Here is a 57,468-nt window from a genome sequence, read left to right on the forward strand (position 1 = left end):
GCAATCTCGTCATCGATATTGATGCCGCTGGTGCCGGAGGCCTTGCCCTGGCTGCCCATCTGGCGGAGTTCGTCGATTTTGGTCTCGAGTTCGGCGACCGACTTCTCGAAATCTAGGAATTGGCGCATGGCCGCCCGATAGCACGCTTGCGCGCTGGGAAACAGTCCCTGCGACAGGCGGAATGTTTCTGTCAGTCTTCCAAGCGTTCAGACATGCCTTTACGGGCCAGCGGATGATGCGCGCTCACAGCCTGTCGCAGGCGCTCGGACATGACCTGCGTATAAATCTGGGTCGTGGCGATATCCGCATGCCCCAGCAACATCTGAAGCGCCCTTAGATCGGCCCCATGCGCAAGAAGATGACTCGCAAACGAGTGCCGCAGAACATGCGGACTAACGCGGTCGGGATCTATTCCGGCCTTCAGGGCACAGGCGAGCAGGATCTTGTCAAATCCCTGTCGCGTCAGCGGTTTTTGCGGATTGCGCCCCGGAAAAAGCCATGGACTGCCGAGATCGCGATCGAAATGCACAAGCTGGTCGGCAGCCTCGCGCGCAGTTTGGGACAGAGGCACCAGACGCTCCCGTCCTCCCTTTCCCCGCACCAGCACCATAGGGCCGCGCACATGCACACAGGTCGCGGGCAAAGCGAGGAGTTCGGAAATGCGCAGTCCGGTCGTGTAAAGCAGTTCCAACGCGGCACGGGAGACGATATCCCGGCGTTCGTTTTCGTGCCCTCGCGTACCGACCTCAAGCAGAAGGCGGATTTCCGCCTCGTCGAGCGGTCTGGGCAAGGAGGACGCGATCTTCGGAGCCTGCTGGCGTTCGGTCGGGTCGTCTTCCCGCACCGACTCGAGCATCAGGAAACGATAGAACTGACGCAGACACGACAGCCGACGCGCTGCGGTTCGTGCCGCCAGACCAGCACGGGACAGTTCGGCCAGATAGGACTGAACCTCCCTCCTCTGAGCGTTGCAGAGGGAGACGGGTGCGCAGTGTGCTGCGAAATCGGCAAGATCGGAAGCATAGGCCTGCCGGGTTTTCAGTGCCGCACCACGCTCGGCGGCCAACATCTCAAGGAAAGCCTCGACATGTCTGCTGTCACCGGAGCGCGGCATGATGGCTTGATCAGTGCGCGGGAGCAGGGGCCGGTGCGACCGGAGCAGCAGGCATGGGTTGCGCCGGGGCAGCCTTGGGAGCGGGCATCGTCGGCAGCGGAGTCGAAGGCGTCAGGGGCGCAGCGGCGGGAGCAGCAACCGGGGCTGCCGGAGTCGTGCCAGAAGCGGCAACAGATGCGACAGGCGCCTGGGTCGTCGTCTGAACGGCGGTTGGGGCCGTCGGCACAGGCGGCATCGCTGGCAACTCGGCCTGTGGCGCGGCGGAGCTTGCAAAAGCCGCACCCGACAGATCCTTGTGCACCATGGTCTGTTCCGGCGGAGTAGCGGTCATGCCCAAACGCAGGAACGCTCCGCCAGCGCCCAGAACGAGAAGGACGGCAACAGCTCCGCCAATGAACGGCAGGCGGAAAATGGAACGATCGATATTGGCCATGAACTAAGGTCTCGAAGTGAGGGCAGGACGTGTCCCTTCTCCTATGATAGGTAGCAGGGCATGTCACGCCTGCCATTCTCCCTTTCAGTCAAGTCGGAACCCTTTTTCTCATCCGATGGCACTCCGTCACGCACGGTTGTCCTCGTCGGGATGATGGGTGCTGGCAAAACCACCATCGGACGGCGCCTTGCCCAGATCTGTGGTCTGCCGTTCGTCGATGCGGACGTCGAAATCGAGCGCGCTGCCGGATGCTCGATTCCCGAAATTTTTGCGCGCCATGGCGAAGCGGCGTTTCGAGACGGCGAACGGCGCGTCATCCAGCGCCTGCTTGATGGACCACCCTGCATCCTTGCGACGGGTGGCGGGGCATGGATGGATGCCCAGACGCGTCGGCTGGTCCGTCGCCATGCCGTTTCGATCTGGTTGCGCGCGCCCGTGCATGTGTTGGTTAAACGGGTTGCGGGCCGTCCGGGACGACCACTTCTGGCTCAGGGGCGCCCTGACGAAGTTCTGGAGCGCCTCGTCGGGCTGCGCTATCCGGTTTATGCCGAAGCAGACATCATTATCGATTGTGGGGATGAGACCGTGGAACAGGGCGTGCAACGCGTACGGGAAGTTCTGGCCGAATATCGCAGACCGGAAACGGTCCATGTTTCGCTCAGCCATCACAGCTATGACGTGCTGATCGGGCCAGATCTTATCTCCCGTGCCGGTGCCCTGCTCGCCCCACATCTGCCGCAAAAGCGCGTGGTCGTCATTACTGACGACACCGTAGCGGAACTGCATCTGCCGCGCCTGCTGGCGTCTTTCGAAGAAACGGGCATCCGTGCAGACGTAATTTCGGTTTCTGGCGGCGAGGAGAGCAAATCCCTCGCCTGTTACGGCGACGTGATGAACCGGCTTCTATCCACGGGGATAGAACGCAAGACGACCATCGTGGCGCTGGGAGGCGGCGTGGTCGGAGATCTTGCCGGTTTTGTTGCAGCAACGGCCTTGCGCGGATTGCCGTTCGTGCAGATCCCCACGACGCTGCTCTCACAGGTGGACAGCAGCGTCGGCGGCAAGACCGGGATCAACGCGGCGGCGGGCAAAAACCTGATCGGAGCGTTCCATCAACCTGTGGCCGTTCTGGCCGACACGTCCGCTCTGGCCACCCTGCCCCGTCGTCAGCGCATTGCTGGCTATGCCGAGATCGTCAAATCCGGCCTGATCGCAGATCCGGACCTGTTCGCCTGGTGCGAAAACTACGGACAGAATGTTCTGGAAGGCGATCCCGCGGCTCTTGCGGAAGCCGTACGCCGCGCCTGTGCCTTCAAAGCAGCCGTCGTGGCTGCCGACGAAAAGGAACAGGCTTCTGTCGGAGGACGCGCCCTACTCAATCTTGGGCATACTTTCGGTCACGCTCTGGAAGCGGAACTGGAATATGACGGGCGGCTTCTGCATGGCGAAGCGGTTTCGATCGGCATTCATCTGGCGATGGCGCTTTCCGTGGAGCTGGGTTATGCCCCCGTCGAAGACCTGCATCGACTGGACCGGCATCTGCGCAGTTTGGGTATGCCGGTGAGCTTTGACTGGTTCAGGGACTCGTTCTCGGCAGAAATACTTCTGCGCCACATGACTCGGGATAAGAAAATGCAGGACGGAAAGGTTGCGTTCGTCCTGTTGCGCGGAATTGGGAAAGCCTTCTCCACACGCGAAATTCCCGCAGAAACAGTGCGTAATCTGCTTGTAAGCGAGGGTTGCCGCCCGTGATGAATGTTAAAATTTCGTCATACCTCGGCTAAATAGCTGTTTTACAACTCCTTTTGCATAGCTGCTTTCTGCGGGAGGCTCTGGCGTCGGCTGGAACCTTGAGCTAAGGCAGCGTAGACGCGAGGCGTAGATCGTAAAGCGGGCGAAATGGATTGTGGCTTTTATGTCACTCCCCTTCCCCGAGTAGAGCCGGAACACCCTGAGTGGCTTTGTCGCCGGGAACTCTGAGTTCTATATGCGCTTATGCATCGCGCTGGGTCCGTTGGTGAAAGCATTTTCCAACGGCTCGAACGTTAGTCACTAAGAGGACGAAAACATGCGTCTCCGCACGGCACTCCTTGCCATGACGTCGATGGTCGCCGCACCGTCGCTTGCCATGGCCAGCACGATCACCGGCCCCTATGTCAACATCGGCGGTGGTTACAACCTGGTCCAGAACCAGCACGCCCACTTCTCCCCGTCCGCTCAGGGCGCCAACGATGGCGTAAGCGCTCAGTACCGTCACCATGACGGCTTCACGGGCTTCGGTTCGTTCGGCTGGGGCTTCGGCAACGGCCTGCGTCTTGAAGTCGAAGGCGTGTACAACTACTCCCAGATCAATCACCTCGGCCACACGGCAACCCCGGGTTCCACTCGCGGTTCCGATCAGGCTTATGGCGGCCTTGTCAACGTTCTGTATGACATCGATCTGGCAAACTTTGGCCTGAACGTTCCTGTCACGCCGTTCGTTGGTGTTGGTGCAGGCTACCTCTGGCAGCATTACAACCCGACCGATACGCACTTCAACAACGGCACGGTCGGCCGTCTGGGCGGCACGCAGGGCAGCTTCGCTTACCAGGGCATCGTGGGCGCCGCCTACGACATCCCGAACGTTCCAGGCCTGGCCGTCACGACCGAGTACCGCTTCGTTGGCCAGACCTTTGCTGACGGCCCTTACAGCGGCACGTATTACGGCAAGTCTGGCCGTCGGACGGGCAACGTGAACTTCGACCAGCGCTTCTCGCACCAGTTCATCCTGGGCCTGCGCTATGCCTTCGACACGGCTCCCCCGCCGCCGCCGCCGGCTCCTGTCATCGTTCCGCCCGCTCCGACCCCGGCTCGCACGTATCTCGTGTTCTTCGACTGGGACAAGTCTGACCTGACGGGCCGCGCCCGTGAGATCGTTGCCCAGGCCGCTCAGGCTTCCACGCACGTCCAGACGACGCGCATCGAAGTCAACGGCTACACGGATAACTCCGCTGCTCACCCGGGTCCGCGCGGCGTGAAGTACAACCTCGGCCTGTCCAACCGTCGCGCTTCCAGCGTGAAGGCTGAACTGATCCGTGACGGTGTCCCGGCTGCTGCCATCGACATCCACGGCTACGGTGAATCCAACCCGCTGGTGCCGACCGGCCCGAACACCCGCGAGCCGCAGAACCGTCGCGTCGAGATCATCCTGAAGTAATCCAGACATGATCTGACGCCGGGGTCTTCGACTTCGGTTTCTGAGAAAGGCGTCCTTCGGGGCGCCTTTTTTTTTATGCGCTCATCCAGACTGAAGACAGAACGCCCTTGCATGTCTCTTTCCCGGCACGCTAGAGCCACTCCACCCCGACACACCGGAGACATGCTCCCTTGCGACGCAGCCGTATCTTTTATCCGCGCAGCCGCCCGGAAATCATTGACCAGTTCCTGCGTTTTGGGATTGTCGGGGCTCTCGGATTTCTTGTGGACTGGGGAACTGTGTCCCTGCTGCGCCAGCCAGCAGGGTTAGTCGCAGCAACGCTGATTGCCTATTTCGTGGCAGCGACCGGAAACTGGTGCCTCAACCGCTTCTGGACTTTTCGGCTCTCAGCCAACGACAACCAGCATATGGTCCTGCAATGGCTTCGATTCCTGCTGGCCAATTCGTTCGGATTTCTCCTCAACCGTGGAATGGTTTTCCTGCTTTACGCTACGGTTCCACTGACCGTGCATTTTCCTGCACTGGCCCTGGCCGCAGGCGCACTGTGCGGCATGATCGCCAATTTCAATCTTTCGAGACGCCTCGTCTTTCGCGCCCAGACACCGGAAACTCCGCTGGAACTCGTCCAGATGGCAGTAGAGATCCCTGCTGCCGGACTGACGGCACCGGAGCCCGAACCGGATCTGTCGGGTCTGGAGAATAACACCTTCAGACTGCATGACCGCAATGACTGAAGGCTGCATTTCCAAGGCCGCTACAATAGTCTAGGACAGGCAGACGATTTCCCTGCTTTTCCGGAACTGACGCTCCCTTATCATGACCAGCACCAACGATATCAGATCGGCCTTTCTCGAATATTTCGGTGCACAAGGCCACCGCATTGTTCCGTCGGCATCGCTGGTGCCGCAGAATGACCCGACACTGCTGTTCACCAACGCTGGCATGGTGCCGTTTAAGAACGTCTTCACCGGTCAGGAAACCCGTCCCTATTCCCGCGCCACCACGGCGCAGAAAGTCGTGCGGGCAGGCGGCAAGCACAACGATCTCGATAATGTCGGCTACACGGCGCGCCATCATACGTTCTTTGAGATGATGGGGAATTTCAGCTTCGGAGATTATTTCAAACCCGAAGCTATCGAATTCGCTTGGACGCTGCTGACACGCGATTTTGGACTACCAAAAGAAAAGCTGCTCGCCACCGTCTATGCGGAAGACGAAGACGCCGCGGAACTTTGGAAGAAAATCGCCGGGCTGTCCGATGATCGGATCATCCGCATTGGGACATCCGACAACTTCTGGCGCATGGGCGATACGGGACCGTGCGGTCCGTGTTCCGAGATTTTCTACGACCATGGGGACAGTGTCTTCGGTGGCCCTCCAGGCAGCCCGGACGAAGACGGCGACCGTTTCGTCGAGATCTGGAACCTCGTGTTCATGCAGTTCCTCGATCAGCCGGACGGTTCGCGTGACTCGCTGCCCCGCCCTTCGATCGATACGGGTATGGGGCTGGAGCGTTTCGCCGCGATCATGCAGAGCAAACGCGACAATTATGATACCGATACCATGCGTGCGCTCATCGAAGCCTCGGCTGATGTGATGCATCAGGACGCGGATGGGGCATTCAAGTCCAGCCACCGCGTTGTCGCCGACCATCTGCGCTCTACTGCCTTCCTGATCGCCGATGGCGTGCTGCCGTCCAAGGAAGGGCGTGGCTATGTGCTGCGTCGCATCATGCGCCGTGCCATGCGCCATCTACATATGATGGGCGCGAAGGAGCCTGTCTTCTATCGCCTGCTCCCGGCGCTGATCCAGCAGATGGGCGCGGCTTATCCCGAACTGGTCCAGCATCAGGTGCTCATCGCACAGACGATGAAGGGCGAGGAAGAACGCTTCACAGCACTTCTGGAGCGTGGCCTGACGCTGCTCTCCGATGAACTGGACCGTCTGGGCGAAACGGAAGCCCTCCCCGGCGATGTGGCGTTCAAGCTGTATGACACGTTCGGCTTCCCACTCGATCTGACGCAGGACGCCCTGCGCGAAAAGGGACGCACGGTTGACGAAACCGGCTTCGAGACCGCCATGGCCGAGCAGCGCAAGCGCGCGCGCGCGGCCTGGGTTGGATCGGGTGACACCGCTGCCGAGACGGTCTGGTTCGATGCACGCGACAGGCACGGTCCCAGCGAGTTCCTCGGCTATGTTTCGGAAAAATCCGATGCGGAAGTGCAGGGTATCTTCCGTGGCAATGACGAACTGGCTTCGGCCCCTGCTGGCGACGATACGGTTGCGATCCTGCTGAACCAAACGCCGTTCTACGGCGAAAGCGGCGGTCAGGTCGGCGATCATGGAACGCTGACAGCCGCAGGTCTGCGCGTCGAGATCACGGATACGCAGAAGCGCAACGGCGATCTGATCGTCCATTACGGCAAGGTTGTCGAAGGCACGCTAAAGCCGGGCATGGCGGTTCATGCCGAGATCGATCACGCCCGTCGCACGGCTGTTCGTGGCCATCATTCCGCGACCCATCTGCTGCATGAAGCCCTGCGCCGTCAGGTCGGAACCCATGTCACGCAGAAGGGCAGCCTGAATGCACCGGAGCGTCTGCGCTTTGATATCAGCCAGCCACGCCCACTAACGGATGAGGAACTTGCCGCGGTTGAGGCCGAGGTCAATGCCCGCATCCGCGAGAATGCTCCGGTTCAGACGCGCCTGATGACGCAGGACGAAGCCGTTGCGGAAGGCGCGATGGCGCTCTTTGGCGAAAAATACGGCGACGAGGTTCGCGTGGTTTCGATGGGCAAGGGCGATGATGATCGCACGGCCTATTCCATCGAACTGTGCGGTGGCACGCATGTGGGCCGCGTGGGCGAGATCGGGCCGTTCCGCATCGTTTCGGAAAGCGGTGTCTCGGCTGGCGTGCGCCGGATCGAGGCGGTCTGCGGTCTGGCCGCGGAAGCGCTGGCACTGGAAACCGAAAACCGCCTGAAACAGATCGCGGATCTGCTCAAGGTTCCCGTCACCGATGCGGCGGCCCGGGTGGCGGCGCTGCTTGAAGAGCGTAAATCCCTGACGTCGCAGGTGTCCGATCTTCAGCGCAAACTGGCCACCGGTGAAGGTGCAAGCGCAACCGAGAGCATCAACGGCATCACACTTTCGGCCCGCGATCTGGGAGATGTCAGTCCCAAGGAACTCAAGGGGCTGGCGGAAAGCATTTCCCAGCAGGTCGGGTCCGGCGTGGTGGCGCTGATGTCCAATGCCGATGGTCGTGGCAGTATTGTGATTGCCGTGACCAAGGACCTGACGGACCGTCTGGATGCGGTGAAGCTCGTCCGTGAAGCCTCTGCTCTGATGGGCGGAAAAGGTGGCGGCGGACGGCCGGATATGGCTCAGGCCGGCGGACCGGATGCCAATGCGGATGCGGTCTTTGCAATGCTGCGCACGACATTGGGAGCAGCATAAGCAATCGCATCATGGTATGTCAGGGCAGTGACAAAGCATGGGTTGACCGGAATCATGCTTTACCTGTCCTGATAAAGCCTTCTAACTGCCCGGTAGTTCAAGATGAAGGAGAACACCATGGCCTGTGGTCGTGATACTCTGGCGAAACTGCTGGGCGGCGTCCGGAAATTCGAAACGGACGTTTATCCCGAGAGTGCGGAACTGTTCGAGAGCCTGGCTTCCAGCCAGTCTCCGTCAACCCTGTTCATCACCTGCGCCGATAGCCGGATCAGCCCAAGTCTGATTACTCAGACGGAGCCGGGTGAGCTGTTCATCGTACGCAATGTCGGCAATATCGTGCCGGCTTATGGCGAGATGCTGGGCGGTGTGTCGTCTGCGATCGAATATGCGGTCGGCGCGCTCAAGGTGAAGAACGTCATCATCTGCGGGCATTCCAACTGTGGCGCAATGGGCGCCCTGATGGATCTGAATTCGCCGAAGCTGGACAATCTGCCGACGGTCAAGAGCTGGATGCGTCATGGCGAAGCCGCCCGCGCCGCACTTGGGAACCTCAAGGCAGAAGATGCTGGCCCGGAAGATATCCGTTCGCTGGCCGAATACAACGTCATGCTCCAGCTTGTGCATCTGCGCACGCACCCTGCCGTCGTGCGGGCGCTGGCGCAGGGTGAATTGAAGCTACAGGGCTGGTTCTACGACATTCCCAAGGGCGAGATCCTCATCATTGATGAGAGCACACGCAAGACACGCACCGTCGAGAGCGTGCTTGAAGAAATGTGCGCTACCGAAGGGCAGGCCGCCTGAAACAGGCCACGGCTTCAGTGCTGGCCGGTCTTATCGGGATCGCCAGCATGGGAACGGCTTCGGCGCATATTCTGAAACTCTCGACCTGGAACATGGACTGGCTGACCCTTCGCCCCTCGGGCGATGAAGCACTGCCAGATGATGTTCCGGGGGGAGAACATCGCGATTTTTCAAAACTCGCGGCCTATGCCCGACATCTGGACTCAGATGTGGTGGCTTTTGAGGAAGTGGACGGCCCGATCGCCGCTTCCCGGGTTTTCAACCCCAAAACATATCAGATTCTCCTGACGCCTGATGCGGTAGTACAGAGGGTGGGTGTCGCCGTCCGTCGCGATCTGCATGTGACGGTCAATGAGGAACTCTCCGCCCTCAATGTCGCGTCACCAGATGCGCCCCATCAACTTCGCGGTGGTCTGGATGTCACCATCAGTGATGCGCACGCCAGCCTGCGTCTGCTTGTCGTGCATCTCAAGACGGGATGCTGGGACCAGCCGCTGAACCAGCGTCAACACTCTTGCCCTACCCTATATCAGCAGGTTCGCGTCATGCAGGACTGGATGCTCGAACGGCAGGACGAGGGCGAGGCCTATGCTGTTCTGGGAGATTTCAACCGGCGCCTGACGCTGCATGATCCGCTGATGCAACAGATCGAGACTGAAACGCCTGTCATGCTAACGACCGCGGGCAAGGCCAGTCCCTGCTGGGGCGGCGAATATTTCATCGACCATATTCTGCTGGGCAATGCGGCACGGAACTGGCTCGTGCCGGACAGCCTGCGAGTCATGACCTATAAAAACGATACGGCTCCTGCGGGTCTTTCGGATCACTGCCCGGTTTCGATCCGACTGGACATGCCCTGATAGAGCGTTGCAGGGCCGAAGGTTCCAGTCCATGAAGGGTACCCTTCCCGCTGTCCCGCCCGGAGCGATCGATGTCTGATTTCCGATCTGCATGGCCCGTTACCCCTTTGGCCCCTCAGGTCGTGGTTCGAGTTGAGCGGGCTATGCCGAAACTGCCGCCAGAAATCGAAAGTCGTGTGGCATCGCACTGGGATGCCGCGCTCGCGACGCACCCCATGCTCTATAACGGGCGTGTTTTCTGTGCGGATGTGATCGAAGAAGAAATCATCCGTGGGCACTGGTCAGAATACAGGCGGGTTCTGGCCCAGATGCGGGAACCAGATTTGTATGGGGCGGATTTTCTCCGCCCACTGGCAGTTGTGGGCCTTTTCCGGACGACAGACGGGATCGTGATCGGGCAGCGTTCGGAACAGTCCCTTTATCTGTCCGGATACTGGCAGGGCGCTCCGGCGGGCAATGTGGAAAGCCGTAATGGCGAAGCGCAGATCGAGCTCGCAGCCCAGTTGATGGTGGAATGTCTTGAAGAACTGGGGGTGTCGGAGGCGGAATGTCAGATCGGGCGCTGTCTTCTGGCCTGTGAACATCCGCAAACACATATTGTGGATGTCGGTATGGAGATCACCACTGAGCTGAATTTCGAAGCGCTAAAAGAACATTGCAGCCGTCTGGGCAATGCCGAGTATCAAACATTGATGCTGATCCAGCCCGATACGACACTGCCCGCGCCCCTCGTCCCAACCCTCTCCGCCATGCTGGAGCAAAACCGATGACCTACCATATTCTGGACGCTGCGGGATTGCGGGACTGGCTCGCACAGCAACCGGAGCTTTCGGAGCGTCTGGGCGGCAAGGCTGCCGACTGGACCATTCGGGAGGTCAGCGACGGCAACCTCAACACGGTGTTTCTGGTCACGGGTCCGACGAACGCACTGTGCTGCAAACAGGCGCTGCCTCATGTGCGTGTCGCGCCGGACTGGCCGATGCCTCTGGAGCGGGCGCTGTATGAATCGCGCTATATGCAGACTGTGGCGCCTGCCGTTCCGGGGTTGATGCCGGAGTTCTTGGCCTATGATGCAGATCTGTTTCTGATCGTCATGGAATGTCTGACGGCTCATGAAGTTCTGCGATCGGCGCTGATCGCGGATCGTGCGCTTCCGGGATTTTCCGCCGTGATCGGAACCTATGTGGCCAGAACCGTGCAGGCGACGGGATGGGTAAACCAGCCGTTTGAGGCCGGAGCGCTCCTGCTGGAGCAGTTTTCCGGCAATACCGCCCTCACCCGCATTACGGTCGATCTGATCCTCACGGACCCGTACCGCGTTTGTGATCGCAACCCGGAACCGGAGGCCGGTCTGCGTGAGGATGTAAAAGCACTTCAGAACGACCAGAATTTGCATCTTGCTGTTGGCCGGCTTCAGGAGCGTTTCCTGACAGCAAGGCAGGCGCTGCTTCATGGCGACCTGCATACCGGCTCCATCATGCTGGACGGTTCGGATGTCCGCGTCATTGACGGTGAGTTCGCCACGATGGGGCCGGTCGGGTTCGATTGCGGGCTTTATCTGGGCAATCTGGCGCTGCATCTCTGCGCCGCCCCCCACAAGGCCGCATTCCTCAGAGACGAAATGCTGGCCTTCTGGCAGAGATTCTCGACAGAACTACGCTCCAGCCTCTCGAAGGAGGGTGGCGATCAGTGGGCTCTGTCCGGACCTGCTTCCCGTCAGGATCTGATCGAGACATTCCTGAACGGCATTCTGCGCGATACGGCTGGGTTCTGTGGGCTTGAAATGATCCGGCGTACAGTCGGGTTTGCGCAGGTCGCCGATTATGGAGTGTGCAGCACCGAAAAGGATCGGCTTCTGGCACGACAGAAAGCGCTCCAGATCGGACGAACGCTGGTTATACAGGGTGCGTCGCTACGCAGTTTTGCCGATATTCTGTCCCTGATGGGGCTGTAAAGAAAAACCCCGCTCCTTGCAGAGCGGGGTTTTGATGTTTACGCGGCTGACATGCCGATCTGTTTGATGTCGTGAAACGCCAGATCGGGGTTCATCTCGATGGTCCGACGCATCATGAAAGAGGAGGTCGCGAGGAAAACCGGGTCTCCGTCCAGATCGTCGGCCATGGCGGAGCGGTTCATGTCCTGGAACATCTCGATCTTGGCACGGTCACCCGTGATCCAGCGGGCCAGCGAGTAAGGCGTGCTTTCGAAACCGATGGTCACACCATACTCGCCCAGCAGACGCGACTGAAGCACGTCGAGCTGAAGTGTTCCGACCACACCCACGATCGGCGAGAGGCCATCCTGCGGCCGGAAAAGCTGCACCACGCCCTCTTCCGCCAGTTCCACAAGAGCCTGACGCAGCTTCTTGGCTTTCATCGCATCATCAAGGCGGACACGACGCAGGATTTCAGGTGCGAAGTGCGGCACACCGGTGAAACGCAGGTCTTCGCTTTCGCTCAGCGTATCGCCGATCCGCAGCGTGCCGTGATTTGGAATGCCTACGACGTCACCGCCGAACGCCTCTTCGGCAAGCTGGCGGTCACGGGCAAAGAAGAACTGCGGCGTGTGCAGGGCGAACTGCTTGCCGGTCCGGACATGCTTCAGGCGCATCCCGCGGGTCAGACGACCGGAACAGACGCGGGCGAAGGCCATACGGTCACGATGGTTCGGGTCCATATTGGCCTGAATTTTGAAAATCAGCGCCGTAACCTGATCTTCGGAAGCCTTGACCTCGCGGGTTTCGGTCTGCTGCGCACGGGGTGCGGGACCATAAGCCACAAGCGCGTCGAGCAGATCCGTGACGCCGATTTCCTTCATGGCCGAGCCGAAGAAGACCGGGGACAGATGGCCCGCATCGAAGGACTCCCGATCGAACAGGGGCAATGCGGCTTCGGCAAGTTCGACTTCCTCGCGCATCTGGATGATGCGGGGGTCGTCTTCGCCAACGGGCTCTTTCGTATGCACTGTCTGCGTCCGCAGATCGTATGTGCCGATGAACTTGGCAGCACGTCCGATCGGCCATGTGGCCGGAGACGTGTCCAGCGCAAGCGTGTTGGCAATTTCGTCGAGCAGCGCAAAGCAGTCCTGTGCCTCACGGTCCATCTTGTTGATGAAGGTGACGATGGGAATGTCGCGCAGGCGGCAGATTTCGAAGAGTTTGCGGGTCCGGTCTTCGATGCCTTTGGCGGCGTCGATGACCATGACCGCGCAATCCACGGCCGTCAGGGTCCGGTAGGTGTCTTCGGAGAAGTCTTCATGGCCCGGAGTGTCGAGCAGGTTGAAAACGCAGTCGCCGTACTCGAACGTCATGACCGAAGTCACGACGGAAATGCCACGGTCGCGCTCGATGCCCATCCAGTCGGACTTCGTGCGGCGGCGTTCGCCCTTGGCGCGGACATTGCCCGCCATCTGGATCGCGCCACCCGCCCGCAGGATACGTTCGGTCAGGGTCGTCTTACCGGCGTCAGGATGGGAAATGATTGCGAACGTACGCCGGCGAGCGATCTCGCGGCTGATTTCAGCGCTCTGCGCCTCTGACATGATGCCTCCGGCAAAAAGAAAGACCCGGGACTGGAACCTTCATGGTGCCCAGACAGAGTACCCAGACAGGCAGATCACCGGGCAGCAGAAGCAGAGGACACCCCTGATCGAAGCCTATTCCATCGGGAAGGCGGCAATGTGCAGAAGGACCCATGCCCCGTCAAGGGATGGGAGGACTGCTCTTTAGGGAAATGTCGATTTGATGACGAAGCCGCTTAGTCCACGGTGTTCCCATGGGGTGCGATTCCGGTTCCCATCGGGCCTGATGTGGCATAGGCCTCGCCGAATTTCCCGATGGCACTCCCTGAGACAGGGTCATGCAGAGTGCCTGAATTGGATATATCTCCTTTCCCGCCAGGCAGAACGCTGCGCAGGAACTGCCAGGCTTTGCCGACACGCGTGAGACGGAGCGGGGGCGGGGCCATGACCCGTTCCTGCGGGGCGTCCACGTAATGCCCGGATCCTTCAAAGGTCTGCGCAGACGTCACGGCGTAATTCCGTGGAAGATCGACCGGGACGTGCACGGGCGGGACAAAAGTATTGATCCCTTTGGAAAGGGCAGGCGCACTGAGCAGTGCCGGAAGCATCAGGCATAACCTCACAGCGATAGGAGTGCGCATCCCCGGATCCTTTGCAAACGTCATGCAACAGTAATGACCAGTAGACTATCCGTGCAACAGGATACGGAAGCCTACGGCCCTGGCACAAAAAAATGCCGGATGGGAAATCCCATCCGGCATTTTCCGGTCGCGTTCCGATCCGGGCCATGAGGCCCGGCTCAGGATCAGCGGGAGTAGAACTCGACGACCAGGTTCGGTTCCATCTGCACCGGGTACGGCACGTCCGAGAGAACCGGAACACGCAGGAACGTGCCCTTCATCTGACGGTGATCGACTTCAACGTATTCCGGCGTGTCGCGCTCACCCGTCTGGACAGCGTCAAGCACGATGGCGAGCTGCTTGGAGGAGGAACGGACTTCGATGACGTCGCCTTCCTTCACGAGGTAGGACGGGATGTTCACCTTCTTGCCGTTGACCGTGACGTGGCCGTGGCTGATGAACTGACGCGATGCGAACGGCGTGATCGCGAACTTCAGGCGGTACACGACGGCATCCAGACGACGCTCGAGCAGACCGATCAGGTTCTCGGACGTATCGCCCTTGCGACGGACGGCTTCGTCATAATACTTGCGGAACTGCTTCTCGCTGATGTTGCCGTAGTAGCCCTTGAGCTTCTGCTTGGCCATCAGCTGGATGGAGAAGTCGGACGGCTTCTGCTTGCGGCGCTGACCGTGCTGGCCGGGGCCGTATTCGCGACGGTTGACCGGGGACTTGGCACGGCCCCACAGGTTGACGCCGAGGCGGCGGTTGATCTTGTACTTGCTCTCAAGGCGCTTTGACATGGGTTGACCCCTGTACTCATCAGAACCGCCCCATGCTGCATGGCGGTCCGTTTTGTTGTGCCGGTAGGCCCTTTCCCGGATTGGAAAGAGCGGGCGCGCACCCAGATGCCGGACCGGCGGGATTGCAGACTCCCGCGCTGTTGGACCGGCCGGTACGTCCACGTTTCCGGCTGTGCCGTCGCGCCTACAGGAGTCCCCGGGCGGGGTCAATCAAAACCTGCTTGCAAGCCATGTCATTTTCTTGCAGTGGGGGCGCGGAAAGTACGCAACCACATCAACTCCGGCTGCGCTAACTGTCCGGAACTCCCCTTCGCTTTTTCCCGAGCACTCCTGAAGGGGAGCAACACGTTTTTTCGAGTTTCCGTATGAAAACCTACCGCTTCAATCCCAAAGCCGGCCGTATCGGCGAAGGTTCCCTCGAAGGACTGGTGCAGTCCCTTGATGCGCCTCTGCCCCCCAAGCCCGGGGAGAGCGTCATCAAGCGTGCCTTCAAAAGATTCGGCCTCGCCCAGATGCACATGTCCCATCTGGTGATCGACGATCGCACGATCTATCTGCGCGGCAAGGCGGACAACGCCAAGGACCGCGACCAGATGATCCTTGCGGCAGGCAATGTTGCAGGCGTCTCGGCTGTTGAAGCCGAAATTGCCGTGCCGGCCGGAACGCCGGAGCCGGAGTTTCTGGAAATCAAGACGAGCAAGACGCTGGACGAAGTGGCGGACAAGCTGCCGCAGGACATCACCGGCGATGAACTGCTTGATGCAAATCAACCGCTTGTCACGGCCAAGGATGACATTTATCCGGGTCAGACCATCCGACTGCCGACCGAGAACTGATCTGTTCGTCGTGGCTCCTCCGAGATGGGGAGCCACGACTGCGTTTCACGATCCGGCACTGGCAGGACGGTCCTGACCTCCATTCCCGGAATTCTCCTTATGGACTCCATCGAACCTCTCGACGTCGAACGGGTGCGCCCACCCCACGGTGTCGAACCGGCCATGCTGTCCCTCATGCTGGCGACATTCACCATCGGCACCGGCGAATTCGCCATGATGGGTCTGCTGCCGGAATTCTCACACTCCCTGAACATCACCATTTCTCAGGCAAGCTGGGCTATTTCCGCCTATGCCATGGGCGTCGTCATCGGAGCGCCGCTGATTGCGATCCTGGGCGCGCGCCTGCCACGCCGCACGCTCCTGCTCTGCCTGTTATGCCTGTTCATCGCGGGCAATATTGGCAGCATCCTGATGCCCAGCTTTGCGGGCATCGAACTCATGCGCTTCATCACGGGCCTGCCTCACGGGGCTTTCTTTGGCGTTTCAGCGCTGATCGGCGCGTCAATGGTCGAGCGCGCCCGGCGCGGACGGGCGGTCGGACGGGTGCTGTCAGGCATCATGATTTCGACCGTTATCGGGTCGCCACTCTCGACCTATGCCGCCAATCACGTGGGATGGCGTGTGGCCTATGGCACGATCGCGGCTCTGGGCGCTCTGTGTTTTGTGGGGATCTGGTTCTTCGCACCGCGTGACAGGCCTCATCCGGGCGCAACCGCACTCACCGAACTCGGCGCGTTCAAACGCCCGCAGGTTCTGCTGACGCTGCTGACCAGCGCGGTCGGGTTTGGGGGGTTGTTCGGGATCTACACCTTTCTGACGACCGGACTGACGGAAGTGACGCAGCTTCCGGGTTGGCTCGTGGCTGTCTATCAGGTCGTATGGGGACTGGGCATGGTGGCGGGCAATGCGTTTGGCGGAGCCATGGTTGACCGCAGCATCGACCGGACGGTGATCGTCTCCTTCACGGGAAGCATTGTCTTCATGCTGGGCTTCTGGCTGCTGCTACCCTCGCCCTACGCCATGCTGCCAATCACCTTTCTGGTTCCAGCCGGAATCATCATGCTCTCCCCTGCCCTCCAGACCCGCCTGATGGAAGTCGCCGGAGATGCCCAGACGCTCGCCGCCTCACTCAACCATTCGGCGTTCAATCTCGCCAACGCCTTCGGAGCATGGTTGGGGGCGGTGCTGGTCAGTTCAGGGCTGGGGCTGGGGTCCGTTGGCTGGGGCGGAGCGCTGTTCTCGGCATTGGGACTGGTGATCTACGGGTTTACGATATGGCAGGCGCGGGCCTCCGCATCACGCGAAGCAGCCTGATCCCGAAGGCCACGCAGGTCGTGGCCAGTGCCAACGCCATACCGATCCAGAGGCCTTCCACACCAACATGCTGGTGGAAGGCCAGCCATCCTCCGAACACCAGCCCGACCAGACCATAACTCGCCATGGCAATCAGCATGGGCGTCACGGCATCTCCGCAGCCCCGAAGCGCACCGTTGAAGACGCATTGCAGACCATCTGCGATCTGGTAGAGCCCGGCGATCTTGAGAAGCGTTACGACAAGCGCCGTGGTTTCGGGGTCCGGCGCACGATTCGAGAAATAAAGCGGCAGGATCTTTTCAGGCCAGATCAGCAGCAGCGAGGATGTGGCCAAACTCCACATCAGAACGATGCCCATTCCGGTCAGAGCCGCGCGACGGCCCTGTTCCATACGCCCCGCTCCGCGCCAGTACGCCACGCGCACATTCGTCGCCTGACCGATCGCCAGACACACCATGAACAGCAGCGAACTGACATTGACCGCAACCTGATGCGCCGCAAGACTGGGCGTTCCGAGCTCACCGGCACGCAGACTGGTGATCTGGAACATCAGGATCTCGGCCGCAGCCCCCATCATCATCGGGCCGCCGAGCTTCAGCAGATCCTTCATGACAGCCCACTGCACAGGCGCTGGCTTCAGAACCGCCCTGACGCGCTCATGGGTCAGGCAGAGACCGAACAGAGCAAAACTGACGACCCAGCCCGTCAGGGTCGTGGCCGTTGCGGAACCATAAAGCCCCATGGCCGGAAGCCCAGCCCAGCCGTGGATCAGCGCCGCATTGGTCAGCCCATTGCAGACCGCCATTGCGGGCATGATCCAGAGCAGCAGTGTCTCAGCGCCGAGCGCTGGCAGCGCGACACGCAGAACGCCAATGACAGCCAGATCAGGCAGAAGTGACAACAGCAGAATATCAATGAAGCGGCTGCCATGTGTGATGACTTCCGCCGGTTCACCGATGGAAGTGAAGATGGTTTTCGAAAAAGCCAGCAGCAGGGCACACGGAACAAAAACCGCAATGGCGAGTACGAGCGTCGCGCTCATGACGCTGCGGCCGTCATGGGACGTGCGGCCATGATCTTCCGCGCCGCGCCCATGCGACAGAAGCACCCCTGCCCCACCGAGAATGGCCTGAAATGTCACCATTGTCGTGAAGAAGAACGTGCTGGACAGACCACCAATGGCCAGTTCCGTCACACCGAGCCCACCAAGCAGGACCGTATCCGTGACACCCATCGCCATTTCGGAGAGCTGCGACAGGGCCAGCGGCAGCGCAATTCGCACCAGCGTCAGGGCATGATTGCGTGGCGTTGTCGGGTCAGACGGCGGATGACTGGAAAAGGTGCTGCTCATGCCTCCCTAATACAGGCGTCAAACCTGCCGACAAGAGTAACAAGCCTGTTGCACCCAAACCAAGGCTGGCGCATTGATCGGCATATGGCCGATCCTGCTGCACACGTGCTCCGCCTGCACGATACCCATCTTCGCGAAAAGCGACCGTTCACGCCCCTCGATCCTGAGAATGTGCGCGTCTATTTCTGCGGACCGACCGTCTATGACCGCGCGCATCTGGGCAATCTGCGGGCCATGATGTGCGCGGATATCCTCATTCGCCTGCTACGGACGCTGTATCCGCGCGTCACTTACGTCCGCAACGTCACCGACGTGGACGACAAGATCAACGCACGCGCGAAAGAGAACGGCGAGGACATTTCCGCCTTGACCGAACGCACGACGCAGGCCTTTCATGAAGATCTCGCGTCACTCTTCATTCTGCCGCCCGATATCGAGCCCCGCGCGACCCATCATATCGACGATATGCTGGAGATGATCGCGCAGTTGATCGAAACCGGACATGCCTATGAAGCCGAAGGGCATGTACTGTTCGCAGTCCGCAGCTTCCCGTCCTATGGTGCGCTGTCCGGACGCTCGCTCGATGACATGATCGCGGGTGCCCGTGTTGAAGTCGCACCCTACAAGCGTGATCCGGGCGATTTCGTGCTGTGGAAGCCCTCCGAGCCGGAGCTGCCGGGCTGGGACAGCCCCTATGGGCGTGGACGACCGGGCTGGCATATCGAATGCTCGGCCATGTCACACCGTTATCTGGGTGAGAGCTTCGACATTCATGGCGGCGGCGACGACCTGCTGTTTCCGCATCATGAAAACGAACGTGCGCAGTCCATGTGCTGCCATCCGCATGGCAAATTCGCCACGCACTGGGTCCATAACGGGATGCTGCTGTCGAACGGCGAGAAAATGTCGAAATCGCTCGGCAATTTCTTCACGATCCGCGAAGTGCTGGACCGCTCGCCCGCAGAACCACTGCGCCTACTGTATCTGGGGGCGCAGTATCGCTCCACGCTGGATTTCAGCTGGGACAAGCTGGAGGAAGCCCGTCGGGTTCTGGACCGGCTGTACCGGGCGCTTGAGCGCGGCAATGCGCAGCCGGGTGCGGCTGTTCCGGCAGCGGTCATGGACGCATTGTGCGACGATCTGAACACGCCTTTGGCCATCGCCGCCCTTCACCCGCTGGCGGATGCCGCCATGCAGGGCGATCAGGACGCGGCCTCCAGCCTGCTGGCTGCCGGAAAAATGCTGGGTCTGTTCAATGTGACGCCCGCCGAGTGGTTCCAGTCCGGCGTGGATGCAGGTGCTATCGAAGCCCTAATTGAAGAACGTCTTGCGGCCCGCAAATCGCGTGATTTCGCCCGAGCCGATGCCATCCGCGCGCAGCTTGCTGCCGATGGTATCACCCTTGAAGACGGCCCCGGTGGCACAACATGGCGGAAGGCGTAACCATGACCGGACGTGACGGCGGGGCGGATATCGGCCCCCTTGGAGATTTTGATCCGGTTGTGATCCTTGTGCGCCCGCAGCTTGCCGAGAATATCGGCACGACGGCGCGCGCCATGGCGAATGGCGGCCTGTTCCATCTGCGGATCGTGGCCCCGCGCGACGGCTGGCCGCAGGAACGCGCTTGGTATGCGTCGTCGGGCGCGGACCGGATCTTGGACGCGGCTCAGGTGTTCGAGACGGTGGACGATGCCGTGGCCGACCTGCACCGCATTTTCGCGACGTGCCCGCGCCCGCGCCATGTGGTCAAGCCGGTCATGACCGCGCGAGGTGCCGCGGCCGAACTGCGCGTCGCCTCTACCCGCGGTCTGCGCACCGGCATCCTGTTCGGACCCGAACGCGCCGGTCTGGACAACGAGGATATGGCCCGCGCCGATACGTTGGTCCGCTATCCGCTCAACCCGAAATTCATGTCCCTCAACCTCGCACAGGCCGTGCTGATCATGGCCTATGAGTGGTTCCTGACCGAGGACATGACGCCACCACGCGAACTCATGACCAATGAGACGCATGTGGCGACGAAGGGGGAGATGGAGAATTTCATGTCCCATCTCATCCGCGATCTGGACGAGACCAATTTCCTTCGAAACGAGCAGAAACGCCCCGGCATGGTGCGGAACCTGCGTCATTTCTTCACCAGAGGCGAAGTCACGGAACAGGAGCTTCGCACCCTTCACGGCGTTGTCAGCGAACTGAGCAGCGCCCGCAGGAACAGGAGCTGACCCCATGATTCACTGGCGCCACCGGAAACGGATGCAAGCCCGACCTGATCCGGGGGCGCCAGAATCACAGCACGGACATCCCACCGTCGTCGAGACAGTCAACAGGATCCGGGCGCATGTTCTCGAAGAGAACGGCCGCAGCGACATCATCCGCACAGGTCTGGATTCCGGCGCTCTTGGAGACCTCTACCATACCCTGATGACCATGAGTTGGTTCATGTTCTTCTGGGCCTCGATCGGGCTGTATCTGGTGATCAATATCGGCTTTGCGCTGATGTATTACATCATCCCGCACAGCGTCAGCGGCATTCCGGACGGCGATTTCCTCGACGATATTTTCTTTAGCGTTCAAACGATTTCGACCGTCGGTTATGGCACCATGTCGCCCGTCGGACGCCTGACGAACACCATCGTGTCGTTCGAAGTGCTGGCGGGCATGATGCTGAACGCACTCGCCACCGGGCTGGTCTTCGCCCGCTTTTCACGCCCCCGCGCCCGCGTTCTGTTCAGTCATGTGGCGGTCGTCTCCTATGACGACGTAATCCCCACGCTCACGATCCGTATCGCCAACCAGCGCCGCACTCTGATCCTGTCCGCCAATATCGAGATGACGCTCACCCGCCTGATGCCGGACGAGCGCGGGCGTCTGGTCCGGCGTTTTGACCGCCTGACACTGGTGCAGTCCCACATGCCGATCTTCCGCATCAGCCTGAATGCCACGCATCTGATCGACGGCCAGAGCCCGCTTTATGGCCTGTCCGCAGAGACGCTGATTGATCAGAACGCGGAAATTATCATCACGATGGACGGAACGGACGAAATCTCATCCCAGACCGTTTTTGCCCGTCATGCCTATGAAATCGGACATGTGAAACACGGCTACCGTTTTTCGGATATGATCGCCAATCGTCCGGACGGGCGCGTGGAGGTCGATTTCCGTCGCTTCCATACGACCGAACCGGGCGATACGCCGCAAACGCCTGATCCTACCCCCTGACAGGAGACATCCCATGACGGATATCGTGACGGACGACAGACATGATTTCGGGACCGCGCTGCTGAAGGCCTCGGTCAGAAGCCATGGCGCCGAGCTGATCGCCTTGCATAACGGGACGGACGATCTGCTCTGGAACGCAGGACCGGCATGGCCGAGACAGTCGCCGGTCCTGTTTCCGATTATTGGCCGACTCCCAGAATACGAGATCACGCTTGATGGCACGCCCGTCCGGCTGAAACAGCACGGCTTAGCGCGGGACCGGGTCTTCCGCTGGATTGCACGGACACCCGAAGGCTGCACGCTGGAGTTGGTGGACGACGTCGAAAGCCATGCGATCTTCCCGTCCGCCTTCCGGCTGCGACTGGTCTATCTGATCGAGAACAACACCCTGCGCGTCTCGTATCATCTGCATAATCCGGACAGCACCAGCACGCTTCATGCCTCACTTGGCGCGCATCCGGCGTTCCGCTGGCCGCTGAAAGAGGGCGCAGCAAAAGACAGCTACAGGCTGGTTTTTGAATATGACGAGCCCCTGCCCGTCCGACGCATTGACGCTGACGGGCTGCTTTTGCCGGAAAAACAGCATACGCCGGTCCGGGACAACGTCCTTGCGCTGACGGATGCGCTTTTTGAAAAAGACGCGCTCATCATGGAGAAGCCCGAAAGCCGCTCCGTGGACATGGTCGGTCCGGACGGAGCGGGTATCCGGTTCGTCTGGGGCGGCTTCAAAGAACTTGGCCTGTGGACGAAACCCGGAGCCGATTTCCTGTGCATCGAGCCATGGTACGGCTATGCAACGCCGGTTGGCTTCAAGGGCGATTTTTCACAGAAACCCGGCCTGTTACATCTGAAGCCGGACGAAAGCTGGACGGCGTTCTGGTCCGTCAAGGCGATCTGAAAGATCAACCCCGTCGCGCTTCTCAACAAGCGCGACGGGGCAACAGGGTCAGGCCTGGATAGCGTCCCGCAGACGGGAAACCGTGCGCTCGCGCCCCATCAGGCCAAGCAGGACGTGCAGTTCCGGGCCTGCGTCTTCACCCGTCAGAGCCAGACGCAGCGGCATGAAGAGGGCGCGCCCCTTGCGGCCTGAAGCTTCCTTGAGCGTGTTGGTCCAGTCCTTCCAGGTGTCCTCGCCCCACGGCTCGGCGGGAAGGGTGTCGAGGGCCTGTTGAAGGAACTCGCGGTCTTCGGGCTGTGAGGGCGGGACGATCGTGCCGTGCACGACATCCCACCAGTGCGGGATTTCGGCGGAGAGGTCGACGTTTCCGCGCACGGCATTCCAGAACGTCTCGTCGGCTTCCGGCGGCAGATGCGCCTTTGCAGCCTCGAACGGCAGGCTGTGCAGCGCACGGCGGTTCAGAGCAAGAAGCTGCGTCATGTCGAACCGCGCGGCCGACTTGGAGACATGCGAGATGTCATAGGCCGCAATGGCCTCGTCCATCGTCATGACCTGCGGATCGTCAGACGATCCCACGCGAGCGAGATAGGAGACGATCGACATCGGCTCCAGCCCATCCTGACGCAGGGATTTCAGCGCAAGCGAGTCGAACCGCTTCGACAGCTTCCCGCCATCGGAATCCAGCAATAGAGGCAGATGCGCGAAGGTGAAGCGGTTGGGCTTCGCGCCCAGCGCCTCGGCGATATCGATCTGCACGCCGGTGTTGGTCACATGGTCTTCACCACGGACGATATGCGTGATGCCCAGATCCAGATCGTCGATCACGGAAGCCAGCGTGTAGAGGATTGTACCGTCCCCACGCACCAGAACCGGATCGGAAATGGCCGTCAGCTTGACCGAGCACTCGTCCATGACGAGGTCGTTCCATTTGCGGCTGCCATCGCTGAGGCGGAAGCGCCAGTGCGGGGTCTTGCCGTTGGCTTCGGCACGGGCACGCTGATCGGCCGTAAGCTTGAGCATGGCACGATCGTAGATCGGTGCCTTGCCGCAGCGGATACGGGCTTCGCGCTTGGCATTCAGCTCATATTCCGTCTCGAAGCACGGATAAAGACGGCCTGTTGCCTTCAGCTTTTCAATAACTTCGGCATAGCGGTCCAGCCGTTCGGACTGGCGGACGTACTCGTCCCATTTCAGCCCCAGCCAGGACAGGTCCTTGCCGATTGCCTCTTCATATTCGGGCTTACCCCGGCTGGTATCGGTATCGTCGATCCGCAGCAGGAATTTTGCGCCGTTATGGCGTGCGAAGAGGAAGTTGGCGACGGCAAGGCGCGCATTGCCAACATGCAGGTAACCGGTCGGGGACGGAGCGAAGCGCAGTTTCATGACGCCTTAATGCCGCATGATGCGCCGCGTTGCCAGAGCGGGTTTTTATGAAGGGCCATGCAAAAGAAGGGGAGAGCCCCCCTCCCTGCATCCGGTGTTCAGTGACGGATCACTTCGTGGCGGTTTTCGTCGTCGTCATCATCCGGCGGCCCAGCGATTTCCTCGTCATCGACAAGGCGACGCGGGTCAATGGCGCGCCAGTCACGCTCCATCGGGGTCGCACGGCTGGCCGCGAAGTCTTCGAGTTCCGTGGAGGACTTCCAGCCATCCTCGCCTGCGTCCACGACTTCGGCGTTTTCGCCGAAAGCGAACCAGTTCTCGATCACTTCCTTGCTGCTCGCACCCGGAGTGCGGCACCGCTCGATGCTGTCGCGGACGTAAGCGCGGGCATAGGCGTTGGCGTGCATCAGGTCGATGAAGTCCTTGACCACCTCGACCGTGTCATCCTCGCCTTCCGAAGCGCCGGACAGGTCGATGATGCGTACGCTCCACGTTCCCGTCTGCGGGTCGTTTTCCGGGGCGCCTTCGACAGGGTCAATCGTATCGTCGGTCATGAAATGTCCTTGGATGTCTCGTGGCTGTCACGGACCTTCTGGAGCAGGAACTCGCGTCCGAGTTTGACGCGGGGCTGCCCGTCATAGGCCACGATATCAGCCGTTGCATAGGTTTCGGACCAGCGGTCGGGAATGAAGGACCCGCTGCCGATCACGTCGATCGGGGCATGAGCGTCCCGCATCGTCGAACATTTGGCGACGTTGAAGCCAGAAGAGGCAACGATCCTGACATGATGGAAACCCGCATGGTCCAGAGCCTCCCTCATGCGCCAGATCGCCGCCGCCGACACGCCCGTTCCCACCAGATCGCGCAGTTCCTGATCGGAACGGTAGCGACGGATGGTGCCCGGCGTGTGACGCTCAAGCACACCATATGAGGTCTGGGGGTCCAGTCCTTCAAGGAAGCGCCCGCCATGCGTGTCCAGACGGACACTCAGATGGCCCTTCGCGGCGCGCTCGGGGAAACGGCGACAGACGGCGAGCGCATCCGTGATTTCCTGTCCGAAGTAATCCACCAGCACCGTTAGCGGATCGTTCGGATAGACCTCGTCATACATCTCCGCCGCACGCAGCGTGGAGCCTGCATATCCGATCAGGGCATGAGGCATCGTGCCCAGACCGGCATCAAGACCGAAGAAACCAGCCGTGGCGTCATTGGCATTGCCGATGAAGCCACGTGCCCCTTCCTTGCGGGCCGCGCGGGAGCCGACGCCCGCCGCATAGGCCATCTGTTCCTGCATCTCAAAACCCGCGCAGTGCCGGGCGTCCATGGCGAGGAACGGAATGGAGGGGAGCGCCATGGCCATCTGATAGGCGTTATGGGCTGCCACGCAGGTCGAGCCGATCCGCTGGAGCACCAGCGTTTCCAGCGGCGCCAGACGACTGAAACTGCCGGTCAGGTACAGCAGCGGCTCGCCCGCACCGACCCATTCGCCTTCGGCATACATTTCCCGGCATTCAAGGTCGAAGCCCTGTGCCTCCGCCACGTTCTTCAACCACTGCGTGACCAGACCGCACGCCGCAATCACCGGGCGGCGGATGAACACCGCATAGGTGACGCGGGAATCCCCGAAATGCTCCACGATATGGCGCGTTCGCCCGAAATAGGCGTCCGTCCGCGCTTCGATGGTTGTCTCGTCCAGCGGGCCGAGAGTGCCAAGCGCGCGCCGGAGCGCGGCTTGTGGAGTATTCTGGGGATCGGAAGCGGTCATTATTTCTTTCCTGCTCGTCCCGTCAATTCCTGAGCAAGAAGGAAGGCCATTTCAAGGGACTGTTCCGCATTAAGGCGCGGATCACAGAATGTTTCATAGCGACCCGCCAGATCGTCTTCGGTGAGGCACTGGGCTCCACCGATGCATTCCGTGACGTCCTGACCCGTCATTTCAAGATGGATCCCGCCCGGACGACGGCCTGCGGCCTCGAAAACGTCGAAGAAGCCAAGCACTTCGCCAAGGATGTTGTCGAAAGAGCGCGTCTTGATCTTGCTGGACGTGGTCGTGGTGTTGCCATGCATCGGATCGCACAGCCAAGTCACGGTGCGGCCCGTGCGGTTTACGGCATCGAGCAGCGGCGGCAGATGCTCACGCACCTTGTCCTTGCCCATACGCGAGATCAGCGTGATGCGACCGGCCTCGTCATTCGGGTTCAGGATTTCGAGCAGCTTTTCGAGATCCGCAACCGTCGTGGTCGGGCCGACCTTGATGCCGATCGGGTTCTGCACGCCGCGCAGGAATTCGACATGCGCGCCGTCCGGCTGACGGGTGCGATCGCCGATCCACAGGAAATGCGCCGAGCAGTCGTAATAGGCACCGCTCGTGCTGTCCACGCGGGTCAGAGCCTGTTCGTACGGCAGCAGCAACGCCTCGTGAGACGTGTAGAACTCCGTCTCGTCGATCTGCGAGGCCGAACCGTCAAACCCGCAGGCGCGCAGGAAGGACAACGTCTCGTCGATGCGGTGGGCCAGATCCTGATAACGCGCGGCGAGCGGAGAACGCTCCACAAAGCCCAGATTCCAGCTATGAACCTGATGCAGATTCGCATAACCGCCATGCGCGAAAGCACGAAGCAGGTTCATCACGCCGGCGGACTGGAAATATCCGGTCTCCATACGGCGCGGATCAGGAATACGGGCTTCGGGCGTGAATTCGGGGCCATTGATGATGTCACCGCGATAGCACGGCAGCGTCACGCCATCGATCGTCTCTGTATTGGACGAGCGCGGCTTGGCATACTGCCCGGCCATACGGCCGATTTTCACGACCGGCACCTTGGCAGCGAATGTCAGGACCACAGCCATCTGGAGCAGGACGCGGAACGTGTCGCGCACGATGTCAGCCGTGAACTCGTCGAAGCTCTCGGCACAAGCGCCGCCCTGAAGGACAAAAGCCTCACCACGCGATGCTGCGGCCAGACGGGTCTTGAGGCGACGGGCTTCCCCCGCAAAAACCAGCGGTGGATATCGATGCAGACGAGCTTCGACAGCAGCAAGCGCCGCTTCATCCGCATAGGATGGAGCCTGGACGATGGGGCGGGAACGCCAGCTTGCAGGAGACCAGGACATCGTGTTGGTGGACGTCGGGGTCTGGCTCGAGGGGTGCATCAAATGCCCTCCGGAAGGATGTGAATGCAGGAGTTGCGGGGGGCTGGTTATGGCTGAAAAAGCGCGACGTTGATAGCGCGAAACGTCAGATTGTATCGCATGGCACCTGTCTGTGGATGGAATGTTTCGCGAATGCGGGAGACCCCGTGCCACGCAAAGCGCGATGCCCCACCCCAGACCACGACATCGCCATCCAGAAGTTCGATGATGCGCCTGGGCTCATTCCGTGTGAGGCCACCGAACGAAAAGCGTGCCGGGATACCAAGGGAAACCGACACGACCGGCGCTTCCGGCTGCCCCTCGTCACGGTCCTGATGCAGCCCCATGCCCGCTCCCGGCGCATAGCGATTGATGAGGCAGGAGGCGGGATCGAAGCCGTCATATCTCGCTTCCGCTGCCGCCCGGACAGCAAAATGACGAAGTACGTCCGGCATGGCTGGCCAGAACAGGCCGGTCTGTGGATCAGTTCGGGTGTAGCGATATCCCGATGGATCGGCAGTCCAGCCACAGGCTCCGCAGGAGGTCATGGCGGCGGACATCGCTCCCATGCGCGTGCGAAAATGCCGGAAGGGCGCGATGGCGCTCACATCCACAATGGCCTGATGGAGCGCAGAAGCATCCGGCAGTGCAAAGCCGGGCAACCACACCGCGCCCTCCGCCAGAACGGTTCTGGGACGCAGAGACGCGAAAAGATCCTCCATCAACCTCTCTCCGAACGGCGATAAAATTTCCCGAATTTCGGCATGACCCTGCATATGGGAACGTTGCACAGGAAAAGAACTCTTGAACCCGGCTCAAAGCAGGCCGATTATAAAACGATATGCCGCCTTGCCGATGAATGTCAGACCATGACGTTATCAGAACTCTGCAAGGCAGTTTTGTTGTCATGATCGGCCAAGGACTGGATCACATGTTGTCCTCTTCCCGTTTCTTCTGCCACGCCCTGCTGGCGACTGCCCTGGTGGCAGGGGCGGCACAGGCCCAGACCGCGACGTTCGGTCAGCCTTATGCCTCCGGCACGACCCTTCCCGTGCAGCCGAATCAGGGGCAGACGGACGCCAAGCAGCAGGCCACGACAGGCGGCGAGCATTTCCGGGCACGCGGCCATCGCAAGCCGCCTCCGGGCTATTCCGATACGCCTTCCAACGATTTCGAGCATGGTCCGGACCCGGACCATGAGGCGGGTGTGGAACGTGATTCCGTAACGGGCGCAAACCTCTCCAAGTTCGGATCGTCCTATCAAGGTAGTAACAATACGCAGTCCGGCCAGCTCGGCGACGCCACCGGCAACGGCTATGTCGCGCCGCGCGGAAACGGCTGGTAAGACACGCAACCAAAACCCCGGCAGCAAGTTCTGATCCCCGTATGACTTCCTTCGAGGATCAGAACCATGCCGTATATCACCGCCACTGATGGAACGAGCCTGCACGTCAAGGACATGGGGGCAGGCAAGCCTGTCGTCCTGATTCATGGCTGGCCCCTCACCGGGGACATGTGGGAAAAACAGACGCTTGCACTGGTGGAGGCGGGTTATCGCGTCATCACCTATGACCGGCGCGGCTTCGGCCAGTCCGGCCACCCGATCGACTGCTACGACTACGATACATTTGCCGACGATCTGGCGGTCATTCTCGAACAGCTCGATCTGTGGGATGCGACGCTGGTCGGCTTCTCCATGGGCGGCGGCGAAGTCGCCCGCTATCTGAGCCGACATGGTCGTTCACGCATTTCCAAAACCGTCCTGCTCTCGTCCGTCGTGCCGTTCCTGCTCAAGACGTCCGACAATCCTAAAGGCGTGGACATTGCCGTGCTCGACGGCATCAAGCAGAAAATCCGTCAGGACCGTTTTGGCTTCCTGAAAGATTTCATTCCAGACTTCTACGGCGTCAGCATGATCCATCACCCCGTCAGTCAGGGCGTGCTGGACTGGTCTTTCCTGCTGGCCAGCATGGCTAGCCCGATGGCCACACTGGACTGCGTGGATGCTTGGGGCACGACCGATTTCCGTCCGGATCTTCAGGCCTTTACCGTCCCGACGCTGGTGATCCATGGGACAGCTGATTCAACCGTTCCGGCGGAAATCTCCGGCGAGAAAGCCGCAGCGGCCATTCCGGGTTCGACCTGGATTTCTTATGAAGGCGCCCCGCACGGACTTTTCCTGACCCATGCCGAGCGGGTGAACGAGGATCTGCTCCGCTTCCTCGCCGCACCCTGAGACGCTTCAGAACGCGCCTTTGAGAAACGCCCTGCTGACCGGCATTTCAGTCCGCACGATCAGCAGGGAACCAATGGCCAGAACCAGATCGTGGCGGATCGACGGGTCCTGTGACTGTCGCTCCAGCGCATAAAGCTCGTCGAGTGTTGGGTCGATGGTTGCTGTCGTATGCGTCAGAGGCAGCTTGCGGCGGGATAGGTTGCGGACCAGCCCGTCCACTGCAGCCACCGCCGTGTCAGGCAGGCTTCCGTGCTGCGCGAGTTTACGCAGCATCAGTACGTTTCGTCCGACCGTCAGCACCGAAAGCGTTCCGCGCAACATGGCCTCTGCCCGATCGCTGGACAGAGAGCCTGCAAAGCGCACGGCGCGCTCCATGCTCTGCGTGCCTTCGTTGATCCAGACATATTCGTCCATCACGACACCCGGCAGCGCCAGACGTCGCAGGCTGCGCTTGAGCTGATAGCGCAGGACTTCGCCCGCACGAGCGGGCGTAAACGGCAGGATGGCACGGAAGATCACCACACCCGCTCCAAGGCCCAGCAGCAGGGCAATGGTGGTATTGAACCAGCCGAGTTCGTTGATACGTCCCTGATTGTCCATTCCCAGCAGGAATGGAAAAAACGTCCCATAGGATGCCGCCATGACCGCCGTGGACGGATTGCGGGCGGCCAGACCGCCTATCATCATAAAGAAGCCAACCACGAGGCAGAAGAACGGATAATTCGCCGTAACCGGCATAACGATAAAGACCGGGATGATGCTTCCCAGAGCCGCGAAAACCGCACCGTAGAAAAATGCGGAACTCAACAGCACGGTGTTCTCGAAGGTTGCAAAACGCGCGCAGACCACGGCGATAAAGGTCAGAAACACGCTACCCTGCGGCCATGCCGTGACTTCCCAGACATAGGCCCCGAACAGCAACGCCACGGTCGTGCGGATGCCGTTGCGCATGGAGGCCCGCCAGTCCGGGTTGCGGGTCAGGCGATGCCGTTCGGACACCGGTGCCCCATCCACGCTGGCCCGATAGGAGCGCAGGGTCTCGCACAGATCGGACAGCATGACTTCCACGCCCGTGAGGATGATGCCCTCGTTCAGGGAATCCTCGTCGTCGCGGGGCAGAACCGTCTGCATGCGCCCCCGACATTCCGCCAGAAGGGCCTCGGCCTGCATCAGGGCACCGATTCCGCGACGGTCCGTCACCAGACGCTCCGGCAAGCCGTCCAGAGCATTGGCCATGTTTTCCAGAAACGGCCGCAGAGCTTCAGGCTGATGCGTCACGGACGTCATGCGGGTGCGCAGACCCAGTCCACGCGACAGAACACGCGCAACCAATCCGAGCGTGACATAGGCGTGCTCGACTTCGTTGCCTTCGCTGCGGATCTCGATGCGGCTGAATTCGATCTGATCGCTGGAGGCCTGAAGAGACCCCAGCAGCGCGGACAGGTCATCCGTCGCGCCGGTTTTCTGGCGCAGGACAGCCGTCAGCGCCGGAATGGCGCGGGTAAGGATGGCCTGAAGACGATTGCGCAGTTCTTCACGCGCACGCCCAGCGACATTGGGCAGCGCGATCATACCCATCGCCGTCTCGCAGATCACGCCGAGGAAAATATAGGTTCCCCTCGCCATCGCGATGTTGAAGACGTGGTCCGGTTCCTTCACCGCGCCCAGCGCAATGATGGTGCAGGTATAGCCCGCAAGCACGAGCGCATAACCACGGAAGTTGTGTGTCAGCGTGGCAAGGCCCGCGCACAGCCCGACCCAGATGGCAAGGGCCGGCAGGAACAGCCACGGCGATTGCGGGAAAGCCGCCATGAGCACAATCGCCATCACCATCCCGATGACGGTGCCGACCAGACGCCAGCGCCCTTTGGAAATACTCTCCCCGCGCGAATTCTGGGCGACGATCCAGACGGTCATGGCGGCCCATTGCGGCTCACCGAGTTCCATCCACAGCGCGATCGCCAGCGCCAGAAGCGAGGCGACCGTGGTGCGGAGGGCGAACATGACGGACGTGATGGACGGGGCAAACAGCCAGCCAAACTTCATGCCCGGTCTTGCCCTTCAGAAATTTTGTGACGGCCCGATTGCCGGGCCTCCGTGAGACCAGTACGCGCCGTCATGATATGTCAGCCTGCTTTTCGGGGAACGTGGCGTGTGAGGCTTCGCATGGTCACGAATTCCTCCGCGCTGGTGGGGTGCAGGCCAATCGTGCGATCGAAATCCCGCTTTGTCAGCTTTGCCGTAATCGCAATGGCCAGGCCCTGAATGATTTCCGGCGCATCCGGGCCGATCATGTGAGCGCCAAGCACGATCTGGCTCTTTGCGTCCACGACGAGCTTCATCAGGGTCTTGCCCTTGCGGCCTGAAAGCGTCTGGCGCATCGGCGTGAAGCTGGATGTGTAGATATCCACGTCATGGCTCTGTACGGCGTCTTCTTCGCTCAGACCCACCGTGGCAAGCGGCTGGGAGAAGAACACAGCCTTGGGCGTCGTGGCGAAAGACCACTCCCGGCCCGGTTCGCCAAACAGCCGCTCGGCGAGGATATGACCTTCGGCAATGGCGGTCGGCGTAAGATTGTAGGTGTCCGTCACGTCACCGATGGCATAGATGCCGGGCACGTTGGTGGTCGCATCGTCAGGTTTGGCCGGAATACGGCCGTCCCATGTGGCCACACCCGCATTATCGAGCTTGAGCGGGGCCAGATTGGGATGACGGCCCGTCGCCATGAAGACGCAGTCCGTCTCGATGATCTCGCCGCCTTCAAGATGCAGACGGAAAATTTCGCCGACCTTCTCGATCCGCTCCGGCGAGCGTCCGGGATGCGCTTTGATGCCGTTCAGTGGCAGCAGTTCGGAGAGATGGGCGCGCAGTTCGTTGTCGAACCCGCGCAGAGGGTGCGACTGGCGGAACACCAGATCGACCTTCGACCCCAGCCCTGCAAAAATCCCGGCAAATTCTAGGCCAATATAGCCGCTGCCGATCACGGCGACGCGCTCGGGGCGGTCCGCCAGATGGAAGGCATCGTCCGAGACAATGGCGTGTTCGGCGCCGGGAATATTCAGGCGCGTGGGCGTGGAGCCCGTGGCGATGACGATGTTCTTTGCCCGGACACGCTGGACGGGCGCGTCCGGTGCGAGCTCGGACGGGCCGATTTCGACCGTATGGGCGTCCACGAAACTGGCATCGCCCGTAAACAGCGTCACGCCCGCCTTTTCCAGCATCGACACATAGATGCGGTTGAGGCGCTCGATCTCGCGGTCCTTAGCGCTGATCAGCGTGGACCAGTCATGCGCGACCGGTGCGACGTCCCATCCATAGGACGGGGCATCGGCGATTTCGCGGCCATAATCGGCCGCATAGACCATCAGTTTCTTGGGCACACAGCCCAGATTGACGCAGGTTCCGCCCCAGTGACGGCGCTCCGCAATCGCGATGCGCGCTCCGTTCTGGGCGGCAATGCGCGCGCAGCGCACTCCGCCCGAACCGGCACCAATAACGAACAGATCAAAATCCTGCATCATCCTGGCCTTTCGTACCCTGTTTGAAACCTCAGCGCTCGGCGAAGGCCTTCTCAACGACATACGAACCCTGATGGCTCATATTGCCCTCTTCAAAACCCATACGCTCCAGCAGGGCTTCGGTGTCGGCCAGCATTTCCGGCGAACCGCAGATCATGACACGGTCATGTTCGGGGTCCAGCTTGTCGATGCCCAGATCCTCGAAGATCTTGCCCGTCTCGATCAGCTTGGTGATGCGATCGGTCACGGCGTAATCTTCGCGGGTTACAGCCGGGTAGTAGCGCAGCTTGCCGGCAACGAACTCACCGAGGAACTCATGCTGCGGCAGTTCGTGGCGGATGTGGTTCTCGTAGGCCAGTTCGCCCGAAATGCGGACGGTGTGGCTGAGAATCACGTTTTCATAGCGCTCATAGGCCTCAGGGTCCTTGATGAGGCTCATGAACGGCGCCAGACCCGTTCCCGTGGACAGGAAATACAGGTTGCGGCCCGGCTTGAGGTTGTCGAGCAGCAGTGTGCCAACCGGCTTGCGGCCGATCAGAACCGTATCACCAACCTTCACATGGCGCAGACGCGAGGTCAGCGGGCCATCGGGGACAGCGATGGAGAGGAACTCCATGTTGTCTTCGTAATTGGCGGACGCGATTGAGTAGGCGCGCAGGAGCGGCTTGCCCTCGACTTCGATACCGATCATCGCGAACTGGCCGTTCTCGAAGCGCAGACCGGGATCGCGCGTCGTGGTGAAGCTGAACAGACGGTCCGTCCAGTGATGGACCGTCAGCACCTTGGCCGGATACAGATGCGCGTATTCCTTGCTTGGCTCGGCAAGACGATACTGCTTCGGATGGCCTTCGAACGGCACCAGGCCGGTCAGGGGCTCGTCGATCTCGGGCGTGGGGGCGGCAAAAGTCGGGTTAGACATGTCTGGTTCTGTCTCCGATGCGGAACGGATAACAGGTCTCGGACCTGATAAGGGTCGGGTCTTTTAGCCCAATCGTCACCGCTCGGGAAACCCATGTGCGTTGAAGCGCATGCCGGAATGACGCACAAGACTCTTATGACAGACGACTCCATGCCGGACGCCCCTCTTTCCGACACTCTCTCTCCGGCCGAACGCGCCCTTGCGCGGGCCGAGGCTGAATTCGGAACTTCGCTCGAGATTACATCGCGCGAGCGCCCTGCCCTGCTGCGTCAGGTTGCGCGCCGGCTTGAAGGCCCGGAGGCAAGCCTGTCCCATGAAGGGTTGATCGAGGCGCTGTGCGTTGTGCGCCGCAAGACCTGGGCATCCCAGCTCATGAATCTGTGTCGCAGGGCCGGTGAAGTCTGGGTCAGCAAAGCCGACACGCAGGACGCGGCGGCCCGCACCCATGACCCCCGCGCCGACATGCCTGCCCTGCGCCGGACACTGGACGACGTCCTGATGACGCGCTGGCAGGAGATGGGCGATTCTCCGCGCGCCGTTCTGGAGGATGTCCGCGCCGATCTGGCCGATACCGGGCTAATCCTGTCGAGTGGTCAGCTTGAAAAGCTCTCACAGAGCATTGCCAGCGCCTTCGGCAGCGTCGATCTGGGCTTTGAGGACGATCTGCGGATTGCGGAAGAACGCCGCGCCCGTGAACAGGCCGACATTCAGGCCCGTGCCGAAGAACGCAGGGCACGCGAACTGGAACGCCTGCGGCAGTGGGAAGAGGGACTCGTCAGCTTCGACGACCTGCCCGGCGTTCTGCACTGCTCCCGCCGCGAGGCCCTGCGCTGGGTTGCGGAAAACCGGATTCCCGTTGCGCGCCGCGAAACGCGACCGGACGGAATCGAGCTGTTCTTTTTCGATCCCACAGAACTCAAGCGCCTTCGGACGTTCCTGCCGCAATGGCGTAGCGGAACGAAAGACCGGCCGGAAGTTCTGGATCTGGGCAACAAGGCGGGCAATGCGGCCATTGCCCGTGTCGCGGCGCTGGACCGGTTCGCGGCTCATTTCCGCACGGCGCGTGCGCTGAAACGGCGCATCACGCTCGTGACCGGGCCGACGAACTCCGGCAAGTCCTACACAGCCCTCAATGCGCTGGCGAATGCCGAGAGCGGTCTGGCGCTCGCGCCCCTGCGCCTGCTCGCCCATGAATTCCGCGAGTCCCTGCTTTCGCGCGGCGTTCCGGCATCCCTGTCCACGGGCGAGGAGCGGATCGAAATGCCCGGCGCACGCCATCTGGCGGCGACGGTCGAGATGTGTCCGTTCCACAATCCGGTGGATGTCGCGATCATCGACGAAGCGCAGATGCTCGCCGATCCGGACCGTGGGGCCGCCTGGACGGCGGCCATCATGGGTGTCCCGGCACGGCATGTCTTCATCCTCGGCGCGCCGGACTGCATCCCTCTGGTCAAGCGCATCGCCGAGCTTTGCGACGATCCGGTGGATGAGATCCATCTCGAACGCAAAAGCCCGCTCAAAGCGGGTGAGACGCTGCATCTCGATGAACTCAAGCCCAGCGACGCTGTCATCGCCTTTTCGCGCCGCGAAGTGCTGGATCTGCGCGCCGAGCTCATGGCGCGCGGGCGTCGCGTAGCCGTGGTGTATGGCGCTCTGAGCCCGGAAGTCCGGCGTGCGGAAGCAGCCCGGTTCAACAATGGCGAGGCCGATATCCTTATTGCGACGGATGCGATCGGCATGGGCCTAAACCTGTCCATCCGCCGGGTCGTGTTTAGTGCGCTGCGCAAATTCGACGGACGTCAGACGCGCGATCTGGTCTCGCAGGAAGTCAAACAGATCGGCGGGCGGGCCGGGCGTTACGGCAAGCATGAAAACGGGCTGGTCTGCGTGCTCGCCGGGGCGGGCAGCCCGACCTTCGTCAAAAAGATGCTCAGCGCGCCACCTGAAGTCGTGACGGAACTCCGCCCACTGGTTCAGCCAGATTCGGATATCGTCCGGGCCGTTGCCGAAGAAATTGCCAGCGACAGTCTTTATGGCGTTCTGACGCGCATCAAACATGCCGTTCTGCGTGCGGATGATCCGAACTACCGCCTCGCCGACATGGAACAGGCGCTGGAAATCGCGGCCGCTCTGGAAGGCGTGGAAAACCTCGATCTTTCGACACGTTGGACCTACGCCATGTGCCCGATCGACGAGCGAGACAACGGGATTCAGCGTCTTGTCCAATGGGCCGCGGATCATGCAGCGGGACGTCCGGTTCCGCCGCCGGGCACAGGGCGGCTGCCGCATCCAGAGCAGGCGGGGCGTGAGGAACTGGAGCGGGCCGAGAAGCGGCACAAACGGCTGGTGGCTTGGCGCTGGCTCGCTTTGCGCTTCCCGGACGCTTATCCCGCCCGTCAGGACGCGGAAATCAACACGTCCATTCTCAATGACTGGATCGAACAGGTTCTGCGGACCCAGAGCCGGATGCGCGAGAGCCAGAAGCAGCAGCGTATCGGTGAGCGTCCGGGGCGCGGCGGCGGGAAGTCTGGAGACAGAAGCTCTTTTTCGGGTTCGAAAAAGCCAGGGTCTCACTCGGGAGGCCGGACGTTCCCTGCGAAAGGCGGCAAGCGTCCCGGCAGTACACGCAGACGACCCTCGTAACAGGGCACTGGCCTGACGAAAGTCAGGCCGTTTCCACTCAGGCCGACTTAGGCGGACGGGGAGTTTTTGCGCTCTGGCCTTCGCTGTGACGCACGCGCCGCTCGATCCATTTCTGGGCCTGTAGCTTGATGAGCGGATCAAGCTGCCGGTAGAGGGCAAGCATCGTGTCTTCATCTGGCGTCAGGGTTGCCTGGATCGCCTTGTAGGCCATACCCGTCAGCAGAACTTCGGGCTCCACGCCCAGAACTTCGGCCAGACCGCCCAGATGCTTTCCCACATGGCCTGAGCGGCCTGTTTCCCAGAAAGCCACGGCCGAGCGCGAAATCCCGACTTTTTCAGCCAGCTGGTTCTGGCTCAGCCCGGCCATTTCCCGCAAAAGCCGAATACGACGCCCAAGCTCTAGCCCGGGGGAAAGCTGTGCTTGTGGAATGGCATCTTTGGTCAATACGGCCTCCGTTTCTCTAATCCATGCCTTGTATGCCGCTTCGGAAGTCTGCGTCGGAACAAGCGACTTTCCTTCTGTTCTGAAGCAGACGCGCCCCGCGGCAAGCGTCACAATTTCGCGCACTTCGCGCACTGTTCGGTCAGATGCGGAATAAGACGTCCATTTCTGCCCGAGACCGAGCTGAAGTGCCGTTTTCATGTCTAAACCTCCAGACTGATGACAGTGGCGCGATCCATCCTGCGCCCGTTCTGAGACAGAAATTCTCCGCCTGTCAGAGTTTTCGCGTCATCAGCGAAAAGCTCTGTCTGCTCGATCCATTTGGAAGATAGCGGTAGCCGGATCAGATTAGTCCTATTTCGCTTTTCAAGGAAAGAGGAGTGATACCCCCCTGCCCTTTCAAAAAACGCGGAGGACGAAAAGTTTCCTGAAAATCCGTCTTTTAGCGAATTTCTACTGGGCATCCTGCGGTACCAGCACCATCGTGCCGGACGTCGTATTTCCATACAGAATAAGATGGTTTTTGCCGTCCCGGGACCATGACGTCACGGTCGGGAAGAAGGCGCCGATCTTCTGTTCCTGAGCCATCAGCGGCGGAAGGCAGGCTTTGCGTGTCGTGGCCATTGGCTGGAATTGAAGCGTCTGCGCTTTAAGCCGGAAATGGCCCATCAGACGGTTGCAGCCATCCGTCCCGTAGACCGTGCCATCCTGTTGCAGGGTCAGATCCGGCGCTTCGGGGGTGTTGGGGATGTTCAGATCGCCAACGCTCTGAATTCGCCATGTTCCGTACGGTGCGCGAACGGTCGTTTCCGCGACACGCCGCAGCAGAAGCTGCGGGTGATCGAGCGGCGTGCCTTCGTCGGGTGTAGCGAACAGTCGCTGCCCCTCGACCGTAATTTCCGCGTTCAACACGTAATGACCGCCCGGCGGCAGCGCGGGGTAGGTCAGCGTATAGGGAATGGGCACGCCATGATGGATCTCCGCGCGCTGCTCGGCCATGACGAGGGGCGCGCCATGCGTGGCTCCCGTATCCTCGATCCAGACGCTCAGAACGGCGCCCGGTGGCAGGGCCATGCGCTCACGATACAGGGCCTGACCCTGCAGAGTGTGCATGGTGGCCGCCTGACTCGCTATCTGGCTAGCCGCATAAACCGGTGCAGTGGACAGGATTGAGCCTGCCACTAGCAGGTTCAGAGCAAAACAGCGGAGCGTGATCATCATGCGTCAGAGTCCTCAGCCGATGCGGTTCAGCCCGCCCATGTAAGGACGCAGAACCTCGGGGATATCGATGCTGCCGTCTTCGTTCTGATAGGTCTCCATGACCGCGATCATCGTCCGGCCGACAGCAAGACCGGAGCCGTTAAGCGTGTTGACGAAGGCCGGTCCGTTTTCTGCACGATAGCGCGCATTCATGCGGCGTGCCTGAAAATCGCGCGTGTTGGAGCACGAGGAAATTTCACGCCATGCCTTCTGACCCGGTAGCCAGGCTTCCAGATCGAACGTCTTGGCCGCGCCAAACCCCGTATCGCCCGCGCAGAGCAGCATCCGGCGAAAGGTGATCCCCAGACGCTCCAGAACCGTCTCGGCGGCCTGCGTCATGCGTTCGTGCTCGGCGTCGCTGTCTTCGGGACGCACGACGGAGACCAGTTCGCATTTGGTGAACTGGTGCTGGCGCAGCATGCCACGCACGTCGCGTCCGGCGGAACCGGCTTCGGACCGGAAACACTGCGAGAGTGCGGTCATGCGGATCGGCAGGGCATCAGCGGGCAGAATATCGCCCATGACGGACGCCGTGAGCGGGACTTCGGCGGTCGGGATCAGCCAGCGGCCGTCTTCGGTGCGGAACGAATCCTCGGCGAATTTGGGCAGCTTGTCCGTGCCGTACATCGCGTCGTCATTGACCAGAAGCGGCACGCTGGTTTCGCTGTAGCCGAACTCGGTCGTATGGGTGTCGAGCATGAACTGGCCAAGGGCGCGTTCCAGACGCGCCAGTGCTCCACGCAGGACCACAAAACGCGTGCCGGACAGTTTGGCAGCGGTCGGGAAGTCCATCAGGCCCAGCGCTTCGCCAAGCTCAAAATGCTGTTTCGGCTCGAAGGTCAGTTCACGCTTTTCACCACAGACATGAACGACGACGTTGTCGTCTTCGCTTCTGCCGTCCGGGACGGAGGCATCGAGACGGTTCGGCAGGGCTTTCAGCACATCGTCGATGCGGGTCTGGATCGTGTTGGCATGATCTTCAAGACCCGCGATCTGGTCGCGCAGGGCCACGGCCTTTGCTTCAATTTCGGCGGTGTCGAGGTTCTGGCGCTTGAGCAGGCCGATTTCCTTGGCGATCGTCTTGCGGGCAGCCTGCGCTTCCTGAAGCGCGACCAGAGCAGCACGGCGCTCTTCGTCTTCGCTGACAAGCTGCTGTCCCACGGGTGACAGGCCCCGACGTGCGAGAGCAGCGTCAAAAGCGGCCGGGTCGGCGCGCAGGGCTTTCAGGTCATGCATGGTTCAGGGCTCCGGCAGGTGTCATCAGTCTTCGTCGGCGGCCATCGGTTTCGGTTCCACGAACCGGGCCGTCAGGATGGATACCTCGTACAGTGCGACGAGGGGAATGGCGAGGCTCAGCATCGTAATCGCATCCGGCGGCGCAATGACGGCCGCAACCGCAAAGGACGCGACGACGGCATAGCGGCGGAAACGCTTGAGTTGCGCCACACTCAGCAGCCCCACACGGACCAGCAGCGTCAGGATAACGGGCAGTTCGAAACAGACCCCAAAAGCGAGGATCATTTTCGTGACCAGCGTCAGATATTCCGACACCTTGGCCTGAAGTTCGATCTGCATGCCGCCATCAGTGTTCTGCGGCGTCTGGAAGGACAGGAAGAACTGCCATGCGTAAGGGAACACGACGTAATAGGCCAGTGCCGCGCCGATCAGGAACATGATGGGCGTTGCGATCAGGAACGGTGCGAAGGCGCGTTTTTCACTGCGATACAGGCCGGGTGCGATGAAGATCCATGCCTGAATGGCAATCATGGGAAAGGACAGGCAGGTCGCGCCGAACACGGCCACGCGGATATAGGTAAAGAAGGCCTCATACAGCGCGGTGTAGATCAGGTGTGGCTGTTCGCCGTTCTTGCGCATGATGTTGCCGAGCGGGGCCGCCAGAAAGCGGTAAATCTCGCCCGAAAAATGATAGCAGATAGCAAAGGCGATCACGAAGGTCACGATCGACCAGATCAGCCGTTTGCGCAGTTCCACGAGATGTTCGAGGAGCGGCATCGGCGTGTCGTTGATGCTGTCGGTGTCGGTCATTCGCCGTCCTTTCCGCTCGCGATGGGGATGCGCCGACCGGCATGGATGGCGCGGACGGGCGGCAGAATATCGGGCGCGCGCCAGCGGGAGCGCTCATGCTGGAGCCGCCGTGCCGTGCTGGGCGGGAGAATGGACGGAGCACCAGCGACATCTTCGTTGACGTCCGGCTCCTCCTGCACGGGCAGGTCCACGGCTGGCTCGAACCGTGGACGGGCATTGTAGGGCACCGTTTCCAGATCGGTCAGGGAAGGCGGCGGCGGAAGCGGCGGGGCGGGCGGAACCTTTGGCAGCGCGGCGGCAGACGCTTTCGTCGGCGCATCCAGTTCCAGACTGCGGCGGATGGAATTGTCGCCGTCGATCGCTTTCGTGACACGGTCGCGCAGGTTGAAACTCTTCAGATCCCGGAACTGATCCCGCGCCTCGGACAGATCGGCCTCACGGACCATTTCGTCCACATGGGACTGGAACTCCGACGCCATGCGCCGCATCGCCTTCAGCCCGTTGGACAGGGTGCGGATGGCAACCGGCAGGTCCTTCGGGCGGATGAAGACCATCGCCACCACCACGAACAGCGCGATTTCCGAGAAACTGAAGTCAAACATGCGACATTCCTAGCCTGTCTGCTCCGTTCCGCCTACGGCAGAACCGTTCGGGGCATCGTCTTCCGCTTCTGTGGAGGCCCGATCCAGCAGGAAATCTTCCCTCCGCGGCAGGGCGGCAAGATCGGGAAGGGCAAAACTTTCCAGAAAATGAGCCGTGGTGCCCCACAGAACAGGGCGACCGGGCACCTCCTTGCGGCCTTTGGGCGCAATCAGGCTGTCTTCCAGCAGGGCGTCGAGCACGGCCTGTCCGAGCGAAACACCCCGAATGGCCTCGATTTCAGCGCGGGTGCAAGGCTGGTGATAGGCCACGATTGCCAGGGTTTCCATCGCCCCCCGGCTCAGGCGACGCGGCTTTTCCACGACTTTTGTCAAAGCCGAAGCGTATTCGGGACGGGTGCGAAACTGCCAGCCACCCGCAACCAGCACCATTTCGATGGCATGATCGGCATAGAGTGCGCGGACGGCCTCCACAGCCTCATCCGTCGAAATGGCGATAGACTGGGTTTTCAGAAGTTCTGCGATTGCAGACGGTTTGACGGGTTCAGGACTGGCGAAAACCAGTGCCTCCACCAAGTGGCAGGCCCGATCGAGCATTTCGGAGTCGGTCATGATGCGGGACGCCATTCGATGAGACCGAAAGCCTCGGGCTGACGCAGTTCCAGCGCCCCGCCCTTCGCCATCTCCAGCCCCGCGAGGAGCGTCCCTGCCAGTGCTGCGTTGCGTCCGTAAGGGCCTTCTTCGCCAGCCAATTCGTCCGGGTCCGGCAGGAGGGAGGTCAGGGTGTGCCAGCCGACCACGCTGTCGGTTCCGAGAAGGCGTTTGAGGCGGGAGAGCGCGTCCTGCACGCTCCAGTAGCGACGGGCACGTGGGGCATAGACCGTGCGGCGGCCTGTTCTGCGCCGGGCGGACAGATAGGCCGTAATGAGCGCGGGCATCTCCACACGCAGGCCCGAGCGGTCAATTTCGGTATGGTCCTCGCCCTGCCCGCGCCGGAATACATCCAGACCCAGACGGGGCTGTGCGGCCAGCCACTGGGCAGCGGCACGCATCCGTTCAAGTTCGATCAGACGTTCCTGAAGAAGTTCAATCGCGTCTTCGGCGTCCGGGTCTTCGTTTTCGGCGGGAAGCAACAGTTTGGATTTCAGCCATGCGAGCCATGCCGCCATGACGAGCCAGTCCGCCGCAAGTTCCAGCCGCAGGCTCCGCGCTTCCGCACGCGCCTTGTCCACGACGGCCAGATACTGCTCCACCAGTTGAAGGATGGAGATTTTTGCCAGATCCACCTTCTGTTTGCGGGCAAGATCGAGGAGCAGGTCCAGCGGCCCCTCAAACCCGTCAAGCGTCAGATGCAGTGTCTCGCTCAAACGCCAGCGCTCAGAACTGGGCTGGCGTACAGGCGACGGACTGTGCGTGCAGCTTCACGCAATAGGCCCGCGCAGCTTTCAGATCCGCAAATCCGCCGATCCGCAGACGCACGAACGTGTGGTCGCCGCGCGTGGTCTTCTCGAACAGCGGCGTATGCCCGGCGAGCAGGGCCGGAGCCTGATGGCGCAGACTGTCCCACTCCTTGCGGGCTGCGGCCTCACTGTCGAGCGCACCGAGCTGCACTTCATGCGAACCGGACGGGGCATCCGCCTTGGAGGCCGTTTTTTCGGGAGCAGCGGCTTTTGGCGGCGCGACGTTCTCGGGTTCCGGCACAGGAGCGGGAAGCGGCTTTTCAATTGGGCGGGCCGTGTGATGGACGGGCGCTTCTTCTTTTTTCAGTGCCTCTTTTTGAGCTTCAGCCGGGGTATTGGCAGCAGTATCCGTCGGGGCAGCAGGCTGAACCTGCGGCTTCTCCGGCGTCGTCGCAGGCGGTGCTGCGGACTGAGGCTGTTCGGGTGCGGCAGATGCGGTTGCGTCCGGGCTGTTCGCAGTGGCAGTCGGGGCAGAAGCATTTCCCGGAGCTGCGTCCGGCTTTGTATCCGTCTTTGCAGGGTCCTGCGTTGGCGCTCCCGGAGGCACGCCGTACTGACGGGCCAGCGCCTTCGTGTCGGGCTGTTCGGGGCCGGGCGCGAGATGCGCCTCGCCATTGCCAGTCATGTCGGTTTCCCCGCCATCACCGCTCATGATCTGCATGCCACCCGGATCGGCGGGACGGTCCTTCACCGGGCCGGGAGGCGGACCGATAATGGGAATGCCGCCGTGATGGGTTCCCATAAGCGACCAGCCACCAACCGCCAGCATCAGCACAACGCCGATACCCACCGCGCCGCCGACCAGCTTACGCGTTGCAGGATCATTGCCCAGCAGGGATGTCAGGCGCCCTGCCCCGGCAGTATTCGCTCCTGTCGGCGGGCGACGGCGCGGAGCGGGTTCGTCGTCATAGTCGTTACTCAGGCGCTCACGATCAAAACGCTGCTGCGGACGCGGGCCCGGGGCCGGACCGGAAGACTGTTTCGGAGAGCGGCCATAATCGCCGGGATCGGCGTTTCCGCGTCCCTGATCGTTTTCCGGGCTCATCGCATTTCCTCCACCGGCACGACGCCGAGAATGGTGAGGGCACAACGCAGCGTTCCCGCAATGGCCGAAACAAGCGCCAGCTTGGCGAGGCTGGTTTCGCGATCGTTCTCGTGCAGGAAGCGCAGGGTGGTATCTTCACGGCCCCGGTTCCACAGGGCATGGAAGTCGGAGGCCAGATCAATGCAATAGGTCGCGATCCGGTGCGGCTCGCGCGCCGTAGCCGCGGCTTCCACACTGCGGGGGAACGCGGCCAGACGGCGAAGGACGGCGAGTTCAACATCCGAGGACAGGTTGGACAGATCGGCTTCACACAGGGCTTCCGGCGTCACGGACTCCGTACCGAACATCGTCTCTGCCGAGCGTAAGACCGAGCGGCAACGGGCGTGGGCATATTGGACGTAGAACACCGGATTGTCGCGCGTCTGGGCGACGACAGCATCCAGATCGAACTCCATCTGCGCGTCGGCCTTGCGGGTCAGCATCGTGAAGCGCACGGCGTCCTTGCCCACTTCGTCGAGCAGGTCGCGCAGGGTCACGAACGTACCGGCGCGCTTGGACATCTTCACCGGTTCGCCGTTTTTCACGACGCGAACGATCTGGCACATCACGACTTCAAAGCCGGTCTTGCCATCCGTCAGAGCGGAAATGGCGGCCCGCATCCGCGAGACGTAACCGCCATGATCAGCGCCGAGGACGTCGATCAGGACGTCAGCATTTTCAGCTTTCTGGGCATGATAGCCGATATCATTGGCGAAGTAGGTGTTGGTGCCGTCGGATTTGCGGAGCGCACGGTCCTGATCGTCGCCGAACTCCGTGGAGCGGAAGAGCGTCTGCGGACGGGCTTCCCAGTCTTCCGGCATCTTGCCCTTCGGCGGCTCCAGCACGCCCTCATAGAGCAGGCCTTTGCTGTCGAGCTTGGCGATCGCGGCGTCGACACGACCACTGGCCAGCGTTTCAGCTTCGCTGGCGAAGACTTCATGCGAAATGCCGAGCGCTTCCAGATCCTCGCGGATGGCAGCCATCATCTGCGTCAGCGCTTCACGACGCACAGTCTCGAACCAGACGGACGGATCTGCCGGGCCACCTTCGGCATTGGCGAGCGAACGTCCGTGCTTTTCAGCGATGCTTTGCGCGACCGGGATCAGGTACTCGCCCTGATATTGCAGGCCATTCGGTGTCAGGGCACCGAATTCGTCCGCCGGAATATCCGTGCCGATGGCCTGAAGATAGCGCCAGTATGTGGCCCAGGTCAGGGCGACAACCTGAGTTCCGGCATCGTTGATATAGTATTCGCGCGTCACCGGGCTGCCTGCGGCTTCGAGCAGGTTGGCCAGCGCATCACCCACCACCGCACCACGGCAATGACCGACATGCATCGGGCCGGTCGGGTTGGCGGAGACGTATTCCACGTTCACGCGCGTTCCCTGCCCCATCGTGGAGCGGCCGTAGCGGTCGCCCGCCTTGAGAACGGAAACAGCCACGCCCTGCAGGACTTCGGGCTTGAGTGTCAGGTTCACAAAGCCCGGACCGGCGGCTTCAGCCTTGGCGATCCCCGGAAGTTCGGAGAGTTTCGCGACCAGTTCGGCGGAAATATCGGCGGGTTTGCGGCGCGCGGGCTTGGCGGCCAGCATCGCGGCATTCGTCGCCATATCGCCGTGAGACGGGTCACGCGTGGGGGTCAGGTCGACGCGCTGCACCACTTCTTCCGGCAGGCCGGGGACGACCGATCGCAGAGCCTCGCACACCTGAACCCGGGTGCGGGCAAAGAGACAGTCAGTCGTAAGGGTCGTGGTGTCAGCGGCCATTTCAGCTCGATTCCTGTAACGCGTCTTCAAATCAGAGGCTCTATCAGCCCAGCACGGAGAGGTCCGTCAACCGTCGATGTTCTTCCATCGCGAAACGATCGGTCATTCCGGCAATATAATCGGCCACCAGACGCCTGCGCTGCACGTCATCGGCGGCTTTCGCACGGCCCCGCAGCGGATCGGGCAGAAGGCCGGGATCTTCGGAGAGGATGTCGAAAATTTCGCGCACGGCGATCTTGGCCTTCCGCGCCATGCGGTTGACGCGCCAGTGGCGGTACATGCGGGCATAGAGGAACTTGCGGATGGCCTTGTTGGCTTCTCGCATGTCCGGGCTGAACGCCACGACCGGATAACCGGCATGGCGGATGTCGTCAGCGGACTGCGGGTTGAGCGCGTCGAGGTTGCGACGCGTCTGGTCCGTGAGGTCCGTGGCGAGCTGGTTAATCACGACGCGGATGGTTTCGTGACGCACGCGCTGCGCCTGATCGGACGCCTCACGCCCGATCAGGCGTTCCATCTCGCGCGACCGGCGCAGGGCGTCTCCGACGAGAGGCAGGTCTTCGATATCTTCAAAAGACAGCAGCCCGGCCCGCAGACCGTCATCAAGATCGTGGCCGTGATAAGCAATATCGTCCGACATGGCGGCCACTTGCGCTTCTGCGGACGCATAGCTTTGCAGATCCAGATGATGTTTCGCGTCGTATTCCGCGAAATAGGGCGTCGGACGTTTGACCGGGCCATTATGCTTGGCCAGTCCCTCCAGAGCTTCCCATGTCAGGTTCAGGCCATCAAAGGCGTGGTACCGGGCTTCGAGCGCGGTTACGAGCCGCAGGGACTGGGTATTGTGATCGAAACCGCCCCAGTCCTTCATCGCGAGCGCGAGGGCGTCTTCCCCGGCATGGCCGAACGGCGTGTGACCGAGATCATGGGCAAGCGCCACGGTTTCGGTCAGATCCTCGTTAAGGTCCAGATTACGGGCGATGGAACGGGCGATCTGCGCGACTTCGAGCGAGTGTGTCAGGCGCGTGCGGAAAAAATCGCCTTCGTGATTGATGAAGACCTGCGTCTTGTATTGCAGGGTCCGAAAGCCTGCGGAATGCAGCACACGGTCACGGTCCCGCTGCCAGGGCGAGCGGACCGGGCTTTCCACTTCAGGGTAGAGTCGGCCTCTGAAATCCGTAGGGAAGCCGGAATCCTGTACCGCATAGATCGCTACCATCAAGACATGTCCTGCGTGAGCCGTCGGGCCGGGAGAGCGCCGTTTCGGGCGGCTTACGGGGGCATTCTACGCCAGCATCGTGCTGGTGCAAGCGTGACCCCTCTGCCCTTCCCCTTTGCTCTGGGGGGCGCTCTGGCCATATAATCAGGACCGCAGTTGTCTTTTCAGAAAAGTCCGGGAACCAGAACCCATGTCCGACACCGTGCCTTTCAGTGTTTCCGCCAGTGCGGCCGCCCGCATCAGGGAGATCATTGCAGCGCAACCCGAACCTGAGGGGCTCGCGCTGCGCGTTGCGGTGCTGGCCGGAGGCTGCAACGGGTTTCAGTATCAGTTCAAGCTGGAACGCGATCAGGCCGCGGATGATGTCGTCATCGAACGGGACGGCGCACGCGTGTTCGTGGATACGACCAGCCTCGACCTGCTGGAAAACGCGGAACTGGAATTCGTGGACAAGCTGATGGGCGCGCATTTCACGGTCACGAACCCCAATGCGGCCTCGTCCTGTGGCTGTGGCACCAGCTTTTCGCTAGCCTGAGTTCATGAGCAACACGCCTTTTACCTTCGCAAGCTGGAACATCAATTCCATTCGCGCCCGCGCCCATCATGTTCAGGACTGGCTGGAGCGCCATCCGGACTGCGATCTGCTGTGCCTTCAGGAGATCAAATGCGAGGACAGCCAGTTCCCGGCCGCGTTCGCAGAAGCCGGACTGCATGTCGCGACCTCGGGGCAGAAAGCCTATAATGGCGTGGCCCTGATTGGACGCCGACCTTTCACAGTGACGCATCATGCGCTTCCGGGCTTCGATCATCCGTCTGCCCGTTATATCGAGGCGGAGCTTGATGGAATCACGATTGGCAATCTGTATCTGCCCAACGGCAATTCCGGCGGCGAAGACGGTTACGCGACCAAGCTGGCGTTTTTTGACGCTTTAGCGGAACGCGCGCGTGTTCTGCTCGATGCGGAAAAACCGTTTGCGTTCATCGGCGATTTCAATGTCTGCCCGACGGACGAGGATCTGGCGCCCGGCGCGCTTTCACCTGACGATGCGCTGGTCCGTCCCGAAACCCGTGCGGCATTCCGCAGGCTGGAATGGACGGGGCTGACGGATGCCCTGCGCGCCCTGCGGCCTGCGGGCCGACATTACACGTTCTGGGATTATCAGGCGGCGGCCTTCCAGCGGAACTCAGGGCTGCGGATCGACCATGCGCTTCTGTCGCCCCGCTTGGCCGAGCGTCTGACAGCGTTCGTGATCGACCGGGACGAACGGACGAAGGAAAAGGCGTCCGATCACGTTCCGGTTCTCGTTACCGTCTAAAGATGCAAGGGGAATGCGTCGCTCCCCTTGTACCCCCTCATGCATGTCGCAGATTAGGTTTTCTGCTCAGATGGCCCGGCTGCCACTGATACCCGTTGCCGCTCCAGCGCCAATAGCCCGGCACCCAGTGCAGGTCTCCGCGATGGGGCGGAATTGTTTCCGGCAGCGTATGCGGAGGCGGAGGCGGCTGGCGGTATGGGCCGCTATAGGGCACGAACTGGGCATGGGCTGTTCCCGACATCGGCGCAATCGCCATCGTACCTGCAAACAGGGCGGAAACAGCCAAGATCCCTGACAGATGTTTCAGCATCAATGCTCTCCTTCTCATGACGCCTTGTCACGGAAAGATGATGGCGAGACCGTCTTGGCGCGGCTGCGGCGCATCTATGGCGGAATCCGGGCAGATGATGATTTTGTGTTGCAGAAGTGATGCCCTTTCCGCCTCTGTAACGGAAAGATACAGAAGTTGATCTGTGTCCTTAAAAACACAAAATCAGGATGAAATTTATTTTCAGTCTTTGATTTTGAATATTTTATATTGACTGTATCTTTTTTGATACAATCCCTGCTGCGCGCTCACATCTTGCGCATCCGCTTCGCACGCCAGTACCGCAGACCTTCATATCGTTTTTCGTTGGGGGTTTTCATCATGTGCATAGACTGGCGGCTTGCGGCCTATATTTTCGGCAGTATCTGGGCCTCCCCGCTTCGCGCACAGACGCCCGCCTATTTCATGCCCGCACATCATACCGCCCGCGCACAGATACCTCGTCCAGACTCCCTCCGGGGTCCTGCCTTACTGGACGGCATGAAATACCGAACCGCTTCAGGCAGATTAACCTTCAAACAGACAGAAACGAGCCCCTCTATCCGAGCCGAATGGATGAAGCTGGATTTGGCCAACCTCTCAAAAATCGGCCCTCTGAATGTCGAACGCGCGACACAGTCACCGCTGATGGAAGAAAAAGGCGTGACGACGACTTTCGCCTACCCGTTGAAAGCCCTTCCAGGCGTGGACCTGACGGCGAGTTTCTTCGGAGGACACCGCGACACCATTCAGGGTGCCGCAGGTGGGAGTGCAGCCGTCACAGGAGGCATCCGAGTGCACTGGTGAGTGTGCGAACACACATGGCATAAAAAAACGGCATCTCCCGCGAAGGAGATGCCGTTCAGGCAACAGCGGAAAAACTCTCTTGAGAGTTACTTGCTGGCGGTCGGCTTGGGCTTCGGCAGGTCGAGCGCCAGATGCAGTTCTTTCAGACGGGCAGGTTCGACCGGGGCCGGGGCTTCCATCATCAGGTCTTCGCCGCTCTGGTTGAGCGGGAAGAGAATGACTTCGCGAATGTTCGGCTCATCGGCCAGCAGCATCACGATACGGTCCACGCCCGGTGCGGCGCCACCATGCGGCGGAGCGCCATAACGGAAGGCGTTCAGCATGCCGCCGAAGCGCTCTTCCACGACCTCGGGGCCGTAGCCTGCGATTTCGAACGCACGCAGCATGACTTCCGGCAGATGGTTCCGGATGGCGCCAGAAGACAGTTCCACGCCGTTGCAGACGATGTCATACTGATAGGCGTTAATTGTCAGCGGGTCCTGCGTGTTCAGCGCCTCAAGCCCACCCTGCGGCATGGAGAACGGGTTGTGCGAGAAGTCGACCTTCCCGGTTTCCTCGTTCAGCTCGAACATCGGGAAGTCCACGACCCAGCAGAAGCGGAACGCATTCTTCTCGATCAGGTCCAGCTCGGTTGCGACCTTGGTGCGAACGACGCCAGAGAACTTGGCGACTTCATCCCCCTTGCCAGCCGCGAAGAACACGGCGTCACCGGCCTTCAGACCGCAGGCATCACGGATGCTCTCGACGCGATCAGCTTCGAGGTTCTTGGCAATCGGGCCCTTGCCGCCTTCTGCTTCAAAAATGATGTAGCCCAGGCCACCGGCACCGCTCTCACGCGCCCAGGTGTTAAGCTTGTCGAAGAAGCCCCGCGGACGGTCACCCGCCCCCGGAGCCGGAATGGCGCGGATCTGACCGCCCGAAGCCGCGATCTTGGCGAACAGACCGAAACCGGACTCTTGGAAGGCTTCCGTGACGTCCTTGATGATCAACGGGTTACGCAGGTCCGGCTTGTCGGAGCCGTAGTCGCGCATGGCGTCGGCATACGGAATGCGCGGGAATGCGCCGTCCGTGATCTTCCAGCCTTCAGGCGTGAACTCGTTGAACACGCCCGCGAGGACGGGTTCCAGTACCGTGAAGACGTCTTCCTGCGTGACGAACGACATCTCGAAATCGAGCTGGTAGAACTCGCCGGGGCTGCGGTCAGCGCGGGAGGCTTCGTCACGGAAGCAGGGAGCAATCTGGAAGTAACGGTCGAAGCCGGCAACCATCGCGAGCTGCTTGAACTGCTGCGGCGCCTGCGGCAGGGCGTAGAACTTGCCCGGATGTAGACGCGCCGGGACGAGGAAGTCCCGCGCACCTTCGGGAGACGAGGCCGTCAGGATCGGCGTCTGGAACTCGGTAAAGCCTTGAGCGATCATGCGCTGGCGCAGGCTCGTAATGACCTTGCTGCGAAGCAGGATGTTCTGGTGCATCTTGTCGCGGCGCAGGTCAATGTAACGATATTTCAGGCGCAGTTCTTCGGGGTAGTTCTCGTTGCCCGCGACCTGAAATGGCAGCACTTCGGCGCTGGAGCGGACGTCCAGAGCCTCGGCCAGAACTTCCACATCACCCGTCGGCAGGTTCGGGTTGCGCTGCGATCCATGACGCACCACGACCTTGCCGGTCACGGTTATGACGCTCTCGACACGCAGGCGCTCGACCTTTTCCAGCAGGTCCGTGCCCGAGGGGATGACGATCTGCGTGACGCCATAATGGTCGCGCAGATCGATGAACAGCAGGCCGCCGTGGTCGCGCTTGCTGTGCACCCAGCCGGAAAGGCGGACGGTCTGCCCGGCGTTCTCTTCACGCAGGGCGCTACAGTCATGGGTGCGGTATGGATGCATGGCGGGCCTCTTCAACGTCCTGTGCGGATAAGTGGGCGCAGGAAGCCGGGACGGCCCTCTGATGTCAAGTTTTCTGCGACCTCAGGGGCGGGTTCAGGCTTTTTCCTTCATGAAACCATCAAAATCGACTGCGGCCCGCGCCATGTCTGCGGCATGCCCGGCTCCGGCAAGCGCAATGGGTTTGCCGTCCTTGAGATAGGTCGCAAGGAACCTGAATCCGCGAATATCGCCTTCCAGGGCCACATTGTCGAAGCTCTCGCCCCAGCCCAGAAGCTCGATTTTCTTGCCGAACTGCTGCGTCCAGAACCACGGCATCGGAACGTTTGGGGTATCGTGCCCCATCATCGCAAGAGCCGCGATCCGCCCCTGCACCTCCGCATGGCGCCAGTGCTCGATTCGCCGTGGCGCACCATCATGAAAGACGGCGGATGCGTCCCCGGCTGCATAGACGCCGGGATAGGCCCCAACATCATCACCCCGCGTTACGCGCATCTGGCCGTTCACAACAATCGCACCGCTTTTGTCCCGCTCCAGCCCCAGAACATAATCCGTGGCCGGGATGACGCCAACGCCGAGCAGCACGAAAGCGGCGGGCAGCCGGGTTCCGTCATCTAGTTCCACACCCGACGCCTTCTCGCCGTCGCTCTCATCGGCATAGATTTTCGTGACCCGCGCATCCGAGACGAACGCCACACCGTTTTCTTCATGCAACTGGCGCAGACGAATGCCGATTTCACGCCCGAACTGTTTTTCCATCGGGATTTCGTTATCGGAAACAATCGTTACTCCGACGCCGCGCTGACGCAGGGAAGACGCGGCTTCCAGCCCGATGAACCCCGCACCGACGATCGTGACCGCCAGATCGGGGTCGAGAAGGGCGGCAATCCGCTCGGCATCCGCTTCGCGGTGCAGCGTATAGACGCCCTTCATGTCCACGCCCGGAATATCCGGCTTTTTAGTCACGGCGCCCGTGGCGATCAGGACATGATCGGCTGTCAGTTTTGTCCCATCCTGCAAGGTTGCGGTGCGGGTCTGCGGGTCGAACTGTGCTACATGGCCGCGGATGCGCGTAATGTCGCGCTCGGTATAGAATTCTTCTTCCCGGACCGGAGGCGCATGGGCCTTCTCGGATTCGCTGACGAGAACGGTCTTGCTCAGGGCCGTGCGGTCATAGGGAAGATCCTTCTCTTCGCTGACCATTGTAATCGTGCCCGCAAAACCTTCCGCCCGAAGCGTCACTGCCGCACTGACGGCTGCGGCCCCAGCCCCGAGAAGCAGAACACTGTCGCTTTCCTGTCGTTTCGCAGGCGCGACACGCTGCACCGGTTTCAGCCCAACCAGAACGCGCCCATCGACAATCTGGGCGGGGTAACGTGGCAGGGGATCGAGGGCCAGCGGCTCGACGAGGCTTCCATCCGTCGCGTCAAAAACCGCTTTGTGCCAGGGGCAGACCAGCACACTGCCTTTTTCCGTCCGGCAGAACGCGCCCTGCTCCAATGGTGCTTCCTTGTGAGGGCATTTCCCAGCGAAGGCGTGGATTTTCTCGCCGTCGCGGATCAGGACGACCGGCGCTCCGTCCAGCGAAAACGGAGTGATCCTGCCATCTTCGAGCGCATCGAAAGCGGAGAGATCGCGGAAATCGGCATTCGGGGCGGAGTGAGACATCAGATGGGGCCTCCCGGTCGGGTCAGAGGTCAGTCATGAGAGCGAACGCAGCATAAGGCGCCGGGTTGGCAAACATCAAAAAACCCGCCCGGACATAATGGTCCGGACGGGTTTTTTGAAAACGCACTGTCTGACAGGGCCAGATCAGAACATGTCGTCGAATCCGCCGCCATCACCGCCGCCGAAGTCTCCGCCACCGGAATCGCCACCGCCGAAATCGGAGTTGGAGAAGTTGCCGGCATCGGTGCCCGAACCGCCGAAGGGATCGGCAGCCGAAGCATCACTGCCATAATTGTTGATGATGGTGTCGCCGCCCGTACCCCAGCCACCGGCTGCGTCACCGCCGCCGCTGTGATGGTCGGAGAACAGGCCTTCAAGCGCGTTGGCGGCCATCATGCCACCGGCGACGCCCGCAGCCGTGGTCAGGGCCGAGCCCAAAAAGCCCGAGCCGCCACGCTGGAACATACCCGGCTGATAGCCCGGCGGGTAACCATACTGCTGCTGCGGCATGAAGTTCGGCGGAGGCGCGGCTTGTGCACCCCAGCCCGGCGGGGGGGCGGACTGCTGCGGACGGTTGCCACCACCGAAGAAGCCACCAAAGAGCCCACCCGGCTTGCCGCCGCCGGACTGCTGCGCCTGTGCGAGTTGCTGCTGGGTCTGCTGGAGCTGGAATTCGAGCTGGCGAATACGGTTCTGCGCCTGCGCCAGAGCGGCTTCCTGCACTACGGCCATCTGGGTGACGCGGTAGCGGGCTTCCGGGTACTGCTGGAAGTTCTCGGCGATGAAGCGATCCGCTTCGGGGTCGACGGGCGGCAGAGGGGCGGCCGGTGGCTGGCCGGGTCCCGTGACCTGCGGCCCTCCCCCGACACGGGCGACGAAACGGGCGATCAGATCGCGTTCTTCGTTGTTCATCGTCATCATCCTTCCAGATGAAGAAATTGCTGAGTCTCCATCATATGATGCAGCCACGGCCAGTCTACAAGATCAACCGCAGGAGGCTCCCTTCCGGTTCAGGGCCGGTGCCTGTAAGGTGGCGCCCGATTTCTGCCAACCGGAGCCTATCGAATTGTCTGCGACCCGGCCGCTCTGTTTTCAGGACCTGATCCTGCGCCTTCATCAATTCTGGTCCGAGAAGGGCTGCGCTATTTTGCAGCCCTACGATACCGAACTCGGAGCGGGCACGCTCTCCCCTCATACCACGCTCCGCGCGCTCGGTCCCAAGCCGTGGGCCGCCGCCTATGTGCAGCCCTGCCGCCGTCCGTCGGATGGCCGTTATGGCGAGAACCCGAACCGTCTTCAGCACTATTACCAGTATCAGGTGCTGCTCAAGCCGACGCCGGAAGACAGCCAGCAGCTTCTGCTCGACAGCTATCGCGCCATCGGGATCGACCCCGAACTGCACGATATCCGATTCGTCGAGGATGACTGGGAAAACCCGACCATCGGCGCGTGGGGACTGGGCTGGGAAGTCTGGTGTGACGGGATGGAAGTCTCGCAGTTCACCTATTTCCAGCAGGTTGGCGGTATTCCGACCGTCATGCCGTCCACGGAACTGACTTACGGACTTGAGCGTCTGGCGATGTATGTGCAGGGCGTCGAGAACGTTTACGACCTCGACTTCAACGGCCGTGGCCTGACTTATGGCGACGTGTTCCTGCGCGCCGAGCAGGATTATTCGCGCCATAATTTCGAGCTTGCCGACACACAGATGCTGCTGACCCATTTCAACGATGCCGAACGCGAGTCCATGCGTCTGTCCGAGGCTGGCGTGGCCCAGCCCGCTTATGACCAGTGCCTCAAGGCCTCGCATCTGTTCAATCTTCTGGATGCACGCGGCGTGATTTCCGTGTCCGAGCGCGCCTCCTATATCGGGCGCGTCCGTGCGCTTGCCAAAGCCGCCTGCGATGCCTGGCTCGCCGGTGAGGAGACGTCCCATGGCTGAACTCTTTCTCGAACTGTTCAGCGAGGAAATCCCCTCCGGCATGCAGGCCCGTGCGGCCGACGATCTGGGCTCGCTGCTAACCAAGGCGCTCGACGGCCTGAACCCACGCGATCTGCGGACGTTTTTCGGGGCCCGACGCATTGCGGCGGTTCTAAACATCGATGCTGAAATCCCGGCCCGCAGCGTGTCCGAACGCGGCCCGCGCGAGGGTGCGCCGGAAAAGGCTCTGGAAGGCTTCACGCGCAAGCATGGCGTCACACCAGCAGATCTGACGCAGGAAAACGGCTTCTGGATTCTGAACAAGTCGCTCGATCCGGTGAGCGCGGAAAGCCGCGTGTCCGAAGCCGTGCCGGATCTGCTGTGGAAGTTCCCATGGCCCAAATCCATGCGCTGGGGTGCGGGCTCGAACTTTACATGGGTCCGCCCGCTGCGTCGGATCGCGTGTCTGCTGGACGGACATGTCGTGCCGTTCGCTCTCGCCCGCGACGGGGATGACGCGCATGGACTGAAAGCGTCCAACCTCTCCGAAGGCCATCGATTCCTCGCGCCCGGCGCGTTCGAAATCCTGTCCGCCTCGCAGTGGCAGGACGAGCTTGAGACGCGCTCGGTCATCGTGGACATGGACAGCCGCCGCGACATGGTCCGCACTGGCGTGGCGCGTCTGGCGGAGCAGCACGGCATTACGGTCGTGCAGGATGACGGGCTGGTCGATGAAGTCTGTGGACTGGTTGAATATCCGGTCCCGCTTGTGGGCAAAATCGACGCGGCGTTCATGGATCTGCCGGCCGAAGTGATGCAGGTCTCCATGCGGATCAACCAGCGCTATTTCGCGCTGCGCAATCCGGATGGCAAAGCCGCGCCGTACTTCGCCTTCATTGGCAATCTGCCGTTCAAGGACGGTGGCAAGCTGACCACGGCGGGGAATGAGCGCGTGCTCCGCGCCCGCTTTGCCGATGCGCGGCATTTCTGGGATCTGGACCGGAAAACGAAGCTTGCCGACCGAGTTCCGGCGCTGGCGGCGGTGACCTTCCATGCCAAGCTGGGCACGCAGGCCGAGCGCGCCGAGCGGATTTCGAAGCTCGCGGGCACCGTAGCGCAGGCCATGGGGCTGGACGGCGCACAAATTGCGCAAGCTGAGCGCGCGGGCCTGCTGGCCAAGGCGGATCTGACGACCGGGATGGTTGGTGAGTTCCCGGAACTTCAGGGCGTCATGGGCGGCTATTATGCAGCGCATGATGGCGAAGACGAGGCCGTCTCCCGCGCCGTGGCCGAGCATTATCTGCCTCGCGGACAATCTGACGACACGGCAAAAGCACCGGTTTCAGTGGCTGTGGCTCTCGCGGACCGGCTGGATCTGCTGGCCGGGTTTTTTGCCATTGGCGAACTGCCGAGCGGTTCGGGCGATCCGTATGCGCTGCGCCGTGCCGCACTCGGCATCATCCGCACGATCCGCAACAATGGGCTGCGACTGGATCTGACGGCACTGTTCGCACAGGCGGCGAACGGACGTGCAGAGGGCGAACTGGCCAAGCTGCCGGACTTCATGGCCGAGCGTCTGCGCGTGCAGCTTCGCAGCGAGGGAGAACGGCATGACGTTCTTGCGGCCATCCTGACGCACGGTCTGGATGGCGATCTGGTCCGGCTTCTGGCCCGGACCTCGGCTCTGTCGGACATGATCCAGACGGAAGACGGCCGCAACCTGCTCGCCGCCGCCAAACGCGCCGCCAACATCCTGCGTATCGAGGACAAGAAGGACGGCCCGCATACCGGCGCGCCCGATCCGGCTCTCTATACGCAGGACGAAGAACGCGCTCTGGCTGCCGGTCTGGATCAGGCTGTTCCTGCGATTGAAACAGCTCTCAAAGAAGAGCGTTTCACGGATGCGATGCAGGCTATTGCGGCCCTGCGCCCGACGCTGGATCGCTTCTTCGAGGCCGTGACGGTCAATGCACCGGAGCCGGAGGTGCGAGCCAATCGCCTCAAACTGCTGGCCCGCTTCCGCGCCACAACGGCCCTGATTGCCGATTTTGGGCAGATCGAGGGCTGATTTTCAGGGGAAGCGCAGGATACGGATGTCCTTCGCTTCTCCTTCGACCGAACGTCGATCGACAGACGCTCTGTTCCCTTCCACAAAAAAGGCGACGCTGATGAACCCGCTTCAGATTCACCTCATTACCGCCGAAGCCACAGACACGTCTGCCATCGTCAAGGGACATGTCAGCGGAGGCGTCGTCGGCGGACAGTCCGGTACAGTCGGAATGGTTCATGGACGCACTGACACCATTCTCTCCACGCATATCTTTTATGAAAACCGGGCCTATACGCTCAGTCAGGTTAACGGGAAGCTTCCGATCCGGGCTGGAGACAGGCTGCTTGTCCTGTGTCGCAAGACAAAGACCGGGGAATGGGGTGTTCTGTCCGTCCTGAACCTGAGCAACGGGACGTCCTATCGTCATAGTAGCGGGGCTATCGCGATCTATCTGTGGGCGGCGGCTTTTCTATCGCTTTTCACCATATTTTTCGGGGTCGGGCTCGTCCTGGCCCCGCTCATGCTCTATCTAGCGGGGAAATTCACGTTTGTGACCATGCCACAGATTCAGGCCGCCAATGCCCGTCTGACCATGATCGAAGCCCTCCCGCCCGAGGCCCGTGACGCTTCGATTGCTGACTTCAACACATCGCCGCCGACCTCTATAGCCCGTACACCCGCCGATATTCTGGCCGGGCGTCACAGGACCTGAGGGGCACACGCAGGACCCGTCGGCTCTCAGCGTTTGCGGATCTGCGCGGCCATTGGTGAAGGCTGGATGCCGTAAGTAATGATTGTTCCGGAAGGGGCGCGCTCGAACTCCGCGGCTTTCGTATAGAAATCCGACATTGGAAAGAATGGAAAGTGCCAGTCCCGGATACAGGCTGCTGTGACGAGCAGGAGCGCCGAGACTCCCGCGCCCCTCACCGCAGGACGCGGCGTTTTGGCAAGAACAAAGAATGACCCGAGCAGGGTCAGCATCGCGAAGATGTAATACCGATCGCTCCAGCCGGAATACTGCATGACATGCCACTGGGGCTGATCAATGGACACCTGAGGATGGGCCAGGGCCGCCGCAAACGTCAGCCCGGAAGCAAGAAGCGCCTCACGGAAAATCGCGGGACCCCGCAGACAGGCATAGATCAGGGCGGCGATCCCCAGAATACAGAGTACAACCGCCGGACTGCGATGCTGCCACCACAATGCCGACCCCGCCACATCCGCAGCGGCATGCTGTCCGAACAAAAGGCCGATCTCGATATTGAGGGCGATGATGCGCATCCCCGTGATGAGCGAGGCGCCAAGTTCGGTGCCGACCCGCTGATGCGCCTTATGCAGATAGGTCAGCGCCTGCAACCCGACGCACAGAGTAACGAACGCCAGTCGTATCAG

General features: G+C 61.3%; 53 protein-coding genes (2 of these 53 running past the window's edge). 23 read left to right on the top strand and 30 right to left on the bottom strand.

Annotation, left to right across the window (positions count from 1 at the left end):
- From HKD28_RS01585 to HKD28_RS01595, 3 genes are all read right to left on the bottom strand, one after another.
- Nucleotides 1-128 carry the 5' end (the start) of an acetyl-CoA carboxylase carboxyltransferase subunit alpha gene (locus HKD28_RS01585; protein WP_099285566.1) on the bottom strand. 847 nt of this gene lie to the left of the window's left edge, so only the first 128 of its 975 coding nucleotides appear in the window; its start codon is at nt 126-128; its stop codon lies off the left edge, out of view.
- Nucleotides 129-190: 62 nt separating this feature from the next.
- Nucleotides 191-1,114, bottom strand: a complete 924-nt coding sequence (locus HKD28_RS01590) for a tyrosine recombinase (protein WP_194266593.1) — start codon at nt 1,112-1,114, stop codon at nt 191-193.
- Between the two features lie 10 nt (nt 1,115-1,124).
- Nucleotides 1,125-1,547: a hypothetical protein gene (locus HKD28_RS01595; RefSeq protein WP_194266594.1), complete on the bottom strand. Its 423-nt coding sequence runs from the start codon at nt 1,545-1,547 to the stop codon at nt 1,125-1,127.
- 60 nt (nt 1,548-1,607) lie between these two features.
- Between HKD28_RS01595 and aroB the strand changes: the two genes are divergently transcribed.
- From aroB to mtnK, 8 genes are all read left to right on the top strand, one after another.
- A complete protein-coding gene (gene aroB, locus HKD28_RS01600) occupies nt 1,608-3,299 on the top strand; it encodes a 3-dehydroquinate synthase (RefSeq protein ID WP_194266595.1) in 1,692 nt (563 codons plus the stop codon).
- A 316-nt stretch (nt 3,300-3,615) separates the two neighbouring features.
- Entirely contained in the window at nt 3,616-4,743 is a 1,128-nt protein-coding gene (locus tag HKD28_RS01605; protein ID WP_194261592.1) for an OmpA family protein, read from the top strand.
- A 170-nt stretch (nt 4,744-4,913) separates the two neighbouring features.
- Entirely contained in the window at nt 4,914-5,477 is a 564-nt protein-coding gene (locus HKD28_RS01610; RefSeq protein ID WP_194266596.1) for a GtrA family protein, read from the top strand.
- A gap of 82 nt (nt 5,478-5,559) precedes the next feature.
- Nucleotides 5,560-8,199: an alanine--tRNA ligase gene (alaS, locus tag HKD28_RS01615; RefSeq protein ID WP_194266597.1), complete on the top strand. Its 2,640-nt coding sequence runs from the start codon at nt 5,560-5,562 to the stop codon at nt 8,197-8,199.
- 117 nt (nt 8,200-8,316) lie between these two features.
- On the top strand, nt 8,317-9,000 hold the full coding sequence (locus HKD28_RS01620; RefSeq protein ID WP_194261675.1) for a carbonic anhydrase: 684 nt from the start codon (nt 8,317-8,319) through the stop codon (nt 8,998-9,000).
- A 47-nt stretch (nt 9,001-9,047) separates the two neighbouring features.
- Nucleotides 9,048-9,860 (top strand): exonuclease/endonuclease/phosphatase family protein, encoded by an 813-nt coding sequence (locus HKD28_RS01625; RefSeq protein ID WP_194266799.1) that lies wholly within the window; start codon nt 9,048-9,050, stop codon nt 9,858-9,860.
- Between the two features lie 71 nt (nt 9,861-9,931).
- Nucleotides 9,932-10,630 carry a hypothetical protein gene (locus tag HKD28_RS01630; protein WP_194266598.1) on the top strand — a complete coding sequence of 233 codons (699 nt, stop codon included), beginning with the start codon at nt 9,932-9,934 and terminating at the stop codon, nt 10,628-10,630.
- A complete protein-coding gene (gene mtnK / locus HKD28_RS01635; RefSeq protein WP_194266599.1) occupies nt 10,627-11,814 on the top strand; it encodes an S-methyl-5-thioribose kinase in 1,188 nt (395 codons plus the stop codon). Before HKD28_RS01630 ends, mtnK begins: the two co-directional genes overlap by 4 nt.
- Before the next feature lie 38 nt (nt 11,815-11,852).
- On the opposite strand, the gene HKD28_RS01640 is transcribed toward mtnK, so the two are convergent.
- The 3 genes from HKD28_RS01640 to rpsD form a co-directional block, all read right to left on the bottom strand.
- Nucleotides 11,853-13,400, bottom strand: a complete 1,548-nt coding sequence (locus HKD28_RS01640) for a peptide chain release factor 3 (RefSeq protein ID WP_099285386.1) — start codon at nt 13,398-13,400, stop codon at nt 11,853-11,855.
- 215 nt (nt 13,401-13,615) lie between these two features.
- Complete coding sequence (locus HKD28_RS01645) at nt 13,616-14,020, bottom strand: hypothetical protein (RefSeq protein WP_235993237.1); 405 nt, start codon at nt 14,018-14,020, stop codon at nt 13,616-13,618.
- A 164-nt stretch (nt 14,021-14,184) separates the two neighbouring features.
- A complete protein-coding gene (gene rpsD / locus HKD28_RS01650; RefSeq protein ID WP_099285388.1) occupies nt 14,185-14,802 on the bottom strand; it encodes a 30S ribosomal protein S4 in 618 nt (205 codons plus the stop codon).
- 365 nt (nt 14,803-15,167) lie between these two features.
- Between rpsD and HKD28_RS01655 the strand changes: the two genes are divergently transcribed.
- Together HKD28_RS01655 and HKD28_RS01660 are read left to right on the top strand one after the other, a co-directional pair.
- Nucleotides 15,168-15,638: a BON domain-containing protein gene (locus HKD28_RS01655; protein ID WP_062033644.1), complete on the top strand. Its 471-nt coding sequence runs from the start codon at nt 15,168-15,170 to the stop codon at nt 15,636-15,638.
- A 99-nt stretch (nt 15,639-15,737) separates the two neighbouring features.
- Nucleotides 15,738-16,952 (top strand): MFS transporter, encoded by a 1,215-nt coding sequence (locus HKD28_RS01660; protein WP_194266600.1) that lies wholly within the window; start codon nt 15,738-15,740, stop codon nt 16,950-16,952.
- On the opposite strand, the gene HKD28_RS01665 is transcribed toward HKD28_RS01660, so the two are convergent.
- Nucleotides 16,906-18,303: an MATE family efflux transporter gene (locus HKD28_RS01665; RefSeq protein WP_194266601.1), complete on the bottom strand. Its 1,398-nt coding sequence runs from the start codon at nt 18,301-18,303 to the stop codon at nt 16,906-16,908. The genes HKD28_RS01660 and HKD28_RS01665 overlap by 47 nt on opposite strands.
- 84 nt (nt 18,304-18,387) lie before the next feature.
- Here HKD28_RS01665 and cysS point away from each other — a divergent pair, with 84 nt between their 5' ends.
- The 4 genes from cysS to HKD28_RS01685 are packed head-to-tail and all read left to right on the top strand — an operon-like array spanning nt 18,388 to nt 22,420.
- Complete coding sequence (gene cysS / locus HKD28_RS01670) at nt 18,388-19,746, top strand: cysteine--tRNA ligase (protein WP_194266602.1); 1,359 nt, start codon at nt 18,388-18,390, stop codon at nt 19,744-19,746.
- 2 nt (nt 19,747-19,748) lie between these two features.
- Entirely contained in the window at nt 19,749-20,525 is a 777-nt protein-coding gene (locus tag HKD28_RS01675) for an RNA methyltransferase (protein WP_099285569.1), read from the top strand.
- A 4-nt stretch (nt 20,526-20,529) separates the two neighbouring features.
- On the top strand, nt 20,530-21,522 hold the full coding sequence (locus HKD28_RS01680; RefSeq protein ID WP_194261599.1) for an ion channel: 993 nt from the start codon (nt 20,530-20,532) through the stop codon (nt 21,520-21,522).
- Nucleotides 21,523-21,535: 13 nt separating this feature from the next.
- On the top strand, nt 21,536-22,420 hold the full coding sequence (locus HKD28_RS01685) for an aldose 1-epimerase family protein (RefSeq protein WP_194266603.1): 885 nt from the start codon (nt 21,536-21,538) through the stop codon (nt 22,418-22,420).
- A gap of 48 nt (nt 22,421-22,468) precedes the next feature.
- Here HKD28_RS01685 and gltX read toward each other — a convergent pair whose 3' ends face one another.
- From gltX to alkB, 5 genes are all read right to left on the bottom strand, one after another.
- The gene (gltX, locus tag HKD28_RS01690; RefSeq protein ID WP_194266604.1) at nt 22,469-23,803 is read right to left on the bottom strand and encodes a glutamate--tRNA ligase; all 1,335 of its coding nucleotides are present in this window, start codon (nt 23,801-23,803) and stop codon (nt 22,469-22,471) included.
- 98 nt (nt 23,804-23,901) lie between these two features.
- On the bottom strand, nt 23,902-24,357 hold the full coding sequence (locus HKD28_RS01695; RefSeq protein ID WP_194266605.1) for a hypothetical protein: 456 nt from the start codon (nt 24,355-24,357) through the stop codon (nt 23,902-23,904).
- Nucleotides 24,354-25,568, bottom strand: a complete 1,215-nt coding sequence (locus HKD28_RS01700; protein WP_194266606.1) for a nicotinate phosphoribosyltransferase — start codon at nt 25,566-25,568, stop codon at nt 24,354-24,356. The genes HKD28_RS01695 and HKD28_RS01700 overlap by 4 nt, the downstream gene beginning before the upstream one ends.
- Entirely contained in the window at nt 25,568-26,956 is a 1,389-nt protein-coding gene (locus tag HKD28_RS01705; protein ID WP_194266801.1) for a class II 3-deoxy-7-phosphoheptulonate synthase, read from the bottom strand. Before HKD28_RS01705 ends, HKD28_RS01700 begins: the two co-directional genes overlap by 1 nt.
- Nucleotides 26,957-27,003: 47 nt before the next feature.
- Nucleotides 27,004-27,657, bottom strand: a complete 654-nt coding sequence (gene alkB, locus HKD28_RS01710; RefSeq protein ID WP_194266607.1) for a DNA oxidative demethylase AlkB — start codon at nt 27,655-27,657, stop codon at nt 27,004-27,006.
- Between the two features lie 209 nt (nt 27,658-27,866).
- On the opposite strand from alkB, the gene HKD28_RS01715 reads away from it, so the two are divergent.
- Both HKD28_RS01715 and HKD28_RS01720 read left to right on the top strand, forming a co-directional pair.
- Nucleotides 27,867-28,280 carry a hypothetical protein gene (locus HKD28_RS01715; protein ID WP_174694200.1) on the top strand — a complete coding sequence of 138 codons (414 nt, stop codon included), beginning with the start codon at nt 27,867-27,869 and terminating at the stop codon, nt 28,278-28,280.
- A gap of 66 nt (nt 28,281-28,346) precedes the next feature.
- Nucleotides 28,347-29,171: an alpha/beta fold hydrolase gene (locus HKD28_RS01720; RefSeq protein WP_194266608.1), complete on the top strand. Its 825-nt coding sequence runs from the start codon at nt 28,347-28,349 to the stop codon at nt 29,169-29,171.
- A 6-nt stretch (nt 29,172-29,177) separates the two neighbouring features.
- Here HKD28_RS01720 and HKD28_RS01725 read toward each other — a convergent pair whose 3' ends face one another.
- The 3 genes from HKD28_RS01725 to HKD28_RS01735 all read right to left on the bottom strand — a co-directional run bounded on the left by HKD28_RS01725 (nt 29,178) and on the right by HKD28_RS01735 (nt 33,608).
- Nucleotides 29,178-31,217: an FUSC family protein gene (locus HKD28_RS01725; RefSeq protein WP_194266609.1), complete on the bottom strand. Its 2,040-nt coding sequence runs from the start codon at nt 31,215-31,217 to the stop codon at nt 29,178-29,180.
- An 80-nt stretch (nt 31,218-31,297) separates the two neighbouring features.
- Entirely contained in the window at nt 31,298-32,692 is a 1,395-nt protein-coding gene (gene gorA / locus HKD28_RS01730) for a glutathione-disulfide reductase (RefSeq protein WP_194266610.1), read from the bottom strand.
- Between the two features lie 28 nt (nt 32,693-32,720).
- Entirely contained in the window at nt 32,721-33,608 is an 888-nt protein-coding gene (locus HKD28_RS01735) for a ferredoxin--NADP reductase (protein ID WP_099285400.1), read from the bottom strand.
- Between the two features lie 150 nt (nt 33,609-33,758).
- On the opposite strand from HKD28_RS01735, the gene HKD28_RS01740 reads away from it, so the two are divergent.
- The gene (locus tag HKD28_RS01740; RefSeq protein WP_194266802.1) at nt 33,759-36,251 is read left to right on the top strand and encodes a helicase-related protein; all 2,493 of its coding nucleotides are present in this window, start codon (nt 33,759-33,761) and stop codon (nt 36,249-36,251) included.
- A gap of 37 nt (nt 36,252-36,288) precedes the next feature.
- Here the strand turns inward: HKD28_RS01740 and HKD28_RS01745 are convergent, their stop codons facing one another.
- The 10 genes from HKD28_RS01745 to HKD28_RS01790 all read right to left on the bottom strand — a co-directional run bounded on the left by HKD28_RS01745 (nt 36,289) and on the right by HKD28_RS01790 (nt 46,127).
- Entirely contained in the window at nt 36,289-36,894 is a 606-nt protein-coding gene (locus HKD28_RS01745; RefSeq protein WP_194261607.1) for a helix-turn-helix domain-containing protein, read from the bottom strand.
- 252 nt (nt 36,895-37,146) lie between these two features.
- Nucleotides 37,147-37,914 carry an META domain-containing protein gene (locus HKD28_RS01750; protein ID WP_194266611.1) on the bottom strand — a complete coding sequence of 256 codons (768 nt, stop codon included), beginning with the start codon at nt 37,912-37,914 and terminating at the stop codon, nt 37,147-37,149.
- Between the two features lie 12 nt (nt 37,915-37,926).
- Nucleotides 37,927-39,189, bottom strand: a complete 1,263-nt coding sequence (gene serS / locus HKD28_RS01755) for a serine--tRNA ligase (RefSeq protein ID WP_194266612.1) — start codon at nt 39,187-39,189, stop codon at nt 37,927-37,929.
- 24 nt (nt 39,190-39,213) lie between these two features.
- Nucleotides 39,214-39,999, bottom strand: a complete 786-nt coding sequence (gene tatC, locus HKD28_RS01760) for a twin-arginine translocase subunit TatC (RefSeq protein ID WP_062033683.1) — start codon at nt 39,997-39,999, stop codon at nt 39,214-39,216.
- Nucleotides 39,996-40,601, bottom strand: a complete 606-nt coding sequence (gene tatB / locus HKD28_RS01765) for a Sec-independent protein translocase protein TatB (protein ID WP_194266613.1) — start codon at nt 40,599-40,601, stop codon at nt 39,996-39,998. The genes tatC and tatB overlap by 4 nt, the downstream gene beginning before the upstream one ends.
- A gap of 9 nt (nt 40,602-40,610) precedes the next feature.
- Nucleotides 40,611-41,225, bottom strand: a complete 615-nt coding sequence (gene scpB / locus HKD28_RS01770; protein ID WP_194266614.1) for an SMC-Scp complex subunit ScpB — start codon at nt 41,223-41,225, stop codon at nt 40,611-40,613.
- The gene (locus HKD28_RS01775; RefSeq protein ID WP_194266615.1) at nt 41,207-41,965 is read right to left on the bottom strand and encodes a segregation and condensation protein A; all 759 of its coding nucleotides are present in this window, start codon (nt 41,963-41,965) and stop codon (nt 41,207-41,209) included. The genes scpB and HKD28_RS01775 overlap by 19 nt, the downstream gene beginning before the upstream one ends.
- Nucleotides 41,966-41,975: 10 nt before the next feature.
- On the bottom strand, nt 41,976-43,103 hold the full coding sequence (locus tag HKD28_RS01780; protein ID WP_194266616.1) for an SPOR domain-containing protein: 1,128 nt from the start codon (nt 43,101-43,103) through the stop codon (nt 41,976-41,978).
- Nucleotides 43,100-44,908 (bottom strand): arginine--tRNA ligase, encoded by a 1,809-nt coding sequence (gene argS, locus HKD28_RS01785; protein ID WP_194266617.1) that lies wholly within the window; start codon nt 44,906-44,908, stop codon nt 43,100-43,102. The genes HKD28_RS01780 and argS overlap by 4 nt, the downstream gene beginning before the upstream one ends.
- A gap of 43 nt (nt 44,909-44,951) precedes the next feature.
- A complete protein-coding gene (locus HKD28_RS01790) occupies nt 44,952-46,127 on the bottom strand; it encodes a deoxyguanosinetriphosphate triphosphohydrolase (protein ID WP_194266618.1) in 1,176 nt (391 codons plus the stop codon).
- A gap of 190 nt (nt 46,128-46,317) precedes the next feature.
- Between HKD28_RS01790 and HKD28_RS01795 the strand changes: the two genes are divergently transcribed.
- Nucleotides 46,318-46,662 (top strand): HesB/IscA family protein, encoded by a 345-nt coding sequence (locus HKD28_RS01795; protein ID WP_194261616.1) that lies wholly within the window; start codon nt 46,318-46,320, stop codon nt 46,660-46,662.
- Between the two features lie 4 nt (nt 46,663-46,666).
- Complete coding sequence (gene xth, locus HKD28_RS01800) at nt 46,667-47,443, top strand: exodeoxyribonuclease III (RefSeq protein WP_194266619.1); 777 nt, start codon at nt 46,667-46,669, stop codon at nt 47,441-47,443.
- Between the two features lie 37 nt (nt 47,444-47,480).
- On the opposite strand, the gene HKD28_RS01805 is transcribed toward xth, so the two are convergent.
- Complete coding sequence (locus HKD28_RS01805) at nt 47,481-47,753, bottom strand: YXWGXW repeat-containing protein (RefSeq protein WP_099285413.1); 273 nt, start codon at nt 47,751-47,753, stop codon at nt 47,481-47,483.
- Nucleotides 47,754-48,326: 573 nt separating this feature from the next.
- On the opposite strand from HKD28_RS01805, the gene HKD28_RS01810 reads away from it, so the two are divergent.
- A complete protein-coding gene (locus tag HKD28_RS01810; protein ID WP_228125354.1) occupies nt 48,327-48,557 on the top strand; it encodes a hypothetical protein in 231 nt (76 codons plus the stop codon).
- 86 nt (nt 48,558-48,643) lie between these two features.
- Here the strand turns inward: HKD28_RS01810 and aspS are convergent, their stop codons facing one another.
- From aspS to HKD28_RS01825, 3 genes are all read right to left on the bottom strand, one after another.
- Nucleotides 48,644-50,440 carry an aspartate--tRNA ligase gene (gene aspS / locus HKD28_RS01815; protein WP_194266620.1) on the bottom strand — a complete coding sequence of 599 codons (1,797 nt, stop codon included), beginning with the start codon at nt 50,438-50,440 and terminating at the stop codon, nt 48,644-48,646.
- A 93-nt stretch (nt 50,441-50,533) separates the two neighbouring features.
- Complete coding sequence (locus HKD28_RS01820) at nt 50,534-52,105, bottom strand: FAD-dependent oxidoreductase (RefSeq protein ID WP_194266621.1); 1,572 nt, start codon at nt 52,103-52,105, stop codon at nt 50,534-50,536.
- 144 nt (nt 52,106-52,249) lie between these two features.
- Nucleotides 52,250-53,017 (bottom strand): DUF2076 domain-containing protein, encoded by a 768-nt coding sequence (locus HKD28_RS01825; RefSeq protein WP_194266622.1) that lies wholly within the window; start codon nt 53,015-53,017, stop codon nt 52,250-52,252.
- A 154-nt stretch (nt 53,018-53,171) separates the two neighbouring features.
- Here HKD28_RS01825 and HKD28_RS01830 point away from each other — a divergent pair, with 154 nt between their 5' ends.
- From HKD28_RS01830 to HKD28_RS01840, 3 genes are read left to right on the top strand one after another with little or no spacing between them, the layout of a single operon-like run.
- Nucleotides 53,172-54,047 carry a glycine--tRNA ligase subunit alpha gene (locus HKD28_RS01830; RefSeq protein WP_099285417.1) on the top strand — a complete coding sequence of 292 codons (876 nt, stop codon included), beginning with the start codon at nt 53,172-53,174 and terminating at the stop codon, nt 54,045-54,047.
- On the top strand, nt 54,040-56,094 hold the full coding sequence (gene glyS / locus HKD28_RS01835; RefSeq protein ID WP_194266623.1) for a glycine--tRNA ligase subunit beta: 2,055 nt from the start codon (nt 54,040-54,042) through the stop codon (nt 56,092-56,094). The genes HKD28_RS01830 and glyS overlap by 8 nt, the downstream gene beginning before the upstream one ends.
- A gap of 25 nt (nt 56,095-56,119) precedes the next feature.
- On the top strand, nt 56,120-56,788 hold the full coding sequence (locus HKD28_RS01840; protein WP_194266624.1) for a hypothetical protein: 669 nt from the start codon (nt 56,120-56,122) through the stop codon (nt 56,786-56,788).
- Nucleotides 56,789-56,814: 26 nt separating this feature from the next.
- Here HKD28_RS01840 and HKD28_RS01845 read toward each other — a convergent pair whose 3' ends face one another.
- Nucleotides 56,815-57,468, bottom strand: the 3' portion of a protein-coding gene (locus HKD28_RS01845; RefSeq protein ID WP_194266625.1) for a hypothetical protein. Its footprint extends 624 nt past the window's final position; only the last 654 of its 1,278 coding nucleotides appear in the window; its start codon lies beyond the right edge, outside the window — the gene reads right to left on this strand; its stop codon occupies nt 56,815-56,817.

It is taken from the genome of Gluconobacter cadivus (assembly GCF_015244745.1).
Lineage (GTDB): Bacteria > Pseudomonadota > Alphaproteobacteria > Acetobacterales > Acetobacteraceae > Gluconobacter > Gluconobacter cadivus.

Coding starts and splice junctions, on each gene's coding strand:
- HKD28_RS01590 (WP_194266593.1), bottom strand. CDS start 1,114: ATGCCGCGCTCCGGTGACAGCAGACATGTCGAGGCTTTCCTTGAGATG.
- HKD28_RS01595 (WP_194266594.1), bottom strand. CDS start 1,547: ATGGCCAATATCGATCGTTCCATTTTCCGCCTGCCGTTCATTGGCGGA.
- aroB (WP_194266595.1), top strand. CDS start 1,608: ATGTCACGCCTGCCATTCTCCCTTTCAGTCAAGTCGGAACCCTTTTTC.
- HKD28_RS01605 (WP_194261592.1), top strand. CDS start 3,616: ATGCGTCTCCGCACGGCACTCCTTGCCATGACGTCGATGGTCGCCGCA.
- alaS (WP_194266597.1), top strand. CDS start 5,560: ATGACCAGCACCAACGATATCAGATCGGCCTTTCTCGAATATTTCGGT.
- HKD28_RS01620 (WP_194261675.1), top strand. CDS start 8,317: ATGGCCTGTGGTCGTGATACTCTGGCGAAACTGCTGGGCGGCGTCCGG.
- HKD28_RS01625 (WP_194266799.1), top strand. CDS start 9,048: ATGGGAACGGCTTCGGCGCATATTCTGAAACTCTCGACCTGGAACATG.
- HKD28_RS01630 (WP_194266598.1), top strand. CDS start 9,932: ATGTCTGATTTCCGATCTGCATGGCCCGTTACCCCTTTGGCCCCTCAG.
- mtnK (WP_194266599.1), top strand. CDS start 10,627: ATGACCTACCATATTCTGGACGCTGCGGGATTGCGGGACTGGCTCGCA.
- HKD28_RS01640 (WP_099285386.1), bottom strand. CDS start 13,400: ATGTCAGAGGCGCAGAGCGCTGAAATCAGCCGCGAGATCGCTCGCCGG.
- HKD28_RS01645 (WP_235993237.1), bottom strand. CDS start 14,020: ATGCGCACTCCTATCGCTGTGAGGTTATGCCTGATGCTTCCGGCACTG.
- rpsD (WP_099285388.1), bottom strand. CDS start 14,802: ATGTCAAAGCGCCTTGAGAGCAAGTACAAGATCAACCGCCGCCTCGGC.
- HKD28_RS01655 (WP_062033644.1), top strand. CDS start 15,168: ATGAAAACCTACCGCTTCAATCCCAAAGCCGGCCGTATCGGCGAAGGT.
- HKD28_RS01660 (WP_194266600.1), top strand. CDS start 15,738: ATGGACTCCATCGAACCTCTCGACGTCGAACGGGTGCGCCCACCCCAC.
- HKD28_RS01665 (WP_194266601.1), bottom strand. CDS start 18,303: ATGAGCAGCACCTTTTCCAGTCATCCGCCGTCTGACCCGACAACGCCA.
- cysS (WP_194266602.1), top strand. CDS start 18,388: ATGGCCGATCCTGCTGCACACGTGCTCCGCCTGCACGATACCCATCTT.
- HKD28_RS01675 (WP_099285569.1), top strand. CDS start 19,749: ATGACCGGACGTGACGGCGGGGCGGATATCGGCCCCCTTGGAGATTTT.
- HKD28_RS01680 (WP_194261599.1), top strand. CDS start 20,530: ATGATTCACTGGCGCCACCGGAAACGGATGCAAGCCCGACCTGATCCG.
- HKD28_RS01685 (WP_194266603.1), top strand. CDS start 21,536: ATGACGGATATCGTGACGGACGACAGACATGATTTCGGGACCGCGCTG.
- gltX (WP_194266604.1), bottom strand. CDS start 23,803: ATGAAACTGCGCTTCGCTCCGTCCCCGACCGGTTACCTGCATGTTGGC.
- HKD28_RS01695 (WP_194266605.1), bottom strand. CDS start 24,357: ATGACCGACGATACGATTGACCCTGTCGAAGGCGCCCCGGAAAACGAC.
- HKD28_RS01700 (WP_194266606.1), bottom strand. CDS start 25,568: ATGACCGCTTCCGATCCCCAGAATACTCCACAAGCCGCGCTCCGGCGC.
- HKD28_RS01705 (WP_194266801.1), bottom strand. CDS start 26,956: ATGCACCCCTCGAGCCAGACCCCGACGTCCACCAACACGATGTCCTGG.
- alkB (WP_194266607.1), bottom strand. CDS start 27,657: ATGGAGGATCTTTTCGCGTCTCTGCGTCCCAGAACCGTTCTGGCGGAG.
- HKD28_RS01715 (WP_174694200.1), top strand. CDS start 27,867: ATGTTGTCCTCTTCCCGTTTCTTCTGCCACGCCCTGCTGGCGACTGCC.
- HKD28_RS01720 (WP_194266608.1), top strand. CDS start 28,347: ATGCCGTATATCACCGCCACTGATGGAACGAGCCTGCACGTCAAGGAC.
- HKD28_RS01725 (WP_194266609.1), bottom strand. CDS start 31,217: ATGAAGTTTGGCTGGCTGTTTGCCCCGTCCATCACGTCCGTCATGTTC.
- gorA (WP_194266610.1), bottom strand. CDS start 32,692: ATGATGCAGGATTTTGATCTGTTCGTTATTGGTGCCGGTTCGGGCGGA.
- HKD28_RS01735 (WP_099285400.1), bottom strand. CDS start 33,608: ATGTCTAACCCGACTTTTGCCGCCCCCACGCCCGAGATCGACGAGCCC.
- HKD28_RS01740 (WP_194266802.1), top strand. CDS start 33,759: ATGCCGGACGCCCCTCTTTCCGACACTCTCTCTCCGGCCGAACGCGCC.
- HKD28_RS01745 (WP_194261607.1), bottom strand. CDS start 36,894: ATGAAAACGGCACTTCAGCTCGGTCTCGGGCAGAAATGGACGTCTTAT.
- HKD28_RS01750 (WP_194266611.1), bottom strand. CDS start 37,914: ATGATGATCACGCTCCGCTGTTTTGCTCTGAACCTGCTAGTGGCAGGC.
- serS (WP_194266612.1), bottom strand. CDS start 39,189: ATGCATGACCTGAAAGCCCTGCGCGCCGACCCGGCCGCTTTTGACGCT.
- tatC (WP_062033683.1), bottom strand. CDS start 39,999: ATGACCGACACCGACAGCATCAACGACACGCCGATGCCGCTCCTCGAA.
- tatB (WP_194266613.1), bottom strand. CDS start 40,601: ATGTTTGACTTCAGTTTCTCGGAAATCGCGCTGTTCGTGGTGGTGGCG.
- scpB (WP_194266614.1), bottom strand. CDS start 41,225: ATGGCGTCCCGCATCATGACCGACTCCGAAATGCTCGATCGGGCCTGC.
- HKD28_RS01780 (WP_194266616.1), bottom strand. CDS start 43,103: ATGAGCCCGGAAAACGATCAGGGACGCGGAAACGCCGATCCCGGCGAT.
- argS (WP_194266617.1), bottom strand. CDS start 44,908: ATGGCCGCTGACACCACGACCCTTACGACTGACTGTCTCTTTGCCCGC.
- HKD28_RS01790 (WP_194266618.1), bottom strand. CDS start 46,127: ATGGTAGCGATCTATGCGGTACAGGATTCCGGCTTCCCTACGGATTTC.
- HKD28_RS01795 (WP_194261616.1), top strand. CDS start 46,318: ATGTCCGACACCGTGCCTTTCAGTGTTTCCGCCAGTGCGGCCGCCCGC.
- xth (WP_194266619.1), top strand. CDS start 46,667: ATGAGCAACACGCCTTTTACCTTCGCAAGCTGGAACATCAATTCCATT.
- HKD28_RS01805 (WP_099285413.1), bottom strand. CDS start 47,753: ATGCTGAAACATCTGTCAGGGATCTTGGCTGTTTCCGCCCTGTTTGCA.
- HKD28_RS01810 (WP_228125354.1), top strand. CDS start 48,327: ATGAAGCTGGATTTGGCCAACCTCTCAAAAATCGGCCCTCTGAATGTC.
- aspS (WP_194266620.1), bottom strand. CDS start 50,440: ATGCATCCATACCGCACCCATGACTGTAGCGCCCTGCGTGAAGAGAAC.
- HKD28_RS01820 (WP_194266621.1), bottom strand. CDS start 52,105: ATGTCTCACTCCGCCCCGAATGCCGATTTCCGCGATCTCTCCGCTTTC.
- HKD28_RS01825 (WP_194266622.1), bottom strand. CDS start 53,017: ATGAACAACGAAGAACGCGATCTGATCGCCCGTTTCGTCGCCCGTGTC.
- glyS (WP_194266623.1), top strand. CDS start 54,040: ATGGCTGAACTCTTTCTCGAACTGTTCAGCGAGGAAATCCCCTCCGGC.
- HKD28_RS01840 (WP_194266624.1), top strand. CDS start 56,120: ATGTCCTTCGCTTCTCCTTCGACCGAACGTCGATCGACAGACGCTCTG.